Here is a 57,671-nt window from a genome sequence, read left to right as displayed (position 1 = left end):
ATGCCCCACGGTCGCGATGTGTTCATCAATGCCTGCCTGTATATGCCTAAAGTGAGTTTGCAGGTTCTGGAGAAGCACAACCTGACGATCGACGATGTGGATTACCTGATTCCGCACCAGGCCAATCTGCGCATCAGTCTGAATGTAATCAACACCCTGAAACTGCCTGAATCGAAGCTCCTTTCGAACATTCAGAAGCTGGGAAATACCGGTTGTGCGGGCTGCGCCATCGCCTTATCCGAAAACCGGGGTATTTTTCAGAAGGGCCAGAATATTGTTCTGACCGTATTCGGCGGAGGATATTCCTTTGGCGCTATGCTGGTCGAAGTATAAAAAAGAAGAACGGTTACCGGTAAAAGCGCCCGGATTGTGCCACGCTTTTCCGGTAACCGTTCCGTTTTTAATTGGCCGACGACGTCGACGGGGCCGATCCGTTTTTCCAGGTGTTGTTTTTCGGATTGATATCCGGCAATTGCTCATCCGGATCGATGGTGACCGACCGGATCGGCGCGGTGGTCGGCTGTTTGAAGCTCCAGGTTCCGCCCCGCTGCCACACCTCCACCGGCAGGTTGACGCGCGTTTTTTTGCCGCCCACTTCCTCCACTTCAATGATCACGGGCATCGCCCACTTTTCCAGATTCTCGATCGTAATCACCGACCCTTTCTGCGGGTCCTGCTCAACGTACCGGACGTCTTTCACCGCCTGGTCCAGTTTCCAGGTTTCGTAGAAATAGCCCCGCCAGAACCAGCCTAAATCTTCCCCGGCCGCGTCTTCGATGGTCCGAAAAAAGTCGTAGGGCGTTGGGTGTTTAAAAGCCCAGCGCTGGACGTAGGTTTTAAAGGCATAATCGAAACGCTTCGGTCCCAGCACCACATCGCGCAGCAGTTGCAGCCCTTTTCCCGGTTTATAATACCCCATAATGCCCAGATGCAGCGGTTGCAGGACGTCGGGCGTGGTCATAATGGGCTCATCGATGTTGAACAGCGCGGGCGCGATGTCGTGCATCGTTCCTTTCGGCCGGTTGTATTCCCCCTTGTTAAAATTTGCCGTTGAAAGCTGGTTGATAAAGGTGTTGAATCCTTCGTCCATCCAGGCAAATTTCCGTTCGTTCGTTCCCACAATCATTGGAAACCAGTTGTGCCCAAATTCATGATCGGTAACGCCCCAGAGTGACTCTTTGCGGTCGCGCCGGTCGCAGAAAACAATACCGGGATACTCCATTCCACCCACAATACCGGCGACGTTGGTAGCCACCGGATACGAATATTCAAACAGGTAATTCGAATAAAATTCAATGCAGCCTTTGACGTATTCCGTCGAACGGTTCCAGGAATCATCCGTGGCGCTTTCGGCCGGGTACGCCGACATGGCCAACGCCTTTTTGCCGCTTGGCAGGTTGATCCGGGCCGCATCCCACACGAACGCTTTTGACGTGGCCCAAGCCACATCCCGGGCGTTCTGGCAGCGGAACCGCCAGGTCAACCGGCCCGACTGTTTGGGGCGGCTTTGCGGCTCATTGACCTCGTCTTTAGACCGGAGCACTACGGTTTTATCACTATTCCGGGCCTGCGCCAGCCGCCGTTGCTGCTCGGCGGTCAGCACTTCCGTCGAGTTCAGTAATTCTCCGGAACCAACCACAATGTGGTTCCACGGCACATCGATGGCGTATTCGTAATCGCCGTATTCGAGGTAGAACTCACCGGCACCGAGGTAAGGCAAGACGTTCCAGCCTTCGATATCGTCGTAAACGCACATCCGCGGATACCACTGTGCCATTTCGTAAATCAGGCCGTTGCGGGTTGGCTGGGTGCCCATGCGGTCGGAGCCGTAGGCCGGAATTTTAAAGGAATACTCAATTTTAATTTTTACCACATCGCCACCGGCTTTCAGCGGTTCGGCCAGCCGCACCTGCATCCGCGTGTCGGTAATCAGGTAATCGACGGCTTTGTTTTTCCCCTGATCAATCGTGACGGATTGAATGACATACCCGCCGGAAAAACCGGAATTGCCGTAGCGACCACCGCGCACGGGCGTGGTTTTGGCGGCTCTCGATGTGTCAGAAAAGGCGTTCTGATCCAGTTGCAACCACAGAAACGGCAGGGCTTCGGGGCTGTTATTTTTGTACGTAATCTCGACCTCTCCGCTCACGACATTTTTCTCGTCGTCCAGCCGAACGTTGATTTTATAATCGGCCCGGTTTTGCCAGTAACGGGGTCCGGGAGCCCCGCTACCCGCCCGGTAATCGTTGCCGGGCTGCATATTGAAAAGCGGATGAAAGAGCTCGTGGGGATCGTATTTTGTGGACGTCCCGGTCTGCGCCCGGACCTCGGTGATTGCGCACAGGATGGCAATAAAAAAGACCAGTTTATTCATGAAGTTGCAATGAAATTGGCTACAGTTCAAGTCTGTAACCCGGTTTTGAGGTAAACTTCTATTCTGATAACGGGCAGGTCGCGGTGGTCTTATCCACTGACGTCGTTTAATTACCAGTCAGCGACGAAACAGCGGGTTGCTTCAACAGCAGTTCGGGCCGAATCAGCAGGTAACTACCCGGTTCCGGTGCTTTTAAGCGAACAAACCGGCCCGATTCGGCTCCGGACAGAAAAGACGCAAAACCGCTATCGCGCGCGAAATAGTTTTGCATATCTTTTGTCATCAGAATAAAATTGACGTTCTGTTGTTCCAGGAAACGTCCAAAGTCGGTATTTGGTTGGTAAATATCCACCCGAATCCAGCGAGGGGTCTGTTGCCGACCGTACAGAAAAATCCGGTACCATTCCCGTTCCAGCGACGATACCGTGCCCTTGAGTGAAAGCGACCGAATGAACCGAATGTTATCCGCCACGGGCGTAGGGCGTTTTTCCGCCTGTTGTTGCGTAGTCTGGTAAACCACCCAGACCATCATCAAACTGGCCATACCGGCCAGCCAAACCGGTGACTGAGCCACCCGTAATTTGATGTTCCCCAGCAGAAAAGCCAGCATCGTAATCAGGCCAACGGCGTGGAAATACAGATAATGAGTTCGCGGAAAAACCAGTACGACGGACGCTAGTGACGGTAGAAGCAAGATAAACAGCGCCAATTCTTTCCGGGTCAGTTTGAGCGGTTTTTTTCTCAACTGCCGGAAGGTTTCCCGCAGGTCGATCAATCCGAACACAATGACCACAAACAAAACCGCCAGGATCCATTTGCGGTAGGGAGACGTCAAATGATTCAACGGCGTTTCAAAAAACAACCCGCCTAAAACCCGGAATTCTGCTTTTGTGGTATTACTGATATTGGTCCAGAAGTGCCTGATTACCAAGTCAGGATGCACCCGAAAAGCATCGCTCATCGACTTGACATCTTTGCCAAAAATAGACGTAATGAGCTTAAACTGATCAACAATGGGAATATCCGTGGGTTGATTGCGCCAGGTGTTGTAATTGATGCTGAAGTGCTGAACAAACGCGTCGAAACTGCGATTGCTCCCCTGTTCGCCCGGCGCCAGGGGATTTCCCAACAGCAACCGCATCAAAACCGCCAGCGCCACTAGACCCAAAACGCCCGAAAACGCCCTGAACGAGCGTTGGCCGGTTTGGAACCGGGGCATCAAAAATGTGCCGACCGCCAAGCCAAACGCAATCAGCATGGATACGTAAAATTCGGGTCGGACGTAGGCGCACACCAGCGCCGTCAAAGCCGTGAGCAGCATGACACTCCGGGCCGACCAATCCCGCGCCTGAATGACACAAAGACCCGTCAAAATCAGACACAGCGTGAACGCCGAAATCCGGGGGTCTAGCTGCACATTCAAGGTTGAAAACTGAAAACAGAGCGCACAAAAGAGGCTAACCGCAAACCCCGACTTGCGCAGATACAGGTATAAAAACAGCAACGTTCCGGTCAGGATGATCAACAACCGCCAGTTCAGATAGAACAGATCGAGTGTATCGGGCGTAAAAACCTGCAAAAACCGCAGCCAGGCCGCGTATAACGACCCCCATTGTGCCAGATACGGATCGGGCGGGAACGTGTAAGTCAACCCCGAAGCGAGGTAGGTCATTTCATCGCCAAAAGCCACGTCATACCGCAACGGCAGGTTGTGCGTCAGGGCCAGACCCGACCCGATCATCAGTAAAATCCCCGTCAGCGGCCACGCCAATCGATTTTTCATGCGTGTATCGCTAAAGCTTCGTAGAGAATTTCGGCCGGATGTTTAGCCTTGCGTCCGGTTCCGTCTTTGATCTGATGCCGGCAGCTGGTTCCGGCGGCTGCAATAATGACGTCGTCGGCCTGCTGGCGAACCGTCGGAAACAACACCAGCTCACCGATTTTCATCGACACCTCGTAATGTTCCGCTTCATACCCGAACGAACCCGCCATGCCGCAGCAGCCCGACGGAATGAGGTGGACGGTATAATTTTCGGGCAACGACAGCATTTTTTTCGACGGCACCAGCGACGACACGGCTTTCTGCTGGCAATGTCCGTGCAGTTTGATGAGCCGTTTTTCGGTGGTGAAGGCGGTTTTTGAAATGGCCCCTTTATCAATCTCGCGGGCGATGAACTCCTCGAACGTCAGGGCGCTTTCGGCAATCCGCCGGGCGTCGGGCAGCAGCGACTCATCCACCAGATCCGGGTATTCGTCCCGAAACGTCAGCAGGGCCGACGGCTCGATGCCCACCAAAGGCGTTTCCGTGGTAATGAGGTCTTTCAACAACCGGACGTTCTTTTCGGCGAGCCGTTTGGCCTGTCGCAGCAGTCCCTTCGACAAAGCCGCCCGACCGCTTTCGCCGTGTTCCGGAATGATGACCTCGTAGCCCAGTTTTTTCAGCAGCAAAACCGCCTTTTTCCCCACTTCCACGTCGTTGTAATTCGTAAACTCATCACAGAAGAGGTAAACTTTTTGCTGTTGCCGATCGCCGGGCGCCCCTTGCCCCAAGCCCTTGACCCACTTCCGCAAGGTTGTATTGTGCAGCAGCGGCATGGTGCGGTCGGGGTGAAAACCGATCACGCGGTTGGCCACCCGCCGGAGCGACTCGGTTCCCAATACCGCATTATACGCCCACGGCACCAGCGACGCCAGCCCGGACAAGCTCGCAAAATTGGCAACCAGCCGGCTGCGAACCGGAACACCGTTGGCATCCTGATACTGCTGCAGAAACTCCATTTTCAGTTTGGCCACATCCACATTCGACGGACATTCGGCCTTGCAGCCTTTACAAGCCAGGCATAGGTCGTAAACCTCCTTGATTTCCTTGTTGTCGAACCGGTTTTCTTTGGGCGACAGCGTCAGCATTTCCCGCAGAATATTGGCCCGCCCGCGCGTCGTTTCTTTTTCGTTGCGGGTAGCCATGTAGCTCGGGCACATCGTGCCGCCCGACAGTTCGGTTTTGCGGCAATCTCCGGAGCCATTACATTGCTCGGCGTGTTGCAGAATGGTCTGATCCGTGAACCGGAAAACCGTCTTGAATTCCGGCGTTTGCTGCCCGGCTTCGTAACGCAGAAACGTGTCCATCGGGGGCGTTTCAACGATCTTGCCGGGATTGAAAATACCGTACGGATCCCAGGTTTGCTTGATTTCCCGCATCAGTTCGTAGTTTTTCGGCCCCACCATCAGCGGAATAAACTCGCCCCGCAACCGTCCGTCGCCGTGTTCACCCGACAGCGAGCCGTCGTATTTTTTCACGAGCCGGGCAATTTCTTCGGCAATCATCCGGTATTGCTGGTGGCCTTCCGCCGTCTTGAGGTTGATAATCGGGCGCAGGTGAATCTCGCCCGAACCGGCGTGGGCGTAATGCACCGCCGACATACTGTGCCGGGTCAGCACCTCGTTGAAATCGCGGATGTAGTCGGGCAAATCATGCACGTCGATGGCCGTGTCTTCAATCACCGCAACGGCTTTGGCATCGCCCGGCAGGTTGGCCAGCAGGCCCAGACCGGCTTTGCGCAACGTCCAGATTTTTTTGGTATCTTCCCCATACAAAACCGGAAAATGGTAGCCCAGGCCCGCAGCCCGCATTTCCGCTTCCATTTCGACGGCGCGTTGCGCAATTTCGTCGCGGTTACCGGCGCCAAACTCCACGACCAGGATCGCCCCCGGATCGCCCTGCACGAAGAAGCGGTTTTTGCGTTGTTCGATGTTGTCTTTCGTACACTCCAGAATATAATGGTCGATGAGTTCGACGGCGCGGGGCTGGTACTTGAGCGCAATCAAATTAGCCCTTAATGACTCATCGACGTTATTGAAATGCACGCAAACCAGGCCCAGTTCGCTGGGCGGCAGCGGCACCACATTCAGCTTGATTTCGGTCAGGAAACAGAGCGTACCCTCCGAGCCGGCAATCAGTTTACAGAAATTAAACGGGTCGGCTCCCGGTGTAAAAGGCTCACTTTCCAGCAGTTCGTCCAGCGCATAGCCCGTGTTACGCCGTTCGATGCTCCGTTTTGGGAACTGTTTCCGGATCTCGGCCTGATTGTCGGGATTCGCCAGGATCTCGTTTGTTTTCAGGTAAATTTTATCCAGCAACGACGCGCTGCCGTTCTTCTGCGTACCGGTTTTAATCAGTCGATCATACGCCCCGGTTTCGAGTCGCCCGAATTCGGCTTCACTGCCGTCGGCCAGCAAGGCTTTAACCGACAGAACATGTTCGCGGGTCGAGCGGTAAACAACCGAGTTGGAGCCACAGGAATTATTCCCAACCATTCCGCCGATCATCGCCCGGTTGGCCGTCGAGGTTTCGGGTCCGAAAAACAGACCGTACGGTTTCAGAAAGAAGTTCAGCTCATCGCGAACGACGCCCGGCTGCACACGCACCCAACGCTCCTGCTCGTTGAGTTCCAGGATTTTCGTGAAGTTTTTGGAAACATCGACGATAATCCCGTTCCCAACCACCTGCCCCGCCAGCGACGTTCCGGCGGTACGCGGAATGAGCGACGTGCGGTGTTCCCGGGCAAAAGCAATCAACTTTTTCAGGTCGTCAACCGACTTCGGCATGGCGACTGCCAATGGCATTTCGCGGTAGGCCGAGGCATCGGTAGCGTATAAAATGCGTTGGGTGGAATCGGTGTAGAATTCACCGTCTAACTGGCTAGAAAGCTGTTGTAACGTCTCCTGATTGACCATAATAGTCTTCGTCCAAGACCAAATCCAAGTTGGTTTGCGAAAAAATTCAGTTTGCGACCTTAAAGGTACAAATTTTTCCAGTATCGTATCTGAATCCGCGAAATACCAGACACCAAACCGAATCCAAACAAGGCAATTTACACGCCTGAAAAAATAGTTTTCAACCAACTAATAATCAAAGTATTACGACAGCGGGCAGGCACCGGGCCATCGCCTTCGCAGTCTTTTTTCTTGAGCTTCTCCATCCATACCGGTCATTATTCATGGCTAAAGAACTACAATGAATAATTTTAGAATTTACCTTATTGTATTATACAGATTAATTATTGTAATTTGCTCAATCGGTTCATAATTATGTGCTATAAAATAGCAATACGATACCATATACGTAAGTAATTGTACGTAGTGACATTAATTAGTACTTACAGCAAACAGGTTGATTTCGTGGCCTTTAGTGCTCATTATCTACTTGAAATTTTTAGCACCTATTTTATGAATTCCGTATACCATTTCACTTCACCTACATTAATCGTTAACCTATGATGAATCATTTTATCAGATTCAATCATGAACGTAACCAAGTGAGTTGCTCCGGAAACTTCCGGGCGTTTCAGATCAAGCAGAACGGTTTGTTACCGGCCTTCCTGCTATCGTTTGCGTTCATTCTCTGCCTGGGTCTCGGCCAGGCATTTGCTCAGGACCGGACCGTAACGGGCACCGTTACGTCATCGGAAGACAAGGTGCCCCTACCGGGTGTGACCGTTCAGTTGAAAGGAACTACGCGCGGTACCAATACCGACGCGGAGGGCAAGTATTCCCTCAGTAATGTTCCTGACAATGCGACCCTGGTTTTCAGTTTTATTGGTCTGCAAAATCAGGAAGTAGCCGTCGGAAACCGCTCCGTTGTCGATGCGGTTTTGACTTCCGATACCAAATCGCTGGAGGAAGTTGTGGTGGTTGGTTACGGTACGGCCAAGCGCAAGGACCTCACCGGTTCTGTTCAGCAGGTAACGGCCAAGGAATTCAACCCTGGTATTGTTCCCAATCCGCTCCAGGCCATTCAGGGCAAAGTAGCGGGTCTGGTCATTACGATGCCTTCCGGTGATCCGAACCAGGCACCCACCGTTCGCTTGCGGGGCTACACCTCCCTGGCGGGTGGCAGCGATCCGCTGTATGTGGTCGATGGTGTCATCGGCGTGCCCATTCAGACGGTTTCGCCTTCGGATATCGAGTCGATGGATGTCTTGAAAGATGCTTCGGCAGCCGCGATCTACGGTTCACGGGCTGCCAACGGCGTTATTCTCGTGACCACAAAACGGGGTAAATCGGGCAAAACGTCAATCACCTTCAACAATTATATTGGCGTTGAAACCATCTCGAAACGACTGGATTTGCTGGATGGACCGGGCTACCGTGATGCCGTCAGCCAGATTAAGGGCGCCAGTGCCCTGACGGCCGACAAGCTCCGGTTTCCGAATGGCAACTATGACACCGATTGGATAAAAGAAATTACCCGCATGGGGGTTACTACCAATCACGATCTGGCGATTTCGGGCGGATCGCCCGCCTTCAGCTACCGCGGATCCGTCAACTACATCGGCCGGGAAGGGATTATCAAAAACACCGGTTTTGATCGGGTAACGGGCCGGATCAACCTGGATCAGAAGGCATTGGATAACCGCCTGAACATTCAGTATAACCTGTCGGTGACCAATACGAACTCCAAATTGAACGATGGCGGTATTGTTGCTCAGGCGGTTACCTTCCTGCCGACGCTGCCCGTTTCCGACCCGACCGGTGCCAATAATGTGGGTGGGTATTATGAAGTAGGCGGCAGTTTCGACCTGTTGAATCCGGTAGCCATGATCAATGGGCAAAAATTTGATCAGCAAAAGCGGTTACTGATTGGGGGTATCAACCTGCGCTACGAAGTCATCGACGGGCTGACGCTGGGTGTAAACGGTGCATTCCAGAACGAAAATACCGATGAAAGCCGCTCACGCGACCGCAGTATCAAGGCGTTCCAGTCGTCGGCCGGTGAATCGTACCGGAAGATGGATCAGAACAACAATAAGCTTCTGGAACTGACGGCTACCTACACCAAGGCGTTCGGCCAGAACAACAGCAACTTCTCGGTTTTGGGCGGTTATTCTTACCAGAACATCGTGTATGACGGTTTTCAGGCCCGCAACACGCAGTTTCTGACCAACACGGTTTCCTACAACAACCTGGGCCTGGGTGCGGGCACATTGCTGAGTCCGGGAACCAACTACTCTACGTCGTATCGCAACAGCACCACCCTGGCGTCGTTCTTTGGCCGGGCCACGGTGAACCTGAACGATAAGTATAACCTGACGGCAACGCTGCGTCGCGATGGTAGCTCGAAGTTTGGGGCCAACAACAAATGGGGGCTTTTCCCGTCGGTGGGTGCGGGCTGGACACTGACGAATGAGGACTTCTTCCCGAAATCGACCACGTTGAATTATTTGAAACTACGCGTTGGCTGGGGACAAACCGGAAACTCCGAAGGCTTGAAACCGTATCAATCGCTCCAGTTGTATGGTCAGAAAGGCACGTATTACGACGGCAGTGTGGGCGACTTCCTGCCGGGTTACGGGATTACCCAAAATGCCAATCCGAACCTGAAATGGGAAGTGTTGACAACGGCCAACATCGGTCTGGACTTCCAGTTGCTGAACGGCCGGTTCTCGGGTACGCTGGAAGTATATAATAAATCGACCAAAGACATGCTGTACCGGTATTCGGTACCGGCCGATGGGGTTAAATACTTCACCAACTTTATCTGGGCCAACGTCGGAACCATGCGCAACCGCGGTATCGAGCTTTCATTCGGGGGCGACATCATCCAGAAAGGCAGTTTCAACTGGAACGCCCGCATCGTTGGAGCCTACAACCGGAACACGATTGTCAACCTGAAAAGCGACGAATTTGACTCGGGTCTGATTCGCTTCAACGCCTTCGGTGGTCGGGGTCTGTCGGATGTGTTCGCTTCGTATCTGTGGCCGGGTCGTCCGCTGGGCGAGTTCAACAACGTCCCGACGTTCGTCAGCTACACCGATGTGAAAAATGACGATGGCTCGACCTCTTCGAAAGTGCTGCTGAAACCGGGTAGTGGTGACCAACCCACTACCGATGTGAGCAAAGCCGATGCCGCAACGGGAATCAATACGCAGAACCCAATCGCTCAGGGCAATCCGCAACCGTTCCTGACCGGCTCGTTCATCAACAGCTTCACGTACAAGGGTTTTGACCTGAATTTCCAGCTGCGGGGTTCGTTTGGCAACAAAATTCTGAACAACCTGCGCTCGAACCTGTTGATTCCGGGGTCTATTCTGGAAACGAACATGCTGAACGGCGTGGCAGATCTGCCGAAAAACTACGGCACCAACGTCTTGTCGACCTACTGGCTGGAAAACGGATCGTATGCCCGTCTGGATAACTGGCAAATCGGTTACAACATAAAAACAACCAGCAAGTATCTGTCGGCGGCCCGGGTGTATATCGGTGGCAACAACCTGTTCACCATTACCAGCTACAAGGGGGTCGATCCTGAGCTGCAGGTGAAAGCCGATTTGCAAAACGAAAGCCAGTCACCCAACAACATTGGTCTGGACGTCAGCAACATTTACCCGAAAACCCGTTCGTTCCAACTGGGGGTTAACCTGACGTTTTAAGGGGTGTTAATCAACCACTATCAACTACGAAGATGTTCAATTCAACGATAAAAGTTTGGGGCGTGTGCCTGGTTCTGCTCATGGCGAGCCAGGCCTGTACGGACCTTGACGAAAAAACCTACGACGTTATTCCGACCGACCAGTTTGGTCAAACGGCGGCTCAGCAGGCGGCTTTGATCGGTCCGCTGTACAGCGGTCTGGCCGATTACTACGGCAACAGCCAGGCCCTCAACGCAACAACGGACGAACAGATTGTTCCGACCCGCGGTGGTGACTGGAAAGATGGCGATAACTGGAAACGCCTTTATCAGCACACCTGGGACCCCACAACCGACAACGGCCAGTTCAACGGACCCTGGACCTGGTGTTACAACAACATCACCTCCATCAACCAGCAGTTGGGATCCATTACGGACGAAACCGTGAAAGCCGAGTTGCGGGCTCTGCGGGCTTTCTTCCACTACAAGGCGATGGACATGTTTGGCAACGTGATCATTGCCGATCAGGTGGGCACTTCGACGCCCGCTCAGAAAAGCCGCGCGGAGGTTTTTGCCTGGATCGAGAAAGAACTGCTGGAGGTCTATCCCAAGCTAAGTTCAACGGTGGGGGGAGCCTATTATGGCCGTTTCAACCGACCGGTTGTGAACATGATCCTGGCCAAGATGTATCTCAATGCGCAGGTTTATACCGGCACGGCCCGCTGGGCGGATGCGGTTACGCGGTGCGACAGCATCATCAAGTCGGGCAAATTTTCGCTAACGGCGGATCTGTTGGATAACTTCAAGGTGCAGAACCAGAATTCGCCCGAAATTATTCTGGCGACGCCCTTCGACAACTCGAAACGGGGTGGTTTTAACATCCACATGGCAACCCTGCACTACAAGCACCAGTTGACCTACAACCTGCCTGCCTCTCCCTGGAACGGCTATGCCACAGTGGTCGAGTTCTATAATTCATTCTCGGCTCAGGATTTGCGGAAGAAAATGTGGATCGTTGGGCAGCAATACGATGCTACCGGGAAGCCACTGGATGACGATGGCGTACCGATGATCATCACGCCGGAAATCCCTGCTTTCGAAATGCCCGCCGGTCCGGCTGGCCGTCTGACCGGGGCCCGGAGCCAGAAATATGAAATTCAGAAGAACAACACCACCAACGACATGAGTAACGACTTCGTTATTTACCGCTTGGGGGATGTCTATCTGATGCGCGGAGAAGCCAATTTCCGCCTTGGAAAAGTAGCCGATGCACTGGCGGATTTCAACGTCATCCGCAAACGCGCGGGCGTTCCGGACTACACCGCAGCCCAATTGACACTGGACGAAATTCTGGCCGAACGGGGTCGCGAACTGGCCTGGGAATACCACCGGCGTCAGGATCTGATCCGGTTTGGGCAGTTCACCAAAGCGTGGCGTTTCAAACCCGCTTCGGAAAAATACCGGGAGTTGTTCCCCATTCCGAAAGATCAGATTTCTTTAAATCCCAATTTAAAGCAAAATCCGGGTTACAATTAGTAAAAAAGCCTTTTCCTGCAAAAAGCCCGGGGTTCCCGGGCTTTTTCTGTTTCTGGAATTGATGCCGATCCAGCTCAAAAAGTTACTCCTTCACTGGGAATACACCAAATGATGAGAATTGCATTTGGTAGTAACCCCGGAGGGACGGTCGGCCGCAGCCGTTTACTGTTAATAGCCACCTGAGCCAAGTCATTAGTTTAACCCTGGCTGGGGCGTTATAGATACTTATGCGTCTTTTAGAACGCCCCAGCCGGGGCTTAGACTATCTATTTTATCCATTTTACTATTAATAGTAGATCCCTCCAGGATTACTACCGAATGCAATTACAACTATTTGCCAGACGTAAGTAGATTTTTTTATAGAATCCTCACTTAATTTATGCGCGCAGAATGCACGCCCAATAGGATAAAACCGCCTATAAAAAGCAATTTATTGAGTATCTTTAAGACTTGATTTGCTAGTTTACTACCGTACATGCGTTATCTGGTTCTCTTTTTATTTTTTTCATTTCTGGTGGGTTGCCAGTCGTCGGATACGCCATCGGAAGACCCCCTTTTTGAAAAAGTACAGCCCGAAAAAACCCATATCAATTTCACCAATTCGGTTGTCGACGACGCCGATTTCAACATCTTCAATTACCGGAATTTCTACAACGGCGGGGGCGTCGCCATTGGCGATGTCAACAACGACGGTTTTTCGGACGTATTTCTGATCGCCAACATGGGCGAAAACCGGCTGTATCTCAACAAAGGGAAAAAAGGGTCGAATCCGCTCGAATTTGAGGACATTACGGCCAAAGCCGGTGTGGCCGGAAAACGCTCCTGGAGCACGGGCGCAACGTTTGCCGATGTCAACGGCGACGGTTTGCTGGATTTATACGTCTGTAATGCCGGCATCCGCCCCGGCGACGACCGCGGTAATGAACTGTTTATCAACAACGGAATTGGGAAAGACGGTACGGTAAGCTTTACCGAAAAAGCCGCCGAATATGGGTTGGATGATCACGGCTACTCGACCCACGCGGCTTTTTTCGACTACGACCGCGACGGCGACCTCGACATGTATTTGCTCAACAACAGCTTCATGCCCGTCGGCAAACTGGGATACGCCAACATCCGCTCCGAACGGGATTCGCTGGGGGGGCATAAACTGTTCCGGAACGATGTAGCCCGGTTTACGGACGTCAGCGAGAAAGCCGGGATTTATGGCAGCCTGATCGGTTTTGGCCTGGGCATCACGATTGGCGACGTGAACGACGACAACTGGCTCGATATTTACATTTCCAACGACTTTTACGAGCGGGATTACCTGTATCTGAACAACCACGACGGCACCTTCCGCGAATCGGTGAAAGACGCCATGCCGCACCTCAGCCTGTCGTCGATGGGGGCCGACGTGGCCGACATCAACAACGACGGTCGGCTGGATATTTTCGTGACGGATATGCTGCCCGGTAACGATGTTCGCCTGAAAAAAACCGGTGCCTACGAGAATTACGACTTGCAGGAAATCAAGGTATCGCGTGATTTTCATTACCAGTACATGCAGAACATGCTGCACCTGAATCAGGGAAATGAACCCGCGACCGGCGGTAAAACCGCCATTCCGATGTTCAGCGACATTGCCCGTTTTGCCGGTGTCCACGCCACGGACTGGAGTTGGGGCGCGTTGATTTTTGATATGGACAACGACGGTCGGAAAGACATTTTTGTCGCCAACGGCATTGCCAAAGACGTCACCGATCAGGATTTTATCCACTTCCTGGCCGACCGCGAAAATATGGCCCAGATTGCCCGCCAGCGTGCGTTTAACTTCAAGGAATTTCTGGATAAAGCGCCCTCCGAACCCATTCCGAATTACGCTTTCCGCAACGACGGCAATTTGACCTTTTCCAACCAGGCGGCCCATTGGGGGCTGGGCGAGCCGAACTTCTCGAACGGCGCGGCTTACGGCGACCTCGACAACGACGGCGATCTGGATCTGGTCGTCAACAACGTCAACTCACCGGTTTCCGTTTTCAGGAATTTGTCGGTCGAAAAAAAGAAGACTCCTTATTTGAGGGTGAAACTGGTCGGCGAAGCAAAAAACCGGAATGCCATTGGCGCGCGGGTTTTTGTGTATCAGAAAGGCACCACGCAGGTCCTGCAACAAATGCCGAACCGCGGTTTTCAATCGTCCGTCGATCTGAATTTGCTGTTTGGTCTGGGGGATAATCCCGCCATTGACTCGCTAACCGTTGTCTGGCCAAACGACCGGATGCAAACCCTGCGCCAGCCCAAAGCCAACCAGTTATTGACGCTAACTCAGCAGCAGGCTACCGGTATCTGGAAACCTAAAAAACCATCAAAAGCTCTTTTTCAGGACATTACCACGGCTTCCGGGCTAGCTTACACCCACGAAGAAAGCCCGTTTGTCGATTACAACCGCGATCCGTTGCTGAAGCAAATGTTCTCGACCAGCGGACCGGCGATGGCAACGGGCGACGTCAACGGCGACGGTCTGGATGACGTATTTTTCGGTGGCGCTTTCGGCAAACCGCACCGGCTTTTTGTGCAGCAAACCGGCGGACGGTTTGTGGATAAAACGCCGGCGGTTTTGCGGCAGGATCTCACCTACGAAGCCGTCGATGCGGTATTTTTTGATGCCGACGGCGATAAAGACCTCGATTTGTACGTGGTGTCGGGCAGTAATGAATTTGAACCCGAAGCCGACGAACTGCTCGACCGGCTGTATCTCAACGACGGCAAAGGCGGTTTTGTCCGCGACGACCGGTTGCCGAACTTGAAAGCCAGCGGGTCCTGCGTGGCGGCTGCCGATTACGACCGCGACGGAGACATCGATCTGTTTGTCGGAACCCGGTTGATTCCGGGCAAATACGGTTTTAATCCGGCGAGTTACCTGCTGACGAACGACGGCACCGGAAATTTCAAGAATTACACCAAACGCTACATCGCCACCGCCGACCAGTTGGGCATGGTGACCGACGCCAGTTGGGCGGATCTGAACGGTGACGGTTTTCCCGAACTGATCGTCGTTGGCGACTGGATGCCGGTTACCATTTTTCAGAACCAGCGCGGAAGGTTTTCAACCTCCGAAACCCCGAAACTGGCGGACGCGACCACCCCGGCTTCCGGCTGGTGGAATTGCGTCAAAGCCGGCGATGTCGACGGCGACGGCGACCTTGATCTGGTGGTTGGCAACCTGGGTCTTAATTCCCGGATTAAAGCGACACCAAAATTACCGGCCGAACTCTACACGGCGGATTTTGATCAGAACGGCAGTCTCGAACAGATCATCAACTGCGCCGACGAAACCGGTACGTTGTATCCGATGGTTTTGAAGCAGGAGTTGCAGAAAGAAATGCCGGTTATTAAGAAAAAGTACCTCAAGTTTACGGAGTTTGCGGGCAAGAAACTGAACGAAATTCTGGACGAAAAACAGTTGGCAGCCGCCGTTGTGCAACGGGCGTATACGGGCGAATCAATTATTCTGCTGAACAACGGCAAAGGAACTTTCAGGATTCAGGCCTTACCAAAAGAGGCCCAGTGGTCGCCCGTTTGCGGTATTGAAATAGCGGACGTCGATGGCGACAAGCAGATGGATTTGGTGCTGACCGGAAATTTCTACGACGTTTTGCCCGAAATTGGCCGCTATGATGCCAGTTACGGGCTGGTTTTGCTCGGAAAAGGCAAGGGCGTTTGGCAACCGCTTGACCCGGCAGCTTCGGGCTTCATCGTCCACGGGCAGGTCCGGCAGTTGGCGCGACTGCAACAGGGGCAGTTTGTAGTGGGCAAGAATAATGATAAAGTGCAAGTCTTTGAACTGGGATTACGCGGATTAAAAGATTAAGAAGATCTAATTAGCCGCCGATCGCTCTTCGCTAATCCCACTTTGAGGAATTGTTAAAATCCGCGTAATTCCAGTTCCGAATTTAACCTATGATGAAACGAATTAGTATCTTTTTTACCGCCGTAACGCTGTTGGTTACTGGTTGCAAACAGTTGACCAGCTCTTCCGAAAAACCGCTTTTTCAGGCGCTGGACTCGACGCAGACCGGTATTGGTTTTATCAACCACGTCCGGAACACGGAAACGTTTAACATCATCGATTACCTGTATTTCTACAACGGCGCGGGCGTGGCGGCTGGCGACGTCAACAACGATGGCCTGACCGATTTGTATTTTGTCTCGAATCAGGGCAAAAACAAACTGTACATCAATAAAGGGGCAGCGCGGGAATCCTCGATGAAATTTGAAGACGTTACCGAAAAAGCCGGGGTCGAAGGCTTTTCGGACTGGCAAACCGGCGTCACAATGGCCGATGTCAACGGCGACGGCTGGCTGGATATCTACGTCTGCGCCGTGGGCAATTTCAAAGGGCTGGAAGGCTCCAACGAACTGTATATCAACAACCACGACGGTACCTTCACCGAGAAAGCCGCCGAATACGGACTGGATTTTACCGGTTTTTCGACCCAGGCGGCTTTTTTCGACTACGACCACGACGGCGATCTGGATATGTATCTGCTCAACCATGCCGTGCATACGTCCCGCAGCTACGACCGCGTGACGGCCCGGAATCTGCGCCAGAATGAATCGGGGGATTATCTGTACCGGAATGAGTTGATCAGCAACGGAAAGCCAAATCCGAAGGCCCGTTTCACGAATATCAGCGAGCAGGCCGGAATTTTCGGCGCGGCCATGGGCTACGGTCTGGGCATTTCGGTGGCGGATCTGAACAACGATGGCTGGGAAGATATTTACGTTTCCAACGATTTTCACGAAGACGATTATTACTACCTCAACAACGGCAAAGGCGGTTTTACGGAAAGCATCCGGAAAGCGTTTGCCCACGTGAGCCGGTTTTCGATGGGTAACGACGTGGCCGATGTCAACAACGACGGCTACCCGGATGTGGTCACGCTCGACATGTATCCCGAAGATGAAACCGTCGAAAAAATGTCGCTGGGTGAAGATCCGCTGGATATTTACCTCTATAAATTGAGTTTCGGCTACATGAATCAGTATAGCCGAAACTGTCTGCAAATCAGCCAGTCTGGCAAGAAATTCATGGAAATTGGGGCAATGGCTGGTATAGCCGCCACCGACTGGAGTTGGTCGCCCCTGCTGGCCGATTACGACAACGACGGCATCAAGGATCTGTTCATTTCCAACGGCATCGTTCGGCGCCCCAACGATCTGGATTACGTCAAATACGCGTCCGACGACTCGTTGCGGTATGCGATGGAAACGTCCAAATCGCTGGACGAAAAAGCGATTGCGCTCATGCCCGAAGGCAAGGTGCATAATTATGTATACCAGGGTTCGAAAGCGCTGAAATTCGCGGATAAATCGCTGGCGTGGGGTTTTGAAAAGCCGACGTTTTCGAGCGGAGCCGTTTACGCCGATCTGGACAACGACGGCGATCTGGATCTGGTTACCAACGACATCAATGACCCGGCCGGCATCTATCAGAACCAGGCGAATGAAGTATTCCCCACTAACAAGTACTTAAAAATCAGGCTTCAGGGCGAATCACCAAATACATTTGGCGTGGGGGCCAAAGTGGTTTTGAAGACCAAAACCGGCCTGCAACTCCAGCAACTGATGCCAACGCGCGGTTTTCAGTCGTCCGTTGAACCGGTATTGACGTTCGGTCTGGGCGAAACGGCCACGATCGATTCACTGATCGTGATCTGGCCGAATCAACGGATGGAAATCCAAACCGGGGTAAAAACCAACCAGACGCTGACCCTGAAGCAAACGGCAGCTCAACAAAACGTCGGCCACTTCCGGTTTACGGCTCCGGATCCGCAACCGATTTTTGAGGACATCACCATCCAGACACCCATTGCGTACCAGCACCAGGAAAATACGTATTTTGATTTTGTCCGGGAATCGTTGATGCCGTTCAAGGTGTCGACGGAAGGCCCGAAGCTGGCGGTTGGCGATGTCAACGGCGATGGGCTGGACGATTTTTATGCGGCCGGTGCCAAATGGCAGGCTGGTAGTTTACAGATTCAACAGCCCAACGGCCGGTTTGTGCCGAGCAACCAGCCGGTTTTTCGGGCGGACTCCACCTATGAAGATGTCGATGCGGTTTTCTTCGACGCCGACGGCGATAAAGACGCGGATTTGTACGTGGTTTCGGGCGGAAATGAGTTTTTTGAGAAAATGCCCGGGCAGTTTGACCGGCTTTACCTGAACGACGGCAAGGGAAACTTCACCCGCTCGACCGGCTTGCCGCCGATGTATGACAACAAAAGCTGCGTTCGGCCAATTGACATGGACAACGACGGTGATCTGGATTTGTTCGTAGGGGGCCGCGTGGTGGGTTTTGCGTACGGAAAAATTCCGAATTCGTATCTGCTGATCAACGACGGCAAGGGGCGTTTTGCGGACAAAACCGACCAGCTGGCCCCCGAACTCCGCAAGGCAGGCATGGTGACCGACGCCCTCTGGCTGGATTACGATCAGGACAAGGACCTCGATCTGGTAGTGGCTGGTGACTGGATGCCGATTCGAATTTTCGCCAATCAGAACGGCAAGTTGCAGGCGGTAAAGAACCTTACCGACGAAAAAACGCCCCTGAATGGATTTTGGCAGTGCTTGACTGCCGCCGACTTCGACCGCGACGGCGATCTGGATCTGGTGGCGGGCAACCTCGGTCTGAACACCAAGTTCATCAAGCAGGCTGAACCCCGGCTGAAAATGTGGGTGAAGGATTTAGACAACAACAGCAGTGTGGACCAGATTCTGGCGTGCCAACGCGGGGGAAAAAGCTGGTATCCGGTTAATTTCAAAGATGAGTTGGGGAAACAGATGCCAGCCATTATCAATAAGCGGTTTACGAATTATAAGGCTTTTGCCGGAAAGCCAATCGACGAACTGTTTGAGGCAAGTGAACTCAAAGGAGCCGAAGAATACGAAGTCGATCAGTTTGCTTCGGTTTATCTGGAAAATCAGGGCAATGGCCATTTTGTGGTTCACCAACTGCCGATGCTGGCGCAGGTTTCCAAGTTGTTCGCTCTCCGAACGGAAGATGTCGACAACGACGGCTTTCCCGACGTTTTGGCGGGCGGCAATTTCTATGGCGTCAGTACGTATCAGGGTCGTTACGATGCCAATTACGGCCTAGTACTGAAAAACAGAGGCAAACAGGCTGACAATACCGCCCGGTTTTCGGCACTTTCGCCGTTTGCCAGCGGTTTTCTGCTCGACGGTGAAGTGCGGGACATCAAGCCGATTCGCGTATCAGGCGTACCGTTCTGGTTAGTCGCCCGCAACGACACGACGATTCAGGTGTTTCGGAAAGCGAACCCGGTTTTGGCCGCTATGACCAGAAAACCGTAAAGCAACGGTTTGGCCCTTGCGTAGATATACTTTTTTTAAGGTAAATTTGCAGTCCTCTTGTACCATTCTTGATTGAGTTTATTCATGAAGAATCGAATACTATGGGTTTTATGTATTGGTAGCCTTTGGAGTTTCGCCGGTTGCCAGCCCAAAGCCACCCCCGAAGAATATAACGCCAAAGCGGCCGAACCGGAGCGTTACCATCAGTGTGTCAAGCAGTTGACCGACGTTATTATTCATGACATTTTCTCTCCGCCGGTGGCCAGCCGGATTTACGGATACGCCAACCTGGCGGGTTATGAAGCGATGGTGGCGGGTCAGCCGGGTTATGAATCACTGGCGGGCAAACTCCGGAAATTCACCGCAGCTCCCAAACCGGAACCCGGTCAGCAATACTGTTTTCCACTGGCCAGTACGCGGGCTTTTCTGACGGTTGGTCGCAACCTGACGTTTTCCGGGGACATGTTCGATGGGTTTGAGAAAGACTTTTATGAGCAATACCAGGCCATTGGCGTTCCCGACGACGTCATTGAGCGTTCGATGGCTTATGGCGAGGCCGTTGCCAAACACATTATGGAGTTTGCGGGCAAGGATTCCTACAAGCAAACGCGCGGATTCAAGCATACCGTTACCAACGCGGAAGGGACGTGGGTGCCAACGCCCCCGGCCTACATGGAAGCTGCCGAGCCGAAATGGATGCAAATCCGCTGCTGGGTGATGGATACCTGCTCGCAGTTTATGCCGCCGAAAGCCATTCCGTATAACATGACGAAAGGCAGTCCCTTCTATAAACTGGCCGACGAAGTGTATCAGATAGGGATTCACCAGACCGAGGAGCAGCGGAAAATTGCTTTTTTCTGGGATGATAATGCGTTCGTGATGAACGTGGCCGGTCACGTTTCGTACGCTTCCAAAAAAATGACGCCGGGCGGGCACTGGCTGGCGATTGCCGCAACGGTATCGCGCCAGAAAAAAGCGGATTTCGCCAAAACCGTACAAGCCTATACTTTAACCTCCTTTGCATTAGCCGACGGGTTCATCAGTTGCTGGGACGAAAAATACCGCAGCAACCGCATCCGGCCCGAAACCGTCATCAATAAATTTATCGATCCCAAGTGGACGCCGTACCTGCAAACCCCGCCGTTTCCGGAGTATACCAGCGGCCACAGCGTAATTTCGGCGGCAGCCGCCGAAGTACTGACGATTCTGTACGGCGACAATGTGGCTTTTACCGACTCGACCGAAAACCCGTACGGCCACGGCGTTCGCTCGTTTAAATCGTTCCGGGAAGCCGCCCTGGAAGCCTCTTACAGCCGCCTGTATGGTGGCATTCACTTTCGGGATGCGCTGGATTTCGGCAATGTGCAGGGCCGGAAAGTGGGCGAATACGTCGTGGAAAAACTAACGGGAAAACAGGCCGTCGCAAAACGGTAATGACAGTCCATGCTCGCCGTCCGAAACTTCCGTAAAGACTATCATAACCGCCTGGTGCTGGCCATTCCCCAGATGGATTTTCCAGCGGGCATTCACTGGCTGAAAGGCCGCAATGGTTCGGGTAAAACGACGTTTTTCCGCTCGGTCGCCGGATTGCTCCCCTTTGAAGGCAGTATGGTTCTGGACGGACGGTATGACATCAGGCGGCAACCCGTCGAATACCGCCTTCGGGTCAATTATGGGGAAGCCGAACCGCTTTATCCGCAATTTCTGACGGGCTGGGAGTTGATCCGCTGGGTAGCCGCCACCAAAAGGGCTCCTGCTTCACAAGTCGATGAGTTAATTGATTTGTTCGGGATTCGGGAATTTATCAAAACGCCCATCGGTACCTATTCGAGTGGAATGCTCAAAAAAACCTCCCTGGTGCTGGCTTTTCTGGGAAACCCGCAACTGATTCTGCTCGATGAACCGCTGATTACGCTCGATCAGGCGACCACCCAGGCCGTTATCGATCGCATTCGGCAAAACCGGGAACAGGGCATCAGCTTTTTGCTATCATCGCATCAGGACGTCGATCCGTCCGAATTACCGGTCGATTCCGTCTGGCTGGTTCAGCATCAAACCCTGGAAGCCATGCCGCAACCGGCCGACTCATGAGCGCTTTGTGGACCGTACCGGAGAAGCTGATTGTCCGGCAATTTTATCTCCAGAATACCGGCCTTTTTCTGGTCGTACTGATGCTGGGTTTTGGCTTTCTGAGTTCGACCGAGCATATTGCCCTGGCTACTTACGCCCTCACCGACTGGAGTTTTTTGGGTGCTTACGTCGTTCTTTGGGTACTTTACACCATTCATTCGCTTCGTTTCAGCTTGCAGGTTGTTCAGAAAACCGATCTGTTGCAGCTTTTCCGGCTGATCCCACCGGGCAAACGCGTTGTACTTCTCTATTTTCTTCACCTGCAGTTGCTGGCACCCGTTATTGGATATGCCGGTTTTATGATTTGGGTAGGCAATCAGCAAAATGCAACGGCAGCGAATACCGGGCTGGTCGTAATCGTTAGTTTGCTCTCACTTTTGCCGTTACCTTTTGTAGAGCGGGCGTTGCGGAACCCTAATCCGGAACAGTTTTCGGGCAACATTAGCGCCTGGCTTCGGCAGCGATTCGCCACACCGTATGGCCTTTTTTTCATCCGGTACCTTTTTCGCGAACAACCCGCGACCTTGCTGCTGACAAAAATCGGCTCGTGCCTAGGAATTCTGGGTGTATTGGCGTTGTATCCCACCGACGACTACGACATCCGGCTGCTTTCGTTGGGAATGCTGTTGTCGGCGGCTTTGCAGGCCGGTATCGTGTTCGAATTGTACCAGTTTGAAGCCAATCAATTACTCCTGCTACGTAATCTGCCGGTATCGATTGGCAATCGATTGCTGGGTTATCTGAAGATTATTGCCCTGTTAATCAGCCCTGAAGCAGTTTTACTGATCAAAAATCACCCTGCGGATGTTTCCATTCCGGCCACCCTCTTTGTGTGGCTCTTCGGACTTGGTTTAGTGGCCTTGCAATACGCAACACTGCTGGCTCGCCATCGGTCCCGCGACCGGTTTATGTCGCTCCTCTTCTGGCCTATTATTGGGTGTTTCCTGCTCATTATGTATCGGCTACCCGTCTGGGCTTTGGCACTTGCTGGTTTGGCAGCCGCTACTCTTTTATTCATTCGTACGTATTACCGTTCTTCCTGGGAAGAGTAATGTAGCCACCGATTTTAGTCCGTATGAAGCCTGGTGAGTAGCCCCTTATGCAGGATCATACGGACTAAAGTCCTGGGTACATGATCACCAGAAATTGGAGGGAACGCCGGTCTGGTGGAGGTCAACTGACACCTCTTCTGACTGAACGGCCATGCGGTTCAAGGCGATATAGATGACCCGTACGGCTTCTTCAATCCGATGCCAGCCTTCTTCAGTTGTTAAATTGATCCCAATTACCGAACGGTTATTTTTCGACATAAGCGTCAGATGGGCCATTGCCCCAGTCATTATTGCCGAAACCGCCTGAAAGTCAGCTCCTTTTACGTAAGCCAACTGGTCAACCATGCGCGTCAGCTCTTCATCGTAGGCTTTACTGGCTTCATCGGCCATGGGGCTACCCTCAATTACCGTTGCCTTCAGAACTTCATAGGCCGCAGGAAATTGCCGAAAAAACCGATAGGTGTTAACCAGTTGTTTATACCACAATTTAGATAAATCGTTCTCATGTACCGGACGCAGTTGCTCCAGTGTAACCAGACTGAGTAACGGAAATAATCTCCCCATCTTAATGTAATGGGTCAGCAAACCATCCAGACCACCAAAATACCGGTAAATAAGCACTTTACTCACACCGGCTTTTTCAGAAATCCGGTTAATACCGATTCCATCAATACCTTTCTCGGCAATAACCTCTTCCAGTGCATCGATGATTTTCTGCGAAGTTTGCGCCCGATTGCGTTTTAATTTTTCCATGGGAGGGAGATGATTAACTTTCAGTCTCTAATCAGACGCAGGTCGTTGAAAAAAGTCACATAGAAGTTACAAAAATCTTCCACTATGCCTCAAAATAAACGAGTCAACCGTTCTGACGACTTCTAACAAGAGCGACAATACCCAAAATCACGAGAGCTCCCAGGAAAGCCGTCAGGATGCGGGCTAGTAATTCGGGTAAGCCAAGCATGACCTGCAAGTCATTTCCCAGCAGCCAGCTCCCCACAAAACCGCCGGCAATACCAATTAAAATCTGAAGCCAGATTGAAAACGAAAAACGTTTGAAAACCAGATCGGCCAGCCAACCGGCTATGGCACCCACTAGAATAGAAAGAAGAATTCCCATAGTTACAGAGGTTTACATGACCGACGAAAGATTCGGAATTTTCACGTCAGAGAGGAGGGTTTTATCATGACGCCAAATTGCCCGTAAAGTCACATTTTGACCCCGTAATAGGCATAAAAAACGCCCGGCGGGGTGGCCGGGCGTTCAAAAGAGACTCTGAAGCAAATCTTACGCGTTGTTCGAGGTTAGTTTCGCCCCCAAATATTCGCGGTTCAGGCGGGCAATGTGATCCAGGGAAATGGATTTGGGACATTCCACCGAACAGGCCCCTGTAAACGAGCAGGCACCGAAGCCTTCTGCGTCCATCTGCGCCACCATCCGTTCAGCCCGCATCTGGTGTTCAGCCTGACCCTGTGGCAATACCGCTAAATGCGATACTTTAGCCGCTACGAACAGCATGGCCGATGCATTTTTGCAAGCCGCCACGCAGGCACCACACCCGATACACTGAGCCGCATCCATCGCTTCATCAGCGGTTTCGCGCGGGATCAGGATTTCGTTCGCATCCGGGGCCGAACCGGTATTAACCGAGACATACCCGCCGGCCTGCACAATCCGGTCGAAGGCATCCCGATCAACCACCAGATCCTTAATGACCGGGAAAGCGCGCGCCCGCCAGGGTTCAACAACGATGGTATCGCCGTCGTTGAAGCTCCGCATGTGCAACTGACAGGTTGTCGTACCGGTTTGCGGACCGTGGGGCCGCCCGTTGATATACATCGAGCAGGAGCCACAAATACCTTCCCGGCAGTCGTGGTCGAACGCAACCGGTTCTTCGCCCTTATGGGACAGGTCTTCATTCAACACGTCGAACATTTCCAGAAATGACATATCCGGCGAAACATCCGACAGTTTATAATCCACCATTTTGCCTGGTGTTTGGCTATTTTTTTGTCTCCAGACTTTTAAGGCAATATTCATTTCGTATGACGTCTGAGGTGTAAGGCAGTACCTATACCTTTATTTATAACTCCGTTGTGTCAACTTGACGGTTTCAAAAACCAGCTTCTCCTTGTGCAGTTCTTCCGGCTGATTAGGGCCTTTATACTGCCAGGCCGCTACGTACGTATAGTTCTCGTCGTCGCGTTTGGCTTCACCGTCTTCGGTCGAATATTCTTCCCGGAAGTGACCCCCGCAGGATTCGTTCCGGTTCAGCGCATCATCGACCATCAGCTCGCCCAGCTCAATAAAGTCGGCCACGCGCGAGGCCTGTTCCAAAGCCGGGTTCAACTCCAGATCACTGCCGCTCAACCGCAGGTTGCTCCAGAACTCCCGGCGCAGATCCTGAATCATTTTTTTAGCTTTCGTCAGCCCTTCGGCATTCCGTGCCATTCCGCAGTATTCCCACATGATATGGCCCAGCTGCCGGTGGAATTCCTCCGCCGTTTTCTCGCCTTTGATCGACAGCATGCGGGTAATCGTGTTCTGCACATTCTGCTCCGCTTCCTTGAAAGCCGCATGCGTAGTCGCGATCTTATCAGCCGAACCGATCGACGCCAGGTAGTCACCGAGCGTGTACGGAATCACGAAATAACCGTCGGCCAGCCCCTGCATCAGCGCCGAAGCACCCAGGCGGTTGGCACCGTGGTCGGAGAAGTTGGCTTCACCCAGCGCATACAGGCCCGGAATGTTCGTCATCAGGTTGTAATCGACCCACAAACCGCCCATCGTGTAGTGAACAGCGGGGTAGATTTTCATCGGCGTTTCGTACGGATCATCGTCCACAATTTTCTCGTACATCTCGAAAAGGTTACCGTATTTGGCTTCGATCACCTTTTTACCGTCGCGTTTGATGGCATCAGCAAAGTCGAGATACACCGCCAGACCCGTCGGAGCCACACCGCGGCCTTCGTCGCAGACGGTTTTGGCATTACGGGAAGCGACGTCGCGCGGCACGAGGTTTCCAAACGACGGATACCGGCGTTCCAGAAAATAATCGCGGTCTTCTTCCTTAATATCCTTCGCCTTGATTTCACCCTTGCGGACTTTCTCGGCTATTTCTTTCGTTTTGGGTACCCAAACCCGGCCGTCGTTCCGCAGCGATTCAGACATCAGCGTCAGTTTCGACTGGTAGTTTCCTTTCACCGGAATACAGGTCGGGTGAATCTGGGTAAAGCACGGATTGGCAAACAGCGCACCCTTTTTGTGGGCCCGCCAGGCTGCCGTCACGTTGGAACCCATGGCGTTGGTCGACAGGTAAAACACGTTGCCATAACCGCCCGTACAAAGCAAAACCGCGTGCGCCGAGTGCGATTCGATTTTACCGGTAATCAGATTCCGGGTAATGATCCCGCGCGCTTTCCCGCCTTCGATCACGAGGTCGAGCATTTCCGTCCGTGGGAAGAGTTTTACTTTTCCGTTGGCCACCTGACGGCTCAGCGCACTGTAGGCACCCAGCAGCAACTGCTGCCCGGTTTGGCCCCGCGCATAAAACGTCCGGGATACCTGCGAACCCCCAAACGACCGGTTGGCCAGCGCCCCGCCGTATTCACGGGCAAAAGGAACACCCTGTGCTACGCACTGGTCGATGATGTTGACACTCACTTCGGCCAGCCGGTGCACATTGCCTTCGCGGGCGCGGTAATCACCGCCTTTGATGGTGTCGTAGAACAGCCGGAAAATGCTATCGCCGTCGTTCTGGTAGTTTTTAGCCGCATTGATACCGCCCTGGGCCGCAATACTGTGTGCCCGGCGGGGGCTGTCCTGGAAGCAGAACGCCTTGACGTTATAGCCCAGTTCAGCCAATGCTGCCGCTGCCGACGCCCCGGCTAAACCGGTTCCGACAACGATGACTTCAAATTTCCGCTTGTTGGCCGGATTGACCAACTTGAGGTTAAATTTATGACGCGCCCACTTTTCAGCGAGGGGTCCTTCCGGAATTTTTGACTCCAGCTTAATTCCGGTTTCTTTCTCTTCTAATACGTCCAACATAGACAGATACGGTTCAATTCTTGTTCGAAAACCCTGTTCTGATTAAAAAAGAATATGATGAGCTTTCAGGTAGATGTAAACCGGCATGGCGGCAAACAAGGCCGGAATGATGATTCCAAATACGTACGTGCCCAAAAATTCAATAAGCGGAGAATATTTCTTGTGGCGCAACCCCAAGGTTTGGAAGCCACTTTGAAAACCGTGTACCAGGTGAAACGATAAGGCCGCCATCGATAAAACGTACAGAGCGACATACCACAGGTAAGAGAAGGCAAAAACCGTAACGGCGTACAGATCTTTGATGGGTTCACCGTCGTACGTCACTTCCGGGATGGCTCCCGCCGTAATCGTTTCGCCATTCAGAACCACGGGCCCGAAGTGCATCGTATACCAGAAAGTCCGCATGTGGATGATGATAAAAACCAGCAGGACGGTGCCTAAAATTCCCATATTGCGCGACGTCCAGTGGCTGTTGGCCTCCGGTTTGGCATACGCATACTTAATGGGACGCGACGCCTGGTTCTGACGCGTCAGAATCAGCGCCATCAGTGCATGAACAATAATCGAAGTGTACAGCAGGTAGGAAATGGTCTTTATGATCGGATTGTGGGTCATAAAGTAGCTGTACTCATTGAACGACTGGCCTTCATCACCTTTGAACAATTGCAGGTTCCCAACCAGATGGACAATCAGAAACGTGCACAAAAACAGCCCCGTCAGCGACATGACAACTTTGCGACCGAGGGTGCTGGAAAGTGTTGTTGTTACCCAAGACATATAGCGTGTAAAGAAATTTTTGTTTAGTAAACCGGCTTGAAAATTAACCGATTCGTAGAGGTCAAAACTACTGCACAAAGCGATTCGAACCAAAAAAACCCTGCTTTTTTACGCTTATTTGGAATTAATAAAAGGTGAGTATTCCCATTTACAAGGTAACAGATTGATATCTGATTTTGTTCTCCTGTTGACCGAACGAAATAGGACTATTTCAAGCAGAATTCAATGGAAATTATTGTTTTCGATGGCGTCTGTACTTTGTGTAATTCAGCCGTTAATTTCATTATCGACCATGATCCACAAAACCGCTTTCGGTTTGTCGCTTTACAGTCCAAAACCGGTCGGGAATTACTCAGTCGGTATCCGCCCGCGGGCGGTCCGGTCGACAGTATCGTCCTGATCAAAGAGGGTCGGTCATACGTCAAGTCCGACGCGGCTCTGGCCATTGCCCGGCAGTTGAGCGGAGCCTGGCCGGGTCTGGCGGTTTTCAGAATTCTCCCCCGTTTTTTGCGCGATTTTGGGTATGATCTGATTGCCCGCAACCGCTACCGGTTTTTTGGTCGGGAAGACGCCTGCCGCATTCCTACACCGGCGTTGAAAGCGCGTTTTTTGGAATAAAACCGGTGAACCTGTTACTTTGCCGGAAATCTGAACCCGGATTCCGCAGCGTAAAGGAGTGACAGGATGAAAAACGATAATCCGGGTTAATCCCTCACTCTGCGTAATCCGGGTTCCGAATCTAACCACAGACGCATGAAAAAAGCCTATGTTTTCCCCGGCCAGGGGGCGCAGTTTACCGGTATGGGACTGGGTTTATACCAGCAATCGGAAAAAGCAAAATACCTTTTCGAGCAGGCTAACCACATTCTGGGATTCGAGATCACGAAGGTCATGTTTGAGGGCACCGACGAGGAGCTGAAGCAAACCAACGTCACACAGCCCGCCATCTTTTTGCACTCGGTGATTCTGGCCCAGACCATTGAAGACTTTGCTCCTTCGATGGTTGCCGGGCATTCGCTGGGTGAGTTTTCGGCCCTGGTGGCGGCTGGTGGCTTGTCGTTCGAAGACGGTTTGCGGCTGGTGGCTCAACGGGCCAGTGCCATGCAGAAAGCCTGCGAATTAACCCCGTCGACGATGGCCGCGGTGCTGGGGCTGGATGATGCGACGATCGAGCGGATCTGTCTGCAAGTAGCTGCTGAATCCAACTTCAAGGAGGTGGTCATCCCGGCCAATTACAACTGCCCGGGTCAGGTCGTAATTTCCGGCTCACTTGAGGGCGTCCGCATCGCGGGCGAAAAACTGAAAGAAGCCGGGGCCAAACGCGTGCTGCCGCTGCAGGTGGGCGGGGCCTTTCACTCGCCACTGATGGAGCCCGCCCGCGAAGAACTTGCTCAGGCCATTCAAACGACGCCGTTCAGCCAGCCGCGCTGCCCGATTTACCAGAACGTGAACGCCAAACCGGCAACGGATGTGGAAACCATCAAAGCCAACCTCATTGCCCAATTGACGGCCCCCGTTCGCTGGACGCAATCCGTTGAAGCGATGGGTGCCGACGGCGCTACGGTATTTGTGGAATGTGGACCGGGAAAAGTCCTTCAGGGCCTGGTGAAGAAAATCATTCCAACCGCCGAGACGCAGGGCGTAACGGTTTGAGTTGAGTCGCCGAACAACCCATTTTCTGTGAGCGCCCGGTTTCAGGCTCCGACAGCACTCGTCGGGCCCGAAACCGGGCGCTTTTTTGTGGCCGGTCAGGTCCGCCCGTTTTTAAAAAGAATTAGGCCGGTTTATAAAAACCGGCCGGAAATCGCTGTTTACAAGACCGTTTAGCAAGTAGTTAGCAGACAAGATTGTATTTTAATAAATACCTATCAATTCGTCTCAATTAGCTCAACGTTATGAATGTGCGACAAATCTACGCACTTTTACTCATCGGTCTGACTTTCGTGGTTATCCATCCGGCCAATAGTCAGACAACGTGGTTGCCCGCATCGTTGGGAAACGCTCCGGATTCAACCAAGTTGTGGACGCTTCGGCACGTGGGCGATTCGTTGGTCAATCGGAGCCTGTTTAGTCAGGCAAAACAGGCTTACGAACAATCGCTGGCGATTGCCCGGACCTCGGGGAATGTCGATGCGATTGGGATCAGCAACCGGTCGATCGGCTTCTGGCATTATTCGATTGGCGACTACGGGCAGGCCATTACGTGGTATCAGCGGGCGCTGGCTTCGTTTCAGAAAACCGGTAATCAGTACCACCGGGCCCGCACCCTGTTGTTTATCAGTAGTTGCTACGACCGCCTTCATGACGACCGCAAGGTTCGGCAGTACCTGAATCAGGGAATGACGCTGGCCCAGCAAATCGGCAACACGGCGCTGTTGGTCAGTTTTTACAACAACATGGCCACCCTGGAATCGCACCAGCGCCGGTATCAGCAGGCGGCTTTTTATCAGCAGAAAGTACTGGACTATTACCGGAGCGTTAAGGACTGGCCCAGCTATTACGGCGTTTTGGTGAATGCGGGCCTGCTGCAAAAGAACAGGGGTGACTTTGCCCGCTCGGAACGGACGTTCCGGCAAGTGCTGGCTTATGCCGACAAAAATAAGGATACGTTTTTACAAGGTTATACCAATGCCAGTTTACCGTATGCCTTGATTCCCCTCAACAAACTCGATGAAGCGGAGGAAGCCTGCCGGAAAGCCCTGGTTTGGGCCGAACAGACCGGAGCCGAATCGCACGCGGTTCTGGAGGAAGTAAACGGGCATTTGAGCCGGATTTGGGAGAAACGGGGCGATTACCGCCAGGCTTTGCTGTTCTACCAACGCCAGATGGCCAGTCATGACAGTGTGTTTAATGCCACCAAAAACCAGCAGATTGCCGAACTGGAAACCCGGTATCAAACCCAGCAAAAAGAAGATAATATCAAGCTGCTGGCCGCCACGAATGCCTTACAAACCCGCCAGATCTGGGCCTCGACGGCCGGCCTGGTGGTGGTAACGGTATTGCTCGGGCTGCTCTACGGATTGTATAACCGGGTTCGGGAAAGCCGCCGGAAAATCCGGCTTCAGTCGGACCAGATGGCCCTGATGATGAAGGAGTTGCACCACCGCGTCAAAAATAACCTGGCGATTGTTTCCACCCTGCTCAAATTACAATCGAAACGGCTCGACGATGAAAAAGCCGTGCAGGCCGTGCGGGTTGGGCAGCAGCGCGTCGAAGCCATGGCGCTGATTCACCAGCGGTTATACCAGACCGATAACGTGACTTCCGTAAACATGCGGGACTACCTGACCGACCTGGTCGAAAGCCTGCTGCGGGCGTATGGTCACCAGCGCGACGAATTTGATCTGGAACTGGTGATCGATCAGCCCGAACTTGATGTCGATGTGGCCATGCCGCTGGGATTGATTGTGAATGAACTGGCGACGAATGCGTTCAAATACGCATATTCAGGGGCCAAACGCCCCCGCCTGCGAATTGCCTTGTTAAAAAACGGCGGCCAAGCCGGTCTTACGCTGGAAGTTCAGGACAATGGCCCCGGCATCGATTCAACCGACTGGCAGCAGTCGGGCAACCGCGCGTCGTTTGGCAAGCGGCTGATTGCCTCGCTCAGCGAACAACTCGAAGGGCGGTTTGAGTTTTCTAAACAGAATGGTACCTTGTTCCGGTTATACATTCCACAGATTCGTTTGCAAGCGTAGGAAAGATGGAAAACCGCATTCGCATTCTAATCATTGAAGACGAAGGGATTCTGGCGCTGGATTTGAGCGATCAACTGGAAGACGACGGGTATCAGGTGGCCGGTATTGCCAGCAATGGGCGCAAAGCGATTGAGATTTTTCGGGAACACCCGGTCGATCTGGTGTTGTGCGACATCAACATCCGTGGGGAAATGGACGGGATTCAAACCTGTGAAGAACTCTGTAAAATTCGGCCGGTTCCGCTGATTTATATCACGTCGCAGACGGATCGGAACACGGTTTTGCGGGCCAAGCAAACCTATCCGGCGGCCTACATCGCCAAACCTTTCGATACCGATGCCCTGCGGTTAGCCATCGAAATGGCGCTCAACAATTTTTCAAGAATACCGGTTTTAGAACAAAGCCAGACCGAACCACCGGCCCACACGCCCGAAAGTGCCGACCCCAAACCGCATCGGAATGAGCCTTTTCTGAAGCTGGGCGACATGCTCTTTATCAAACAGAATTACCAGTTTATCAAGGTTCCACTGCGCGAGGTGCTTTATCTGGAGGCCGATGACATTCATACGGCCGTGGTGACGGCGGGCAAAAAATACGTGATCCGCCAGGCTTTCAGCACCATTCTGGAACGCTTGAACCATCCCCGACTGGCGCGCATTCACCGGTCGTTTGCAGTCAATATGGACCACATCGATTCATTTTCGGATACCGAAATTCGGATTGGCGGGCAATCGCTTCCGCTCGGCCGAAACTACAAATCGGGTTTCATGCAGCATTTTCCGTCTTTCTGATTCAGTAGGCAACATCAAACTACAAAGCCAAAAAGAACGTGCTTCGGAAGCACGTTCTTTTTGGCTTGACATGTCGGCAAAACACCGGGGATCTCAGACTCTGGTGATTGTTTTTTGCGGTGTCATCATTTCCTGCATTTTTCTCATCATCTCCATGATGAGCCGCGAAATCTCATCGATCACATCGTGCGTAGTGGAAGCGGTCTGCGCACCCGATTCTATTGTCTTTTCTTTCGGTTGCCCCTGCGTTATCGTTCCTAACGATCCTGAAAAACCGGGCGTGACGGCCAGGGCCATCGTTACTATTAAGGCAAGTTTGCGTAAACGTTTCATGGTAATTTGAAGATTTGAATGGTAATAAGTTTAGAAAACCGTTGATCAAAAGCCGGTTAGCCCGGTCGATGATTCAAAAGTAAGCCCTGAAATAAGGCGAAAAGTAAGGATGTAGGCCAACGGCCCGGTTTTGTAGGCAAACGACGGAAAGGATGGAGTAAAGGGTCGAAAATCGGCACCTCTTCAGGTTTCACTCATAATTCTTAACTTTTTTCAAAGGCTTCTTGCTTTTTTTCGAGCAGAACCGCTATCTTTGCACTCGCAATTGCCGGGTCGTCTAAGGGTAGGACGACAGATTTTGGTTCTGTTTGTGAGGGTTCGAATCCTTCCCCGGCAACTGACAATAAAAAGCCGCTAACTCGTTACGAATTAGCGGCTTTTGCTTTTGGGCGTTGTCAGTCAAATCGACACCGAATTTATTTAGGGCTAATTCCCAGCATCAAATTGGCCGACCCGGTCGAGGTAGTGGGAAGCTTTCCGTCCCATTTCTCGATCCATTGCTGCTGAATCAGCATCGGCGTTAACGTACGTTGTTTCAGCGTGTTGGCTTCCGATTCAGCCTGTGCATTGATCAAGCGCGCTCTGGCGGCTCCGGTTGCGCGGGTAATGGCGATTTCGGCCTGTGCTTTCTCCGACTCAATTTTATTCCGAAGTGCCATAGCCGTTTGAACGGCGGTATTTTTAGCATCGATTGCCGCCTGTAACGAAGGCGGTGGTGTTACGGCGGAAGTCAGGCGCTCGTAAATAAATCCGTCTTCCTTGAGGGATTTACGCAACTCGGCTTCCACTTTGGCCTCAAACCGCGCCCGCTGCCCCACCAGACTATCGGATTTAAACTCATTGGTCGTCAGGCGATACGCATCAAATACCATGTTCCGGATGATGGTTTGCTCCAAAAGCGGCAAAGGCCGGCGGTATTGCCGGTAAATCTGGGGAACCTCCGCCGGGTTGGGGTGATACGTCAGCGTGGGGTCCACCGTAAAGGACGCCCCGTCGTTGGTATTGACCGTGAACGGCTGGTAATCGACCGTTTGGGTAAACGTCGGAAATTCTTCAATTTTAGTCAGCCAGGGAATATACCAGACAAAACCGGTCACCTCCGTAATGTCGCTCACGCCCCGATCAGAACCGGACATATTGATCTTCAGTCCAACGTGTCCGGCATCGATCCGGGTATAAAACCGGCCAATGAACGTGAAGAGAATCAGGAAAATGACAATACTAATACCGATGGTAACCAAACGTTTACGCGGAAGTGTTTCCATTGTTGTGGTTTTGATTTTTAAGAGGGATTCTTTTAAAGCCTTTCGTGCCAATCACTACCAGAATCCAGGCGGTAATGAGCAGAAAACCAGCGAAGTTCAGGAATGAATTAGCCCGGTTTAATAAATCGAACGTCCAGTTGAGAATAAAAAAACTGGCAACCAGAACCATCAAATAGCGGACAACTGATTTAATATCCATCATACATGTCAGGTTATGAATTGAACTTGGTTTATGGTTTCTGTTGTCAATTCGGCGGTAATTTACCGATCGTTGGGATTGCTCAGAGGGTTGTTTTACTGGTTGTGACTTTTGCATTACAGGCGGCTCTAATTCGGGTTGAAATAGGGAACGCCAACCAAATGGCCACAAAAAAGCCGGTGATGCGTGATCATCACCGGCTGATTTTTATCGCCAGTTTTTCTCTTTACCCGCTATTTCTCAACGCCCTTGCCAACGGCTTTTACCGTCGACCAGGCGGTTTTTCTCACTTGTGCGGCAAAATCGGCGGGAACGCCCTCGGGCACAAACGTTAGCTTGACCGGCGATTCATTGAACAGAAAACCGTACCAGACCAACGACCCCAGGTAGCAGCCGGCGGCACTGGCGTGGTGAGAATCAAAGGCCAGCTTCGCGTTATTCCAACTGTAGCCCACATGCAGGGAATGAGTCTGATTTGGCAGATGGGGCGGTTGCGGTTTTTCGAAATCAAAACCGGCATCTTTCTGGTAGCGCCATTTTTTATCGGAACTGAGCCGCCAGAACGCATCGCCAACGGGAATGACAGCCGCCCCCAGCTCACGGGCAATGGTGTGGTAGGCCGCCCGCGAATTTTCCCACATTTCCTTTTCGCTTTGAGCCAGTTTTCCGGCCGCGATCTGTCCAAAGCCATCAGCGTCCGAGCGGTAGGCCCAGGTTTGGTGAAATACGATTCGCGCCGAAGGCTGCAACGTTTTGATGTAGTCATACAGTTTCTTCGCGTAGGGCCGGTACGTTTCCACATCGCCCGAAAGCATGGAATATTGTTGCAGCGTAACGACATCCCAAGTGCCTTCGGAAAGCAGCATTTTCAGCGATTTTCCGTTGTAGGCCTTCCCTTTCGGATCCTCCGGATTGGCCTCGGCGGCTTCAACCAGTTCCCAGTGTCGTTGCAGCGAACAACCGCCTAACTCGGCGCGGCCAATGATCAAACCGTGACCGCCTTCTTCGCTCAATTCCCGGAGGTATTTGGCCGCGTTGCCGGAAAAGCTGTTGCCAATCAGAAAAAGATGCAGCGGTTTTTCATTCTTTTTTGCGCCGGAAGCCGGCGGGCTCGCAGTTTGGGAAACCGCTATCCGGCTGACGAATAGCAGCAGGAAAAATACGATCGTTAAGGATAATTTACGAAGCTGAAAATCAGTGGTATTGAAAACCATTTTGGGCGAATTAAAAAGCAGTAGATTCCGGAGAAAGGCCGGAAACGCGCTTTTATACTACCGTGAATTACGGCAAATGGGTTCCTGAGGAGCCTCCAGTTAGTAGAATCTTAGGAATAAATAGCGGATGAGGGCGCTCCTCCGGAGCTTCAGGACTGCATTTGGCCGCAATTTTCTATTGACAGGCAGCCCCATCCGGCGCAAATGCGTTCGGAATTCATAACAAACTTCTTAAATCCCGAAACATCGAACCGGCCTAAAGAGAAACGGGACAGATAAAAACCGAAGGCAAAAAGTCCCCTTGAGGCCGGGCCGACGTTTCGGGATTTAGGCGTAAGTATTAGATAATCCCGAAACCGTCACTTGCCCGGAAATAAATACTTCGTTACAATGACGAAAAAGGCCGTTACGTTAACCGTCGTGGAGCCAATCAGAGCGATGGTCACGGCCTGCGGAATATCCAGATAATGCAGTCCTTCGGCAATGATAATGCCCAGAATCACGACCAGCCAGAAAACCACCATCCAGAAAATCCATTGGGCGAATTTCTTCCGCTCCTGAATATCCTGCGCCAGCCCGGCCAGCCGCGTCCGGCGTTCTTCCTTGTCGTACTGCTCAAATTCGTTTTGGGAAAGCCCGCTGTTGAGCGGATTAGTCGACGACGATTCGATCAGCTTCCGAAAATTTTCTTTCGCTTTTTCACTGCCTTCATTCTCCGACATCGCGTCTGATAATTTCGGTGAAATAGTCCTTAATCAACTCATTATCGATGGGCTCCTGCTCAATTGTGCCGTCTCCGTTGCGACTAACCGACTGATACCAGGGCGAGCCCTCGACGTGCGTCCAGTTGGAAAGCTGAATGGCATTGTAATCTTTGGCAATATCCCAGGCAAAATTGATGGAATCCTGCGCCTGCCGGTCGAGTTCTTCGTCCCAGTCGTTGGTCGGAATCGGCGTCGTAATCGGGTTATTCCCAAACCGTTTGAAGCGGGTATACACGTCGGGAATAACGGGCCCATACGACCACGCCTGTACTTGTTCGGCAATCAGCGGTTTTTCATGCCGGGCCAAATGCAACCCGTGCGCCATGTAAATGAGCTTTTGGAGCTTCATCGGCGTCAAGGGCCGGCCTTCAGCGATGCCCTTGTTTATAAACTGTCTGGCAATTAGCAATGCCGGGTACATACGGTTACTATCTATTGTTTACTTATCAGGTTGCCGCCGGTGATTCCGTCTGCGAAACAATCCTCATCTCCTGAAAATCAATAAGTAAAGATACAACGAACCGCGTTAATTTCCACCCTTTGGCGGGTCGAATCAGTGCGGTTCGGGGTGTTCCAGAATCAATCGTCCGGCCATCTGCCGACCGCCCTTCATCTGCCGGGTCAGCGTATACGCCCGGCTCAGATAGGCCACAATATCGGTGCCATCGTCGCTCGGAAAATTGCCCCGCGAGCTGTGGAGCGCATTCACAAACAAAACCGCCATCACGTCATCGGGAAACTTCATCCAGATGGTACGAATCCCCTGGTACTGAGCCAATTTCAGAAACCACCAGCCGTCGTGGTAGGTGATGGGTCCCGTTGAGGTGGTACCGGCAAAATTGCCCAGCCGGTTCGTAAACAGCGTATCTTTCCAGGCCGTTGTCAACACGCTTTGATCGGTAGTAGACAAGACCGTTGCGAACAATTTCCCGGCTTCCGAAGGAGTCAAATGCCAGCCATAAGCGCCGACGGTGTTGGTGAAATTACCCGGATTCCAGCCGGTTATTCCGCTGGCGGGATACGAATAGGCGTAGGTTGGATTACTCGTGGGCTGGTTGGCGACAACATTGGTAAGTCCCGCTTTTTCAAATACGTTCTTCTGAACGTATTCGATAAACCGCTGTTGCGTTTGCTGGTCGTCGGTAGTATCGTTTCCGGTAAATTGATAGCCTAAAATAGCCGGGATTAGAACCCGGAACAAACCAAAATTAGCGTTCTGGTAACAGTAATTTCCCCGGTTCGTCGTTCTGACACCTTTCTCGATGAGCTGCTTGAAACCCGGATAGATATTTTCCGAAAAAGCCCCGTTGACACACGTATTGCCTAAACCGATGATACCGCTCCGGTGTGTCATCAAATCCCGGAACGTAATCTGGCCGATATTTTCGCCCTTTATCCAGGAAGGCGGCAGATAGGGCGCGATTCGGTCGGTGGTTTTTAGGCCTTTTTCGGCGGCCAGATGCAGAAATGCCATCGTGGCAATGGTTTTGCTCATACTGGCGATGTGCATTTTGGTATCCAGCGTAAAGGCCTTCTCCCCTTCCGGCTCGGTCGCCCGGGATTTCAGACCGCCACTTCCCGACGCCCGCACGACCCCTTTTTCCAAAATCACAAAACCGTAGCCGATCGATTTGGCTTTCAGCGAATCATTGAGTGCTTTCCCGAACGAATCAAACCAGGTTAGTTGCTGACCGGGCGTCACGTCGTCATCGCCTTTTCGACAGCTATTGAGATTCAATCCCAGCAGCAGGAGCAACCCAATACCCGTAACCCGATGAGTCGTTTTGAGTATCATAGCAGAGGATTGGTCGTAAAAACGGGGTTAAATGGTGCGGTCGACCCAAATCAATCAACGAAAAATACTGATTTATCGGGTAACGTCCACCAAATGCTCCCTGTGATTTTGCACCGCGACTTAATTTTCAAAACCGGGTTTCGTACTATCTTTGCAAATTCTTCAGATATACCCTATCTCTTATGTTCCTCGCCGTCGATGCAGGCAATTCAGATACCGTCTTTGGTTTATACGATCAGCAGCAGTGGCGACACGTCTGGCGGACGCGTTCGCTGGTTGAAGAACCTATGGCTTTTCACCTGACCGACCGGCTGGTTGGCGATACGGATGCCATTCCGACCGAACGCGATCGCTACGAAAGGCTGCTGCGGTTGTGGTTTCTGGAAGCCAATATTCCGCTGAGTGCCATCGATTCGGTTGTCATCAGCAGTGTGGTACCGGAACTTACACCAACGCTGAAGACCACGCTCACCCGGCTTTTTGGTCAGGAGCCGGTTGTGGTTGGCCCGGCTATCTACCACGCGCTGCCGCTCCAGATTCTGCGGCCCTACGCCATCGGAACCGATCTGGTTGCCAACGCCATGGCCGCGCATTTACGGTATAAACAAAACTGTGTGGTGGTCGATTTTGGAACGGCGCTGACCTTCACCACCGTCTCTGCCGAAGGAAAGATGCTCGGTATTGCCATCGCGCCGGGGCTGAAAACCGCCGTGCGCTCGTTGTTTTCTACCACGGCCCAATTGCCCGAAGTTCCGCTGGTGATGCCCGATTCGGCACTGGGAACCAGCACCGCCCACGCGATTCAGGCGGGTGTTGTCCTGGGCTATGAAGGGCTGGTTCGGTCGCTCATCAACCGCATTCGGGCGGAACTGAACGGGGATTGCCTGGCCATCGCAACGGGCGGTATGGCAACTGCGATCCCGACATTAAGCACTGACTTTCTGGAGATTATTCCTAACTTAACTCTCGACGGTATTCGGGAAATCGGCCTCCGCACCCAGGGACCGGCGGGCGCCCCCGTTTAGTCCGTGGGTACATTCTTATCCGGATTCGGGCTTTTTTTTCGTTTTTTCAATGCTTCATTGAGGACATACTCAATCTGCCCGTTCACGCTCCGAAACTCTTCCTGCGCCCAGCGTTCGAGTTCCTTCAGCGTATCGGGATTGATCCGTAAAACAAATGCTTTTTTCTCCGCAGCCATTTTTTTAGTTAAGAGTTAAGAGTTAAAAGTGAAGAGTTTACTGCCGCGCGCTGCTGGACGCCGCCTAAAAACCCTTACCTCTTACCTCTTAACTCTTCATTCTTAACTTTTAATTATAAAGGGTTCCGGCGTTGACGACGGGGCTGACGGATTTCTCCCCGCAGAGAACGACCAGTAAGTTGCTGACCATCGCGGCTTTGCGTTCTTCGTCCAGATGCACCACGCCTTTTTCGGCCAGCCGGGCCAGCGCCATTTCAACCATCCCGACGGCCCCTTCCACAATCTGCTTCCGGGCCGATACCACCGCCGTGGCCTGCTGGCGTTGCAGCATTGCTCCGGCAATTTCGGGGGCATAGGCCAGGTGGCTGATCCGGGCTTCGAGCACATCGACCCCGGCGCGTTCGAGCCGCTCGTTCAGTTCCTGCTCCAGCAAGACGTTGATCTGGCCGGTGCTGTCGCGGAGCGTAACCGTAGCCTCACCGTCTTCCATGCTGTCGTACGCACAGGTACTGGCCAGATGCCGCACGGCGGCTTCCGACTGAATCTGGACAAACATATGGTAATCATCGACTTCAAACAAGGCCTTGGCACTATCGGCCACTTGCCAGACCACAACGGCCGCAATTTCGATGGGATTTCCCATTTTGTCGTTCACCTTCAGCGTTTGGCCGTTCAGGTTGCGGGCGCGCAGGCTGATTTTTTTCCGGCCGTAAAATGGAATTACCCACCAGAGACCGGTTTGGCGCATCGTGCCCATGTAGTCGCCGAAGAATGTGGTGACAACGCCCTCCTTCGGATTGATCACGACCAGACCGCTCAGGATAAAAATGGCAGCGAAGAAGCAGATTCCGCTAAGAAAAATTACACCAGAAATAAGGCTATAGGCTGAGATTCCCAGCAGAACAAGGGCTATGGGCAACAGAATGTAGCCGGAAGTGGAGGTAAGGTTCTTTTCATTCATGGCTTTTATGATATTATTTTGATAGCACAATAGTAGCAAATATTTTGAATAAATGCTTCTATTTTTTGGATGAACGGCCGGAGATTGATGGGAACGCGGATTGGACAGATTAAACGGATTCAAACGGATTTTTTATGAATCTGTGTAATCCGTTTAATCCGCTGAATCCGCGTTCCTATCAAGCGATTTGAACTGATTTTGGAAGACTTTCCGTCGAAATTCCGGTTTTTTACCAAAATTGAGAAGCAGACCTACTTCCATCCGGGTAGCTTTCAGATAATTCAGCAATTGACACTCATGCTCTACGGCTAATCCTTCAGCGGCTTTCAGCTCAAGGATAACGGTGTTATTCACCACGATATCAGCAAAGTAGGAACCCACTTCGATCTTCTGGTAGTAAACTTTGATCAATTGCTGGCTGACACAATCCAGTTTTTGCCGCCTTAATTCAATCAATAGGGCATTCTCGTAAACTTTTTCTAAAAAGCCGTAGCCGAGTGTATTGTACACGTTAAAATAGGCTTTCAGAATGGCGTCGGTTAGATTTTGGTGAAGCAGCATGGTGGATGGGAACACGGATTTAACCGATTAGACGGATTTTCACAGATAAAGTAATCCGTTTCAATCGGCTCCATCCGTTGAATCCGCGTTCCCATCCACCATTTCACGGATAAAGTAATCCGTTCGAATCCGTTCAATCCGCTGAATCCGTGTTCCAATCCCCTATATTTGCAAATCTTTTTTTACTTCAAGATGATACTGAGCGAACAGGAGATAACCCGGCGCAACAAGCGCGAGGAACTGATGCGGATGGGCATTGACCCGTATCCCGCCGAATTATTCGAAGTCAACGTTACGGCGGCCGACATTCATAAAAATTACGAACGGAACAAAACCGACTATAAAAGCATCGCCATCGCCGGCCGGTTGATGGGATTCCGCATCATGGGTTCCGCTTCGTTTGCGGAATTGCAGGACGCCACGGGCCGGATTCAGTTGTATTTCCGGCGCGACGACCTGTGCCCCGACGAAGACAAGACGCTCTACAACACGGTTTTCAAGAAATTGCTGGATATTGGCGACATCATCGGCGTCAAGGGTTACGTGTTTACGACCCAAACCGGCGAAATCTCCATTCACGTTACCGAGTTCAAACTGCTGACCAAATCGCTGCGGCCGTTGCCGGTGGTGAAGGAAGTCGTTGACGAACAGGGCAATAAACAAACCTACGATGCTTTTTCGGACCCCGAACAACGCTATCGCCAGCGGTATGTCGATTTGATCGTCAATCCGGACGTTCGAAATACCTTCGTTCAGCGGACCAAACTGGTCAACTCGATCCGGACGTTTCTGAGCAACCACGGGTATCTGGAAGTCGAAACGCCGATTCTGCAACCCATTCACGGGGGCGCGGCCGCCCGGCCTTTCCGCACGCACCACAATACGCTCGACATGACGCTCTACCTGCGGATTGCCAACGAGCTATATCTGAAGCGGTTAATCGTCGGTGGTTACGATGGCGTGTTCGAATTTGCCAAAGATTTTCGCAACGAAGGCATGAGCCGGTTTCACAATCCGGAGTTCACGCAGGTCGAATTGTATGTCGCCTATAAGGATTACAACTGGATGATGGATCTGATCGAGGAAATGGTCGAGAAGATTGCGATGGACCTGCACGGAACGACGGAACTGCCGGTGGGCGATAAAATCATCAATTTTCAGCGCCCCTGGAAACGCCTGACCATGTTCGAAGCCATTCAGGAATATACGGGCGTCGATGTATCGGCGATGGGCGAAGACGAACTGCGGGCGGTGGCCGAAAGCCGGGGCATCAAAACCGACAGTTCAATGGGAAAATCCAAACTCATCGACGAACTGTTTGGCGAAGCGGTGGAAGCCAATCTGATTCAGCCGACGTTCATTACGGATTATCCGGTCGAGATGTCGCCGTTGACCAAGAAACACCGGAGCAAACCGGGGCTGGTCGAGCGGTTTGAGGCCATTTGCAACGGGAAAGAAATTGCGAACGCGTATTCGGAGCTGAACGATCCGCTCGACCAGCGCGCCCGGTTTGAGGAACAACTCGAACTGGCCAAACGCGGTGATGAGGAAGCGATGGCGATGGACGAAGATTTTCTGCGGGCCCTCGAATACGGGATGCCACCCACGGCGGGCGTCGGCCTGGGCATCGACCGGCTGGCGATGATCATGACCAACCAGCCGTCGATTCAGGATGTGCTGTTTTTCCCGCAAATGCGTCCCGAGAAGAAAATAGAACTGTCGACCGATGCCGACTACGAGCAATTGGGCATTCCGGCGGGCTGGATTCCGGCCTTGCAGAAGATGGGTTTTCAGCACGTCAGCCAGTTGAACGGTGCAAATGCCAACAAGATTTTCAACGATCTGGGCGGGATGCGGAAGAAACTGAAACTGGACGTGACGATGCCGACGCTGGACCAGGTAAAAAGCTGGACGGGTCAATGATCAAAACCGCCCATGATTGATTACGCCACCGTTAAACAAACGCTTTTTGACCGTTGCCGCCAATACGTCGCCCAGCGCATCGAAACGGCCAAAACCGCCATGGAAGCCGCCCAGTCGGCGGCCAACGAGGAATCGAAAAGCAGCGCGGGCGACAAGTACGAAACCGGTCGGGCGATGGCGCAGATCGAGCGCGACCGCCACGCCCAGCAACTGGCTGAAGCCCGCAGGCTGGAGCAGGAACTGGGGGGAATTGATGCGGGAAAACCGTATTCGATTGTTCAGCCGGGGAGTCTGGTACTCACCAGCCAGGGAAATTATTTCATCGCCATCAGCGCCGGAAAAATTACGGTGGATCAAACCGATTACTTTGCGATTTCGGCGGCTTCGCCGATTGCCGCCCGGTTAAACCATGTCAAGGCCGATGACGAAGTCGTTTTTAACGGAAAACCGATTCGGATTGTTGAGGTCAGATGAAAGAGAAAAGACGAGAGAGAAAAGACAAGAATTCGACAAGGAGTCTTTACTCTCTTGTCTATACTCTTATTTCTAGCTTCTCACTTCTCTTAAAACAACAAAAACCCCGGTCATACGACCGGGGTTTTTATGTTTGCGAAGGAGTGGTTTTTCAATAGGCTCCTTCCAGTTTTTTAACCTTTACGGCATTAAGGCCTTTTTTCCCTTCGATTACTTCGAAAGAGACCCGGTCTGTTTCCCGAATAGTTGTACCATTCAGGCCAGTAATGTGCACGAAAATGTCACGGTTCGTATCATCTTCGACGATGAACCCGTAGCCTTTGCTCTCGTTGAAAAATTTGACAACACCTGTTTGCATAAAACTTAAAAAATTAAAAATAAAACATTACTGACTGGAGTATTCTTAACAAAAGTCTTCAAACAGGTTCCAGGTTAACACACGAAAGTGGCGATACGGATGGAACAGACCGTCTATGCATTGACTTTGTTGAATAGCAAAAATATCGTAACTTTTTTAAGACAACGCCTTAGTAAACACAAAGTAACAAAAATTGTTACGAATTTTTAAACAATTCTCTTCGATTTTAATTGTCCTATTTGAAGATTTAATAAAATATAAAGACTTTGCCACTAAATAAATAGCTGAAACAAATCGTTGCCGAAATTGTTGATTCAGTTCGTCCAATGTATATTTGGTAAACGATCAGAGCCGTTGTCCGGGGAAAAGAAGGTAAGCTGTTCTTCCGGCGGCTTTATACTGATTATCAGGAGTGTTACTGCTATGAATAAACTCAGGTATTTCGTCGAAAGCCAGGCATTTGGCGTTTGCACAAAATTAGGCGAGATGATGAATATCTCGGCCAGTAGCATTCGTCTGTATTTTATTTATACATCGTGCCTCACCCTGGGCTCGCCAGTGGTGCTGTATCTGATCATGGCTTTTTGGATGGAGATGAACAAACACCTCCGCCGTCATAATAATCCTACTATTTGGGAATTATAGGAATTGCACCTCCTACTGGCTGTTTTTTTCGGTCAGAAGCTCCCTAAACGTCTTTTTTCCTTTCACAAAGTACTGCCAGACGATGCTGTGCGGATGAATTTCCCGGTGGGTGATGCGGTTATTTCGCAGGTCAGCCAGCGCATTCCGCTGCTTACGCAGGTAGGGCAGCCAACTGTAAAAAGCAAAGTGAGCTTTTAAAATCGCCAGCGTATCCTGCCAGTGGCCGGTTAGTAGCAGCCGGACACCTGACAGCCCATCCAAAACCAGCCGGATCAGAATGTTGAGGACTACGTGACCCGTCGGCAAATTCTTGTAAAGCATTGCCAAACTATTGCGATAATTCAGAAACGTTTTGTGCGGATTGGATTTGTGAAGGGTGCCGCCCCCGACGTGGTAAATCGTTGATTCGGGACAATACCAGATTTGATAACCGGCATTTTTGGCCCGCCAACACCAGTCGACTTCTTCCATGTGGGCAAAAAACCGGGGGTCAAAGCCGTCTAACCGGCGAAAAACGTCGGAGCGCACCAACATGCACGCACCCGTTGCCCAGAAGATCTGGCGCGCATCATCGTACTGGTGCTGGTCTTCTTCAATCGTATCGAACAGACGACCCCGGCAAAAAGGATAGCCCAGATAATCGATATAACCGCCGGCTGCTCCCGCATATTCAAACAGGGCGGGATTCTGAAAGGCCCGGATTTTGGGTTGGCAGGCGGCCACAAGCGGGTTGGCTTCCATCCTGCGCAGCAGGGGCGACAACCAGCCGTCGCTTACTTCGACGTCGGAATTCAGCAGAAGAAAATAGGTGGCCTCAATTTGTTTTAAAGCCGCATTGTAACCGCCCGCATACCCGAAATTGACCGGCAGACGGATCAGCCGCACCGACGCAAATTTCGACTGTAAGAAGGCCAGCGAGCCGTCCGTCGAATTGTTGTCGGCAACATAAACCGGACACCCTTCCGAATGCGCCAGTACGGAAGGTAAAAACTGTTCCAGAAATGATTTCCCGTTGTAATTCAGAATCACGATAGCAACCTGATCCATGCCTTACGACATCAGGTTGCCCAGGTCAAAACCGGGAATATTAGGCAACAGTCCTTCGGTGGCTTTCTGAAGGTGGTCCTTAATTTTAGGTTCTACATTTTCGAGTGCCTTGTTGGTGGCCGCAACCACCAGATCCTGAAGCATCTCGCGATCATCCGGCCGAATAAGATCCGGATCGATCGTCAGCCGAACCACTTGTTTAAGGCCATTGACGGTTACACGAACCATACCGGCACCCGATTCTCCCGATTCGGTAATGGTATTCAGGCTGGCCTGAGCGTCTTTCAGACGGGCCTGAAACTCCTTCACCTTGCCGAACATATCCATCATGTTGAACATACCATTCGAAAAATAAATAAGACAAAAGACAAGAAAATTACCAGCAACACCCTGAAATTGGTTGAGCAAAGGTAGCAATGAAAAGCAGACCTCGCCGATTTTGGCCGTTGTCTTTTCCCGATGTTCATCTACCGAAGCAGTAACACCTTACCCAGCTTTTCTGTTTTGACGCCGTTCGGGTCCACAGCGGTGATGCGATAAGCGTACGTTCCGGCCGGAGCGGGTTGACCACCGATTCGCCCATCCCACCCTTCGCGACTTTCTGTGTGAAACACGACTTCGCCCCAGCGGTTATAAATCGTCATTTGAATGGACTGAAAATAGGTACTGCCTTTTACTTCCAGTACATTATTGTCCTGGTCGCCGTTGGGCGTAAACGCGTCCGGCATAAAGATGCGGGGTGCCTGGACGAACGTATAGAAATTGGAGTAACTGATGGCCCCGGATTTCGAAACCGCCTTGACCCGAAACCGGAACTGCTGGTTGTCGGCTTCCGTTGCGGGGCGGTAGGAGGTCTGCATTCCTACGGCTACTTCTTCCCAAACCACGCCACTGGCATCGATTTTTTCGATCACGTAATGATCAATCGCTTCATCCGCAAAAGGAGAATCGGATGTCCAGTCGATGGTAGAAGCGGAATTGGACGCCAGGAAAACCGTACAAACCATTTTAGAAGGCTCGGACGATACCCCGCAGGCGTTTTGATACACCACCTGATAGCAATACGACTGCTTCTGGGGCTGCACACCGCCATCCTGGTGAATATTCCGATCCACCTCTTCGCCGGTTTGTTCGAAGGCCCCTGCCGGTTCATCCCGGCGAAAAACAATCATTTTATAGGTCGGGTTTTGCGAAGTCGGAACGGGCGGCAAGCCCCGCAAATCGACCCGGTTGTCACCATTGACCGAAACCTGCACCGTGGAAAAAGCCGGTGGCACCGATGACGAAAGAACCCGTACGCACTTTTTATCCGACACGATTTCCGTTGCGCCGGCCAAAGCCGTTACCTGATAGCAATAGTCCTGATTGCAATTGAGTCCTTCCGTATCGTTCACTGATTTATCACCGATGCGGGTGAACGTACGGAAGGCGGCATCATTTTTTGTAACGGTATATTTCTGAAAATTGGCCGGACTACCGGGTGCCGTCCAGACCACTTCGTTCTGCTGGTCTTTCGCTGCCACGTCCAGCCCAATGCTGCAAACCACATCCGACTCCAGTTTTTGTCCGCAAGCATCTATAGAAACCGCTTTAAAACAGGTCGGATGCGAGGTGATATCATTGATTACCAGCGACCCATCGCCAACGCGCGAAACCGGCGTGGGGCTGAAGGTGCCGGATGCTCCCTGCTGATAGAGAGTTACCTGCTGCTTGGCGCCAGCCTTTACCTGCAGGGTAATGGTGGAGCCTGTCGTTGCCAAACGACTGATAATCGGTTTTACAAATTCAGTGTTCAACAAGGGCTTGACCTGCTGAAAAGAACCGCCCCCGCAATTCAGGCCACGGTAATTACCGCTGACCCTGATGGTGTAATCGGCATTGTTTCTATACGTATGCGTTATTCCGGCCAGCGCGGTTTTAGGCACGGTTTGGATGGCACTTCCATCTTTCCAGTCGACCAAAAACTCATCATACTGACTGGCAACGGCATCATTGACAATATCCACAATAACCTTCAGATCGACGCAACTGTAGGCCCGAAAATTAGGCGGTGTGGCATCGAGCACTTCAACCTCCTGACAGGCAACTGAACCCGTACTTCCTTTGCTCCCTACCTGCAAAATTTTATACTTTCCCGGTTTTGAAAAGGTGTGTGCAGTTTCTAAAACGCTGGAATTAGTGGCTACTGGATTACCACCTTTGTAATCGTAAACGTATCGAAATATATTATCGGGGCTATTTGTGGTATTTTTTACCGTAATGGTCAATGGAGCACACCCTTTTGTTGATGATACAGTAAAGCCTCCTTCTTCGGAAAGTTCAGGCCGCTTTACACACCAATCTTCCGTAACAGTTGTTTGAGCAAACGCGTTTAAATTCAGCGCAAAACACATCCCGATCAGGAAAACCCGGACCTGCTGCCGGACAAAATGTACTAAACCGGCTAACCACTTCCTGACTACGCTCACGAGGGTAAAGTTTTTTCGTAACTACAAGTGTTATTTTTGATAAAAACGTGCAAAACACAAATTTAGCGTATCGAACGTATCTTTACGGAACAATGTTCATACAGACGTGAGAGAAAAGACAAGAGCGGAAAGACGGAAAGCTGCGGTAAACCGCTGGCTGGCGGTCTTGTATGCCTATCGTTTTGTCTTTTCTTTCCTGTCTTTACTATAAATTATGATGAGCAATAATAATACCAATCCCGGTATTCCCCTGGATCGGATCGAAGACGCACTTCAGGATATTCGCGACGGAAAAATCATTCTCGTTGTCGATGACGAAGACCGGGAAAACGAGGGCGATATGATCTGCGCTGCGGAAAAAATCACGCCCGAAATGGTCAATTTCATGATTCGGGAAGGCCGGGGCCTGATGTGCGCTCCGCTGACCGAAGCCCGCTGTCAGGAACTGGGCCTGGAAATGATGGTCGGCAACAACACGTCGGTTCACACCACGCCTTTTACCGTTTCCGTCGATTTGCTGGGCAATGGCTGCACAACGGGCATATCGGCCAGCGACCGCGCCAAAACCATCCGCGCCCTGGTCGATCCGGCCACCACACCCGAAGACCTGGGCCGTCCGGGGCATATTTTCCCTTTGCGGGCCGTCGATGGCGGGGTCATCCGCCGGGCCGGGCATACCGAAGCGGCCGTTGATTTTGCACAATTGGCGGGTTTACAACCGGCGGGCGTACTGATTGAAGTTCTGAACGAAGATGGGACCATGGCCCGGTTGCCCCAGTTGCGGGAAATTGCCGACAAATTCGGAATGAAACTGGTCAGTATTCAGGATTTGATTGAATACCGGTTGCGGCAGGAAAGTCTGATCAAACGCGAAATTGGCGTTAACATGCCCACCAGCTACGGAGATTTTGAATTAATTGCCTATAAACAAATCAATACCGACGACACTCACCTGGCACTGATCAAAGGAACCTGGGAGAAAAATGAGCCGGTTTTGGTCCGGGTTCACTCCTCGTGTGTAACGGGCGATATTTTCGGTTCGTGCCGTTGCGACTGCGGAGAGCAACTGCATGCGGCCATGAAAATGGTTGAACAGGAAGGCAAAGGCATCGTGCTTTACATGTTTCAGGAAGGCCGGGGCATTGGGTTGATGAACAAACTAAAGGCGTATAAATTACAGGAAATGGGCCGCGATACCGTTGAAGCGAACCTCGAACTCGGTTTGCCGATGGATGCGCGCGATTACGGCGTTGGTGCCCAAATTCTGCGCGACCTGGGCGTTACTAAACTCCGGCTGATTTCCAACAATCCTAAAAAACGGGCGGGGCTGATGGGCTACGGCCTGGAAATTGTCGAAACCGTTCCCATCGATATTCAGCCCAACCCGCATAATGAAGTCTATTTGCGGACCAAGCGGGACAAAATGGGGCACGAACTGAAGCATTTTACCGATCAGGTCGGTTAACCAAGCAAAGCCGTTTACGCTGGCCCGTCAGATTTGACGGGCTTTTTTTTTGGCCTTTTTTTTCAGCCACGCAACCCTTTTTTCGCAACCTCCGTACTGGCAACGAATCGATTCGACAGGTACCTCTTTAATTCTAATCTTTTTATCTCGTTTGCCATGAAACCAAGATGGATTGCGACCCCTGTGGTTGCCCTGTTGTTTATTGTCGGTTGTTTAACCTCCTGTGACAAAGATACGGATGACGCAACACCTGCGGCACCCGATCCGGCCATCAATTTGACCAGCACTTCACTGGGAAATGTGATGACGGACGAAACGGGCCGGACGCTTTACTTTTTTTCGAACGATTACGATAGCACCGGCGCATCGACCTGCACCGGCGGCTGTTTGACGACCTGGCCCGTATTTTACCGCGCAACCCCCAAACTGGGAACCGGCCTGACCGCAACCGATTTCGGAACAATTACGCGGGCCGATGGGTCGAAGCAAACGACCTACAAAAGCTGGCCGTTGTATTATTATAAGGATGACGCCAAATCCGGCGATGTGAAAGGTGAAAACGTGGGCAATGTCTGGTTTGTGGCCAAACCGAACTATTCCATCATGATGGCGAACGCGCAGCTGATTGGGCATAACGGCAAAAGCTATACGTCTGATTATAAGGAAGGAACCGGAAAAACCATCTATTTCACCGATGCCATGGGCCGCACGTTGTACGGTTTCAAAAACGATAAAAACAATAAGAACAATTACACAAAGTCCGACTTTAGCAACAATGCGGTATGGCCTTTGTACGAAGAAACGCTGAAGGAAGTGCCCTCCACGATCGATAAAACACTTTTTGGCTCGATTACGGTATTCGGCCGCCAGCAATTGACCTTTAAAGGCTGGCCCTTATACTATTTTCAGCAGGACAACGGAAAACGCGGTTTGAATAAAGGCATTAGTTTTCCGCAACCCGCCGTATGGCCGATTGTGAACAAAGATACGCCGGTGGCACCAGCTCCCTGATCTGTTTTCGGTATTCAGTGAGCCAGTTCCCAAGTTTTTGTATCTTGTCCTACCAATCTATAGTTTATAAAACAGGAACTGCTCACTGAATACCGAAAAATAGGCTTTTGTCTGATTGACGCAACCCTGTGGTGCCAACCACCGTATTGACGATTGAAACCCGACGTATGACCGTTCCCTTCCCAGATATCGCCGGATTATTAAAGGAATGCCAAAATGGCAATCGCAGAAGCCAGGAGCAGCTTTATAAGCAGTTCTATGGGTATGCGATGGGAATTTGCTTGCGTTATTCGTATAATCGGGACGAAGCGGTGGAAATTTTGAACGATGGCTTTATGAAAGTATTTACCCGATCGGATCAATACCGGGCCGAGGTACCTTTCAAGATGTGGCTCCGTCGAATCATGATCAATACCGCACTCGATTACTACCGGCAGAATCTGAAACACCGGTATCACGAGGACATTGACCAGGCCGGCCAACTACCGGACGTTGAAGCCAATGCCCTCGACCAGCTGAGCCATGAGGAACTGATGGAAGTCGTTCAACTATTGACGCCCGCCTACCGAATGGTATTTAATTTATACGCAATCGATGGGTATACCCACGAAGAGATTGCCGGCCAATTGAGTATATCGGTCGGTACATCCAAGTCAAATCTGGCTCGTGCCCGTGAACAATTGAAACAATTATTAAACCGTAGATGCCATGGCGAGTTTGCAAGAACTTCCCGATGACGAACTGGACAAGCTCTTCCGGTCGTCTGCCGAGGAGTTTGAGCCGCCTTATCATTCTGATGACTGGAATAGCCTGCGTCACCGTCTTGACGAAAACGACCGGTCGCAGTTTCTTTATCGGTTTATCTATTGGGGCTTGCCGCTTTTATTGCTCCTGCTGACTACGATTTCCATCGTGGTGCAGCCGGATGATGCCCATCCAACGGCAAAAAAAGTACCCTCGAATCTGGAAGCGGTTTCGGCCATGAAAACACCGGAAAAAGCCGCTCCACGAGGTACTGGCGGGTCAACGACGGTTTCGGTGGCACCGCAGTCCGACCGTTCCGACGCGTCGCCCGCCGAAACCGGCCAGCCCGCGGAGCCAACGACCAACGGAGTGGCTTCGGAAGCGACTGGTACAAACCGCACACCTGGAAAAACGGCGGAAAAACCGGCTATAGTTCGATCGGAGCCAACGTCTGAAGGAAGGGCCGAGGCAACAACGCTTTCAGCAAAACCGGCAGAGGTCCGTACAACCCGGACCAACTCATCAACAAACTCAACCAGTAAAGTCGGTTTAATTTCCAAAAACCGGCTGGCGAAAACGGCGGAACATGCCGAAAATAAACGGTCGGCCCGAACGGGTTCGGTGCTTTCTAAAAAAAGCCGCACGGTTTCAGCGACTCCCAACGATCGAAGCGGGAAGCCGGGCCGTCGCAGTCTGGTCGTAACGCCCCGGTATGCCGGGGTTGATAGCCAGACGAAAAACCGCCTGACAAGACGCCGGTCCGGCCTGGAGGACCCGACCGCTACGGAAAGTGGGGAACCGCCAATCCATTCGGTGGGCGAAAAAACCGTTTTGGAAACACCAGCCCCGGAAGCCGCTCCATTCGATCTGACGGGTAATCTGGACTACATTACGGCCCGTGTTCCTAAAAAACCGGTTTTGCCAACCCTGCCGGAACTGGATCTGGAGCCGATGCGCCCGCCGGTTGGGCCGAAAATCGTGGCGCCGTCGATTCCGGTTATTGGCTTTCCGGCTTTATCGGTGCGCTTCGTTGCCGCTCCTGATCTGAACTTTGTGGGAAGCAGCCCTAAAGCAGCCAAGGATTTTGCAGCAGGTATATTGGTCGAATACCGGTTTTTACGGCGCCTTACACTGCAAAGTGGGGTTATACGATCCGTCAAAAAATACACGGCTCCGGCATCTGAGTATACCATTCCTGATTCTGTGGCAAAACATTGGTATGGCCCCCATTACGAAAGCGTCGGAGCAGTTTGTACGGTCCTCGACATTCCGCTTAATCTGCGCTACGATGTATTTCTGAACGACCGCCGACGGTGGTTTATCAATGCCGGAGTATCATCGTACATTATGCAGAAAGAAACGTATGTGTACAATTACGCACCCGGCAGCAAGCCGTATCCTCAGCCAAAGTACCAAGGATGGGATGGCAATACTGGTTTGCATCCGTGGAGTCATTTTAATTTTTCGTTGGGCTACGAACGCAATTTCCGTTCCGACGGCCCGTTGCGCCGGTTTTCCTGGCAAGTGGAACCGTTCCTGAAAAACGCCAGAAGGTCCACGCTGGGGTATGGTAAAATCCGGCTGACGAGTGCCGGCGTATTTTTCTCGTTGCGCTACCGGCTTTGATCAACACTTTCTGGTGTACAAAAACCGTTAGCGAAATAGTGTAGATACATTAATTAACAACTTACTCATTTAGTATATGGAGACCAACCAACAAGAACCGATCAAACGAAGTGAGTTCCTTCGGAGCCTGGGATTGAGCAGTGCGGCATTGATGGCATTTTACTGTATGGGAACACTGACTTCCTGTTCAAAAGGTTCTGATGATCCGGACCCCGCCCCAACGCCTACCGGCAAAGTTGATTTTACGATTGACATCAACAGCAGTGCGTATGCCGATTTGAAAGATGCAGCGAAAAAGTTTGTCTATAAGGATGATGTTCTGATTGCCCAAGTCAAAAATGGCGAGTACGTTGCCCTGGCGAAAATCTGTACGCACGAAGGAAACCTGGTTACGTATCGTCCTGCCGTCGACAATTTCTACTGCCCGAACCACGGCTCTGTTTATGACCTCACCGGCAAGGTTACGGTTCCGGTTGCAGCGAATCAAGCCAACTTAAAAAAGTATAGTACGACTCTAAACGGTACCAGTCTGCGTGTATTTGAAGCCTAAGCTATGAAGCATCTGTTAATGGTTTGCCTGCTTACCTCCTGTTTACCCCTCTGGGCCCAGGATTCGACCCGTGTAAAAGCCGTTACGCCGGCCGATACCAGCATCAAAGCGCCATCCGACGCCAATGATCTGCTGGCGGAGTTGAGCGACAGTACAGCGGATGCTCAGGAATTGTTACCCAGGAAGATGGTTTTCACGCAACGGGCATTTTGGGGGCCGAAGGGTTTACTTCGGCTCACCCACATCGCTCCGCTGACGCCCCAGGGCCGTGAAAAAGAGTTGAAAATCCGCCGGACGTTTCTGGTGAGTCATCAGGTAATGGGCTTCGTAACACTGGCCGGATTCATTGCCCAGGGCATTCTGGGAGGGAAGTTGTATAAAGCAAAAGGCGCCGATTATTTACGCATCCATGATCAGCACGAGAACATGGCCACGCTGATCAACTTCTCGTATGGCACAACGGCGTTGCTGTCACTGACCTCACCACCCGGCCTGCCCACGACTAGCCGAAAACGAGGCTTCAGTTCCATTAAACTGCACCGCGCGCTGGCCGTTGTTCACCTGACCGGAATGGTGGCCACCAACATTCTGGCTCACCAGATAGACAAGCATCCCAATTTGAAGCCTTACCACCGGGCATCCGCCTACACCACCTTTGGAGCGTATGCGGCCGCTATCATCGCGATAAAACTCAAGTAAGTTCACTCATTTCACACCTGCTTTCTGTATGACTGCTTTTTCATATCAAAAGCTGACGGCTTGTCTATTGCTCGTCGGCACGGGATTGGTATCGTTTCACCAACCGGCTTATCGACCGGAACCCGTCAAACGGAAGTTGATGGCCGACCGGACCAAATCGACGATTACGTACGCCATGACGCATCCCATGCACAGTTTTGAAGGCGTCAGCCGCGATGTGGCGTGTGTCATTGTGATCGACGATGCCAACAGGATCGAGAGCGTAGCTGCGGCCACCAAAGTGTCGAGCTTCGACAGCGATAACACCAATCGCGATTCGCACGCCCTGGAAAAAATGGAAGCGTTAAAATACCCTAAAGTAACCTTCACCAGCAACGATATTCAGCAGCAGGGAACGAATCTGACGGTCAAGGGCAATCTTACCTTCCACGGCGTGACCAAACCCGTCGTTATTCAGGGTACCCGCCAGGATGATAATTCGCAGGTGACTGTTAAAGGTGATTTTGATATCAATTTATCGGATTACAAAGTAGAAAAACCTTCCCTGATGATGGTTCCGGTCGATGAAAAGGTAAAATTGAAAGTTCTGCTGGTATTTAAGAATACCGATTCGTGAAAAACCGGTGCGTAATGACGCGGAGTCAGGAGTTATCTGCGTCATTACGCATCGAAATCAGGGTTACAGCGTTCGGCATACCTGATCTTCCCATACACTTTCCGTTTCTCCCCGCTTCCTTTCAACCCGCTACGGCCCTTCCAAAAGGGAAATGGAACAGCAGGGCCCTACCGGGCCAGTTCCGGTTAGCTCACAGACCGTGGTGAAAGAGTAAAAACAGAAAGACGTACAGCCACAGAATGTCAACAAAGTGCCAGTAAAGGGTAAACAGCTTGATCTTCAAAAGATTGGGCGGATTTACGCTGTATACAAATGCTTCAACGTACGGGATCCGGCGCATCGCTTCCGCAAAGGCAATGGACAGAAAAATCAACCCAACCAGAATGTGTAGCAGATGCAGTCCGGAGAGCAAAAACAGAAAACTGCTGGATGGATTGGTTTGCAGATAAACACCCTTCAACATCAATTCCCGCCAGCCCAGCACTTGCAGGATGACAAAAAGCGTTCCCAAAAACAGGGTTGTACCCAGATAAAGCCGGTATTGGGTAAATCGTTCGTGGCGAAATGCGCCGTTGGCAATGTGTAAAGTCAGGCTGCTGGCAACAATAACGCCCGTGCTGGCCAGAAATACCGTTGGCAACGGAATGTTGCGCCAATCGGAGCCCACTTTCCGGGCGATGTAGGTCACCAGCAAACCCGTAAATGTAAACACACTTCCTGCCATGCACAACCAGAGCATGAAGCGCTTTGGCTCCCGGCGACGCGTCATAAAGTTATTCTTGCGACGGGTTTCCATCGGGCGACACAACCAGCGGTTTTAAGGTTTGTTTGCCAAACGCGAGCCAGCCAGAAATGGTTTGGCGCGTTCAGCAGTTACTGGAAAAATAACACAATTCAGGTCGGATAAAGTCCTTAAATTGGAATTAAAAATGGGTTTCTCAACGGCCATTGGCTCATTCACCTGTTCATAAGATATAGAGCCGCTTATTTCTATAAGCTCCAGATAATCAGCCTTTTTCTAGATAAAACATAAATTTTACAAGTTACTTATATGTAACCGAACACTAATATAAAGTTACTTTAAGTTTTGCGACCCAATTATTGTTCGCTATCTTCCTACAAATTAAGACTCTTCTATTTATTTCTTGCTCTGATCGAGGTGCTCACTGGTATTTACAAAAACATCTTTCTATGCTAAACTCCTTTACTTCACGTACGTGTGCTGTTTTGATACTGTTCCTTTTTCTGTCATGGACAGGCTATGGACAAGTGGGGATCAATATGGAAGACAAGGATTATATCAACTCTATTAGTCCAACCCCAAGTCCCGCTGTATCATTCAAAGCCGCAACCAGTCTTGTTTTCGATAAAGCTGGCAATTTATACGTAGCCTGCCGGTATGGTCTGGTGTACCGAATCAAAAGAGGGGAAACCAAGGCAACCGTTATCCTGGACATTCAGGAAGAAGTGGCGGGCTATGGCGATCATGGTTTGCTGGGATTCACCCTGGATCGCGATTTCTTAGCCAACGGTCGTTTTTATGTGTATTACATCGTAGACATGTACTACTATGAAAACTTCGGAAAACCCGGCTACCAGGCGAATCAGTCGATCGACAACATCGCAACCATCGGGCGGCTTACGCGGTATACCGCCAATCCGAATAATGACTACAAGGCCGATCCGGCTAGCCGGAAAATCCTGATTGGTGAAACCCTCGATAATGCGATCCCAATCGTTACGGCTTCCCACGCCGGGGGCGGGCTCGTAACCGGGGTAGACGGCAGTATTATATTGGGCACGGGTGATGCCTCCAGCTTTGTCGAAGTAGACGTTGGTTGCAATAATACAACGTGGTTTCAACAGGGAATTGATAAAAAAATAATAAAATCGATTCCTGCTGATGGCTACGGTGGCTGTAATACTTACAGTCTGGATCGGATAACCGAAAACATTGGCGCTTATAAGTCCCAGGTTTTATATTCGCTCAATGGCAAAATATTGCGGATTAATCCCGAAAATGGAGAAGGGTATCCTTCAAATCCGTTCTATAAGGGTGCCGGTTCGGACCTGAAATTGCCGCAGAATCGCATTTACGCGCTGGGATTTCGGCAGGCATTCAAGATTTCGGTGCGCCCCAATACCGGCGATGCCAATCCGGCGAATGGAAATCCGGGGGTTCTTTACGTCGGTGATGTTGGTTTTTCTGCCTGGGAAGAGCTCAATGTCGTAACGGCACCCGGGCAAAACTTTGGCTGGCCTTATTACGAAGGCCAGGACAAAGGCCGCGATGGGTATTGGAAAACCCAGATTTATAAACCGGCAAATCCGATCAAACCCAGAATTCAATACCGGGAAAACAAAAATACGCAAATCATTAAGGACGACGCGGTGGTGAGCTCCGACACGCGCCCGCTCGAAGGAAACTGTATTGTTGGCGGAGTGTGGCACGAAGGCGGTGGCAACTATCCAAAAGAATTTCAGGATACCTATTATTTTGCCGATTACGGAACTGGCTGGATTGCCGGAGCCAAATTTGGCCATGACAACAATATGGAAGCCGGGAGCCTTTTCAAAATGACTCCCAAAATAACCGTTACAGAGCTTTCCAATCTGGTTGTGGGCATGGCTTTTAACCCGTACGACCGTAATATCTATTATGTCACACTGGGCGAAAAATCGCTTGTGCGTCAGTTTGCCTTCACCAGCAACCAACCGCCAACCGCCGTTATTACGACGGATAAAGAGTACGGAAATAGTCCGCTGGGCATTAATTTTTCGGCTAAAGATTCATATGACCCTGAAGGGGGACCCTTGACGTATGAATGGACTTTTGGCGATGGAAGTTCGGTTAATCGTACGATGACTCCACCCTTGAAAACCTACACGGCAGTCGGTCAGAAATCCTACAATGTCACCCTGAAGGTTACTGATAATCAGGGAAAAAGCAATACCGCTCAGACCACAATCTCACTTAACAATACTCCGCCAACGGTCCAGACTACATCGGTTGATGGCTATAGTCAGATTTCCCTGCCGCAGACCATCAATCTGGATGCTACGGCATCGGATGTTCAAACGCCATCCGATCAGTTGAAATACAAATGGACGGTTTATCTGTACCACAATGACCACCGGCATACGGTATCCATTTTTAACGGGCGCACCGGTACTGTTACTCTGACGGAGGGCAACTGCGACGGTGAAGCGAGTTACTGGTACGGAATGGTACTGGAGGTTACGGATGGTGGAGGTCTAACCACTACGTACACAAAATACATTTATTTATCCTGTCCGGGCCAACAGCAAACCATAACCTTTGATCCGATTGCGGATAAATCACCAACCGCACCGGCTTTCAGGCCCCCGGTTTCGGCCTCATCAGGTTTGTTTGTTAGTCTATTTTCGGTCGATGGCCCCGCTGTTATTGAAAACGGGCAGATCAGGTTAACCGGCGGGGTGGGGCGGGTGACGATCCGGGCCACCCAGCACGGTAACGGGCAATACCGCTACGCCCAACCCGTCGAACGCTCCTTCAGCGTCACCAACGCCACCCCCCCGCCACCCGATACCCAACCCCCCACCC

At 51.6% G+C, this 57,671-nt stretch carries 47 protein-coding genes and 1 tRNA gene (1 of these 48 running past the window's edge); 25 read left to right on the top strand and 23 right to left on the bottom strand.

The window, feature by feature from the left end; translation table 11 throughout:
* A protein-coding gene (locus EHT87_RS28810) for a 3-oxoacyl-ACP synthase III family protein (protein ID WP_124910543.1) crosses the window boundary here: on the top strand, positions 1–333 show its 3' portion. 612 nt of this gene lie to the left of the window's left edge; the window shows 333 of its 945 coding nt (coding positions 613–945); its start codon lies beyond the left edge, outside the window; the stop codon is at positions 331–333.
* A 67-nt stretch (positions 334–400) separates the two neighbouring features.
* On the opposite strand, the gene EHT87_RS28805 is transcribed toward EHT87_RS28810, so the two are convergent.
* The 3 genes from EHT87_RS28805 to EHT87_RS28795 form a co-directional block, all read right to left on the bottom strand.
* The gene (locus tag EHT87_RS28805) at positions 401–2,374 is read right to left on the bottom strand and encodes a M1 family metallopeptidase (protein WP_124910256.1); all 1,974 of its coding nucleotides are present in this window, start codon (positions 2,372–2,374) and stop codon (positions 401–403) included.
* Positions 2,375–2,480: 106 nt separating this feature from the next.
* Positions 2,481–4,157: a hypothetical protein gene (locus EHT87_RS28800; RefSeq protein WP_124910255.1), complete on the bottom strand. Its 1,677-nt coding sequence runs from the start codon at positions 4,155–4,157 to the stop codon at positions 2,481–2,483.
* Entirely contained in the window at positions 4,154–7,108 is a 2,955-nt protein-coding gene (locus tag EHT87_RS28795; protein WP_124910254.1) for an FAD-binding and (Fe-S)-binding domain-containing protein, read from the bottom strand. Before EHT87_RS28795 ends, EHT87_RS28800 begins: the two co-directional genes overlap by 4 nt.
* Positions 7,109–7,647: 539 nt before the next feature.
* Here EHT87_RS28795 and EHT87_RS28790 point away from each other — a divergent pair.
* From EHT87_RS28790 to EHT87_RS28760, 7 genes are all read left to right on the top strand, one after another.
* Positions 7,648–10,803 carry a SusC/RagA family TonB-linked outer membrane protein gene (locus tag EHT87_RS28790; protein WP_374756047.1) on the top strand — a complete coding sequence of 1,052 codons (3,156 nt, stop codon included), beginning with the start codon at positions 7,648–7,650 and terminating at the stop codon, positions 10,801–10,803.
* Positions 10,804–10,835: 32 nt separating this feature from the next.
* Complete coding sequence (locus EHT87_RS28785; protein ID WP_124910253.1) at positions 10,836–12,317, top strand: RagB/SusD family nutrient uptake outer membrane protein; 1,482 nt, start codon at positions 10,836–10,838, stop codon at positions 12,315–12,317.
* 475 nt (positions 12,318–12,792) lie between these two features.
* Positions 12,793–16,167, top strand: coding sequence for a VCBS repeat-containing protein (locus tag EHT87_RS28780; protein WP_124910252.1), 3,375 nt, complete (start codon positions 12,793–12,795; stop codon positions 16,165–16,167).
* 92 nt (positions 16,168–16,259) lie between these two features.
* On the top strand, positions 16,260–19,670 hold the full coding sequence (locus EHT87_RS28775; RefSeq protein WP_124910541.1) for a VCBS repeat-containing protein: 3,411 nt from the start codon (positions 16,260–16,262) through the stop codon (positions 19,668–19,670).
* 84 nt (positions 19,671–19,754) lie between these two features.
* A complete protein-coding gene (locus tag EHT87_RS28770) occupies positions 19,755–21,104 on the top strand; it encodes a vanadium-dependent haloperoxidase (protein ID WP_124910251.1) in 1,350 nt (449 codons plus the stop codon).
* 9 nt (positions 21,105–21,113) lie between these two features.
* The gene (locus EHT87_RS28765; protein ID WP_124910250.1) at positions 21,114–21,761 is read left to right on the top strand and encodes an ABC transporter ATP-binding protein; all 648 of its coding nucleotides are present in this window, start codon (positions 21,114–21,116) and stop codon (positions 21,759–21,761) included.
* Positions 21,758–22,852 carry a hypothetical protein gene (locus tag EHT87_RS28760; RefSeq protein ID WP_124910249.1) on the top strand — a complete coding sequence of 365 codons (1,095 nt, stop codon included), beginning with the start codon at positions 21,758–21,760 and terminating at the stop codon, positions 22,850–22,852. The genes EHT87_RS28765 and EHT87_RS28760 overlap by 4 nt, the downstream gene beginning before the upstream one ends.
* 84 nt (positions 22,853–22,936) lie before the next feature.
* On the opposite strand, the gene EHT87_RS28755 is transcribed toward EHT87_RS28760, so the two are convergent.
* From EHT87_RS28755 to EHT87_RS28735, 5 genes are all read right to left on the bottom strand, one after another.
* Complete coding sequence (locus tag EHT87_RS28755; protein ID WP_124910248.1) at positions 22,937–23,605, bottom strand: TetR/AcrR family transcriptional regulator; 669 nt, start codon at positions 23,603–23,605, stop codon at positions 22,937–22,939.
* 103 nt (positions 23,606–23,708) lie between these two features.
* A complete protein-coding gene (locus EHT87_RS28750; protein ID WP_124910247.1) occupies positions 23,709–23,969 on the bottom strand; it encodes a GlsB/YeaQ/YmgE family stress response membrane protein in 261 nt (86 codons plus the stop codon).
* Between the two features lie 168 nt (positions 23,970–24,137).
* Positions 24,138–24,890: a succinate dehydrogenase/fumarate reductase iron-sulfur subunit gene (locus EHT87_RS28745; RefSeq protein WP_124910246.1), complete on the bottom strand. Its 753-nt coding sequence runs from the start codon at positions 24,888–24,890 to the stop codon at positions 24,138–24,140.
* Positions 24,891–24,929: 39 nt separating this feature from the next.
* A complete protein-coding gene (locus EHT87_RS28740) occupies positions 24,930–26,867 on the bottom strand; it encodes a fumarate reductase/succinate dehydrogenase flavoprotein subunit (RefSeq protein WP_124910540.1) in 1,938 nt (645 codons plus the stop codon).
* 75 nt (positions 26,868–26,942) lie between these two features.
* Positions 26,943–27,677, bottom strand: a complete 735-nt coding sequence (locus EHT87_RS28735) for a succinate dehydrogenase cytochrome b subunit (RefSeq protein WP_124910245.1) — start codon at positions 27,675–27,677, stop codon at positions 26,943–26,945.
* Between the two features lie 225 nt (positions 27,678–27,902).
* On the opposite strand from EHT87_RS28735, the gene EHT87_RS28730 reads away from it, so the two are divergent.
* From EHT87_RS28730 to EHT87_RS28715, 4 genes are all read left to right on the top strand, one after another.
* Positions 27,903–28,295, top strand: coding sequence for a thiol-disulfide oxidoreductase DCC family protein (locus tag EHT87_RS28730; RefSeq protein ID WP_124910244.1), 393 nt, complete (start codon positions 27,903–27,905; stop codon positions 28,293–28,295).
* A gap of 135 nt (positions 28,296–28,430) precedes the next feature.
* Positions 28,431–29,330, top strand: coding sequence for an ACP S-malonyltransferase (gene fabD, locus EHT87_RS28725; protein ID WP_124910243.1), 900 nt, complete (start codon positions 28,431–28,433; stop codon positions 29,328–29,330).
* A gap of 242 nt (positions 29,331–29,572) precedes the next feature.
* The gene (locus EHT87_RS28720; protein ID WP_124910242.1) at positions 29,573–31,375 is read left to right on the top strand and encodes a histidine kinase dimerization/phosphoacceptor domain -containing protein; all 1,803 of its coding nucleotides are present in this window, start codon (positions 29,573–29,575) and stop codon (positions 31,373–31,375) included.
* A 5-nt stretch (positions 31,376–31,380) separates the two neighbouring features.
* Positions 31,381–32,166, top strand: a complete 786-nt coding sequence (locus EHT87_RS28715; protein ID WP_124910241.1) for a response regulator — start codon at positions 31,381–31,383, stop codon at positions 32,164–32,166.
* 93 nt (positions 32,167–32,259) lie between these two features.
* On the opposite strand, the gene EHT87_RS28710 is transcribed toward EHT87_RS28715, so the two are convergent.
* Positions 32,260–32,499 (bottom strand): hypothetical protein, encoded by a 240-nt coding sequence (locus tag EHT87_RS28710; RefSeq protein WP_124910240.1) that lies wholly within the window; start codon positions 32,497–32,499, stop codon positions 32,260–32,262.
* 266 nt (positions 32,500–32,765) lie between these two features.
* Between EHT87_RS28710 and EHT87_RS28705 the strand changes: the two genes are divergently transcribed.
* Positions 32,766–32,836: transfer RNA gene (locus EHT87_RS28705), tRNA-Gln, on the top strand.
* A 79-nt stretch (positions 32,837–32,915) separates the two neighbouring features.
* Here the strand turns inward: EHT87_RS28705 and EHT87_RS28700 are convergent.
* The 6 genes from EHT87_RS28700 to EHT87_RS28675 form a co-directional block, all read right to left on the bottom strand.
* Positions 32,916–33,764: a prohibitin family protein gene (locus tag EHT87_RS28700; protein WP_124910239.1), complete on the bottom strand. Its 849-nt coding sequence runs from the start codon at positions 33,762–33,764 to the stop codon at positions 32,916–32,918.
* Entirely contained in the window at positions 33,745–33,966 is a 222-nt protein-coding gene (locus tag EHT87_RS28695) for a phage holin family protein (RefSeq protein ID WP_124910238.1), read from the bottom strand. The genes EHT87_RS28700 and EHT87_RS28695 overlap by 20 nt, the downstream gene beginning before the upstream one ends.
* Before the next feature lie 230 nt (positions 33,967–34,196).
* The gene (locus EHT87_RS28690; RefSeq protein ID WP_124910237.1) at positions 34,197–35,177 is read right to left on the bottom strand and encodes a DUF4886 domain-containing protein; all 981 of its coding nucleotides are present in this window, start codon (positions 35,175–35,177) and stop codon (positions 34,197–34,199) included.
* A 359-nt stretch (positions 35,178–35,536) separates the two neighbouring features.
* Positions 35,537–35,899, bottom strand: a complete 363-nt coding sequence (locus EHT87_RS28685; protein WP_124910236.1) for a hypothetical protein — start codon at positions 35,897–35,899, stop codon at positions 35,537–35,539.
* Positions 35,886–36,362, bottom strand: coding sequence for a Panacea domain-containing protein (locus EHT87_RS28680; RefSeq protein WP_124910235.1), 477 nt, complete (start codon positions 36,360–36,362; stop codon positions 35,886–35,888). Before EHT87_RS28680 ends, EHT87_RS28685 begins: the two co-directional genes overlap by 14 nt.
* Before the next feature lie 132 nt (positions 36,363–36,494).
* The gene (locus EHT87_RS28675) at positions 36,495–37,736 is read right to left on the bottom strand and encodes a serine hydrolase domain-containing protein (RefSeq protein ID WP_124910234.1); all 1,242 of its coding nucleotides are present in this window, start codon (positions 37,734–37,736) and stop codon (positions 36,495–36,497) included.
* A 182-nt stretch (positions 37,737–37,918) separates the two neighbouring features.
* On the opposite strand from EHT87_RS28675, the gene EHT87_RS28670 reads away from it, so the two are divergent.
* On the top strand, positions 37,919–38,761 hold the full coding sequence (locus tag EHT87_RS28670) for a type III pantothenate kinase (RefSeq protein ID WP_124910233.1): 843 nt from the start codon (positions 37,919–37,921) through the stop codon (positions 38,759–38,761).
* Here EHT87_RS28670 and EHT87_RS28665 read toward each other — a convergent pair.
* The 3 genes from EHT87_RS28665 to EHT87_RS28655 form a co-directional block, all read right to left on the bottom strand.
* Entirely contained in the window at positions 38,758–38,937 is a 180-nt protein-coding gene (locus EHT87_RS28665) for a type II toxin-antitoxin system antitoxin (protein ID WP_124910232.1), read from the bottom strand. The genes EHT87_RS28670 and EHT87_RS28665 overlap by 4 nt on opposite strands.
* 109 nt (positions 38,938–39,046) lie before the next feature.
* Positions 39,047–39,898: an SPFH domain-containing protein gene (locus EHT87_RS28660; RefSeq protein ID WP_124910231.1), complete on the bottom strand. Its 852-nt coding sequence runs from the start codon at positions 39,896–39,898 to the stop codon at positions 39,047–39,049.
* A 153-nt stretch (positions 39,899–40,051) separates the two neighbouring features.
* On the bottom strand, positions 40,052–40,459 hold the full coding sequence (locus tag EHT87_RS28655) for a GxxExxY protein (RefSeq protein WP_124910230.1): 408 nt from the start codon (positions 40,457–40,459) through the stop codon (positions 40,052–40,054).
* Between the two features lie 192 nt (positions 40,460–40,651).
* On the opposite strand from EHT87_RS28655, the gene lysS reads away from it, so the two are divergent.
* Both lysS and EHT87_RS28645 read left to right on the top strand, forming a co-directional pair.
* Positions 40,652–42,382 (top strand): lysine--tRNA ligase, encoded by a 1,731-nt coding sequence (gene lysS / locus EHT87_RS28650; protein WP_124910229.1) that lies wholly within the window; start codon positions 40,652–40,654, stop codon positions 42,380–42,382.
* Positions 42,383–42,394: 12 nt separating this feature from the next.
* Entirely contained in the window at positions 42,395–42,856 is a 462-nt protein-coding gene (locus EHT87_RS28645; RefSeq protein ID WP_124910228.1) for a 3-oxoacyl-ACP synthase, read from the top strand.
* A 151-nt stretch (positions 42,857–43,007) separates the two neighbouring features.
* Here EHT87_RS28645 and EHT87_RS28640 read toward each other — a convergent pair whose 3' ends face one another.
* Positions 43,008–43,214: a cold-shock protein gene (locus tag EHT87_RS28640; RefSeq protein ID WP_124875441.1), complete on the bottom strand. Its 207-nt coding sequence runs from the start codon at positions 43,212–43,214 to the stop codon at positions 43,008–43,010.
* 423 nt (positions 43,215–43,637) lie between these two features.
* Between EHT87_RS28640 and EHT87_RS28635 the strand changes: the two genes are divergently transcribed.
* Positions 43,638–43,859 carry a PspC domain-containing protein gene (locus EHT87_RS28635; protein WP_124910227.1) on the top strand — a complete coding sequence of 74 codons (222 nt, stop codon included), beginning with the start codon at positions 43,638–43,640 and terminating at the stop codon, positions 43,857–43,859.
* A 12-nt stretch (positions 43,860–43,871) separates the two neighbouring features.
* Here EHT87_RS28635 and EHT87_RS28630 read toward each other — a convergent pair whose 3' ends face one another.
* The 3 genes from EHT87_RS28630 to EHT87_RS28620 form a co-directional block, all read right to left on the bottom strand.
* The gene (locus tag EHT87_RS28630) at positions 43,872–44,906 is read right to left on the bottom strand and encodes a glycosyltransferase family 2 protein (RefSeq protein WP_124910226.1); all 1,035 of its coding nucleotides are present in this window, start codon (positions 44,904–44,906) and stop codon (positions 43,872–43,874) included.
* Positions 44,907–44,909: 3 nt separating this feature from the next.
* The gene (locus tag EHT87_RS28625; RefSeq protein WP_124910225.1) at positions 44,910–45,245 is read right to left on the bottom strand and encodes a YbaB/EbfC family nucleoid-associated protein; all 336 of its coding nucleotides are present in this window, start codon (positions 45,243–45,245) and stop codon (positions 44,910–44,912) included.
* Positions 45,246–45,373: 128 nt separating this feature from the next.
* On the bottom strand, positions 45,374–47,026 hold the full coding sequence (locus tag EHT87_RS28620) for a T9SS type B sorting domain-containing protein (RefSeq protein ID WP_185716377.1): 1,653 nt from the start codon (positions 47,024–47,026) through the stop codon (positions 45,374–45,376).
* 562 nt (positions 47,027–47,588) lie between these two features.
* On the opposite strand from EHT87_RS28620, the gene EHT87_RS28615 reads away from it, so the two are divergent.
* The 7 genes from EHT87_RS28615 to EHT87_RS28585 all read left to right on the top strand — a co-directional run bounded on the left by EHT87_RS28615 (position 47,589) and on the right by EHT87_RS28585 (position 54,085).
* Positions 47,589–48,839 (top strand): bifunctional 3,4-dihydroxy-2-butanone-4-phosphate synthase/GTP cyclohydrolase II, encoded by a 1,251-nt coding sequence (locus EHT87_RS28615; protein WP_374756046.1) that lies wholly within the window; start codon positions 47,589–47,591, stop codon positions 48,837–48,839.
* A gap of 156 nt (positions 48,840–48,995) precedes the next feature.
* A complete protein-coding gene (locus EHT87_RS28610) occupies positions 48,996–49,850 on the top strand; it encodes a hypothetical protein (RefSeq protein WP_124910223.1) in 855 nt (284 codons plus the stop codon).
* 167 nt (positions 49,851–50,017) lie between these two features.
* On the top strand, positions 50,018–50,587 hold the full coding sequence (locus tag EHT87_RS28605; protein WP_124910222.1) for an RNA polymerase sigma factor: 570 nt from the start codon (positions 50,018–50,020) through the stop codon (positions 50,585–50,587).
* Positions 50,559–52,220 (top strand): hypothetical protein, encoded by a 1,662-nt coding sequence (locus tag EHT87_RS28600; protein WP_124910221.1) that lies wholly within the window; start codon positions 50,559–50,561, stop codon positions 52,218–52,220. The genes EHT87_RS28605 and EHT87_RS28600 overlap by 29 nt, the downstream gene beginning before the upstream one ends.
* Positions 52,221–52,296: 76 nt before the next feature.
* On the top strand, positions 52,297–52,770 hold the full coding sequence (locus tag EHT87_RS28595) for a QcrA and Rieske domain-containing protein (protein WP_124910220.1): 474 nt from the start codon (positions 52,297–52,299) through the stop codon (positions 52,768–52,770).
* Positions 52,771–52,773: 3 nt separating this feature from the next.
* The gene (locus EHT87_RS28590) at positions 52,774–53,469 is read left to right on the top strand and encodes a hypothetical protein (protein ID WP_124910219.1); all 696 of its coding nucleotides are present in this window, start codon (positions 52,774–52,776) and stop codon (positions 53,467–53,469) included.
* Positions 53,470–53,497: 28 nt separating this feature from the next.
* Entirely contained in the window at positions 53,498–54,085 is a 588-nt protein-coding gene (locus EHT87_RS28585; RefSeq protein WP_124910218.1) for a YceI family protein, read from the top strand.
* A 190-nt stretch (positions 54,086–54,275) separates the two neighbouring features.
* On the opposite strand, the gene EHT87_RS28580 is transcribed toward EHT87_RS28585, so the two are convergent.
* On the bottom strand, positions 54,276–54,881 hold the full coding sequence (locus tag EHT87_RS28580) for a cytochrome c oxidase subunit 3 (RefSeq protein WP_229321439.1): 606 nt from the start codon (positions 54,879–54,881) through the stop codon (positions 54,276–54,278).
* A gap of 485 nt (positions 54,882–55,366) precedes the next feature.
* On the opposite strand from EHT87_RS28580, the gene EHT87_RS28575 reads away from it, so the two are divergent.
* On the top strand, positions 55,367–57,671 hold a 2,305-nt coding region (locus EHT87_RS28575; RefSeq protein ID WP_221622086.1), incomplete at its 3' end, for a PQQ-dependent sugar dehydrogenase.

This window comes from Larkinella knui (genome assembly GCF_003858645.1).
Classification (GTDB): domain Bacteria; phylum Bacteroidota; class Bacteroidia; order Cytophagales; family Spirosomataceae; genus Larkinella; species Larkinella knui.
This window is presented reverse-complemented; position numbering and strand designations above follow the sequence as displayed.

Coding starts and splice junctions, on each gene's coding strand:
- EHT87_RS28795 (WP_124910254.1), bottom strand. CDS start 7,108: ATGGTCAATCAGGAGACGTTACAACAGCTTTCTAGCCAGTTAGACGGT.
- EHT87_RS28635 (WP_124910227.1), top strand. CDS start 43,638: ATGAATAAACTCAGGTATTTCGTCGAAAGCCAGGCATTTGGCGTTTGC.
- EHT87_RS28600 (WP_124910221.1), top strand. CDS start 50,559: ATGGCGAGTTTGCAAGAACTTCCCGATGACGAACTGGACAAGCTCTTC.
- EHT87_RS28645 (WP_124910228.1), top strand. CDS start 42,395: ATGATTGATTACGCCACCGTTAAACAAACGCTTTTTGACCGTTGCCGC.
- EHT87_RS28665 (WP_124910232.1), bottom strand. CDS start 38,937: ATGGCTGCGGAGAAAAAAGCATTTGTTTTACGGATCAATCCCGATACG.
- EHT87_RS28680 (WP_124910235.1), bottom strand. CDS start 36,362: ATGTACCCGGCATTGCTAATTGCCAGACAGTTTATAAACAAGGGCATC.
- lysS (WP_124910229.1), top strand. CDS start 40,652: ATGATACTGAGCGAACAGGAGATAACCCGGCGCAACAAGCGCGAGGAA.
- EHT87_RS28590 (WP_124910219.1), top strand. CDS start 52,774: ATGAAGCATCTGTTAATGGTTTGCCTGCTTACCTCCTGTTTACCCCTC.
- EHT87_RS28785 (WP_124910253.1), top strand. CDS start 10,836: ATGTTCAATTCAACGATAAAAGTTTGGGGCGTGTGCCTGGTTCTGCTC.
- EHT87_RS28750 (WP_124910247.1), bottom strand. CDS start 23,969: ATGGGAATTCTTCTTTCTATTCTAGTGGGTGCCATAGCCGGTTGGCTG.
- EHT87_RS28700 (WP_124910239.1), bottom strand. CDS start 33,764: ATGGAAACACTTCCGCGTAAACGTTTGGTTACCATCGGTATTAGTATT.
- EHT87_RS28780 (WP_124910252.1), top strand. CDS start 12,793: ATGCGTTATCTGGTTCTCTTTTTATTTTTTTCATTTCTGGTGGGTTGC.
- EHT87_RS28735 (WP_124910245.1), bottom strand. CDS start 27,677: ATGTCTTGGGTAACAACAACACTTTCCAGCACCCTCGGTCGCAAAGTT.
- EHT87_RS28690 (WP_124910237.1), bottom strand. CDS start 35,177: ATGGTTTTCAATACCACTGATTTTCAGCTTCGTAAATTATCCTTAACG.
- EHT87_RS28730 (WP_124910244.1), top strand. CDS start 27,903: ATGGAAATTATTGTTTTCGATGGCGTCTGTACTTTGTGTAATTCAGCC.
- EHT87_RS28720 (WP_124910242.1), top strand. CDS start 29,573: ATGAATGTGCGACAAATCTACGCACTTTTACTCATCGGTCTGACTTTC.
- EHT87_RS28605 (WP_124910222.1), top strand. CDS start 50,018: ATGACCGTTCCCTTCCCAGATATCGCCGGATTATTAAAGGAATGCCAA.
- EHT87_RS28775 (WP_124910541.1), top strand. CDS start 16,260: ATGAAACGAATTAGTATCTTTTTTACCGCCGTAACGCTGTTGGTTACT.
- EHT87_RS28765 (WP_124910250.1), top strand. CDS start 21,114: ATGCTCGCCGTCCGAAACTTCCGTAAAGACTATCATAACCGCCTGGTG.
- EHT87_RS28790 (WP_374756047.1), top strand. CDS start 7,648: ATGATGAATCATTTTATCAGATTCAATCATGAACGTAACCAAGTGAGT.
- EHT87_RS28760 (WP_124910249.1), top strand. CDS start 21,758: ATGAGCGCTTTGTGGACCGTACCGGAGAAGCTGATTGTCCGGCAATTT.
- EHT87_RS28685 (WP_124910236.1), bottom strand. CDS start 35,899: ATGTCGGAGAATGAAGGCAGTGAAAAAGCGAAAGAAAATTTTCGGAAG.
- EHT87_RS28625 (WP_124910225.1), bottom strand. CDS start 45,245: ATGTTCAACATGATGGATATGTTCGGCAAGGTGAAGGAGTTTCAGGCC.
- EHT87_RS28580 (WP_229321439.1), bottom strand. CDS start 54,881: ATGGAAACCCGTCGCAAGAATAACTTTATGACGCGTCGCCGGGAGCCA.
- EHT87_RS28695 (WP_124910238.1), bottom strand. CDS start 33,966: ATGATGGATATTAAATCAGTTGTCCGCTATTTGATGGTTCTGGTTGCC.
- EHT87_RS28640 (WP_124875441.1), bottom strand. CDS start 43,214: ATGCAAACAGGTGTTGTCAAATTTTTCAACGAGAGCAAAGGCTACGGG.
- EHT87_RS28710 (WP_124910240.1), bottom strand. CDS start 32,499: ATGAAACGTTTACGCAAACTTGCCTTAATAGTAACGATGGCCCTGGCC.
- EHT87_RS28800 (WP_124910255.1), bottom strand. CDS start 4,157: ATGAAAAATCGATTGGCGTGGCCGCTGACGGGGATTTTACTGATGATC.
- EHT87_RS28610 (WP_124910223.1), top strand. CDS start 48,996: ATGAAACCAAGATGGATTGCGACCCCTGTGGTTGCCCTGTTGTTTATT.
- EHT87_RS28595 (WP_124910220.1), top strand. CDS start 52,297: ATGGAGACCAACCAACAAGAACCGATCAAACGAAGTGAGTTCCTTCGG.
- EHT87_RS28655 (WP_124910230.1), bottom strand. CDS start 40,459: ATGCTGCTTCACCAAAATCTAACCGACGCCATTCTGAAAGCCTATTTT.
- EHT87_RS28715 (WP_124910241.1), top strand. CDS start 31,381: ATGGAAAACCGCATTCGCATTCTAATCATTGAAGACGAAGGGATTCTG.
- EHT87_RS28745 (WP_124910246.1), bottom strand. CDS start 24,890: ATGAATATTGCCTTAAAAGTCTGGAGACAAAAAAATAGCCAAACACCA.
- EHT87_RS28675 (WP_124910234.1), bottom strand. CDS start 37,736: ATGATACTCAAAACGACTCATCGGGTTACGGGTATTGGGTTGCTCCTG.
- EHT87_RS28755 (WP_124910248.1), bottom strand. CDS start 23,605: ATGGAAAAATTAAAACGCAATCGGGCGCAAACTTCGCAGAAAATCATC.
- EHT87_RS28660 (WP_124910231.1), bottom strand. CDS start 39,898: ATGAATGAAAAGAACCTTACCTCCACTTCCGGCTACATTCTGTTGCCC.
- EHT87_RS28615 (WP_374756046.1), top strand. CDS start 47,589: ATGATGAGCAATAATAATACCAATCCCGGTATTCCCCTGGATCGGATC.
- fabD (WP_124910243.1), top strand. CDS start 28,431: ATGAAAAAAGCCTATGTTTTCCCCGGCCAGGGGGCGCAGTTTACCGGT.
- EHT87_RS28670 (WP_124910233.1), top strand. CDS start 37,919: ATGTTCCTCGCCGTCGATGCAGGCAATTCAGATACCGTCTTTGGTTTA.
- EHT87_RS28585 (WP_124910218.1), top strand. CDS start 53,498: ATGACTGCTTTTTCATATCAAAAGCTGACGGCTTGTCTATTGCTCGTC.
- EHT87_RS28630 (WP_124910226.1), bottom strand. CDS start 44,906: ATGGATCAGGTTGCTATCGTGATTCTGAATTACAACGGGAAATCATTT.
- EHT87_RS28805 (WP_124910256.1), bottom strand. CDS start 2,374: ATGAATAAACTGGTCTTTTTTATTGCCATCCTGTGCGCAATCACCGAG.
- EHT87_RS28770 (WP_124910251.1), top strand. CDS start 19,755: ATGAAGAATCGAATACTATGGGTTTTATGTATTGGTAGCCTTTGGAGT.